Source organism: Clostridium sp. BSD9I1, assembly GCF_900185645.1.
Classification (GTDB): domain Bacteria; phylum Bacillota; class Clostridia; order Clostridiales; family Clostridiaceae; genus Clostridium_AK.
The window spans coordinates 173,015-230,685 of record NZ_FYAM01000024.1 but is presented as its reverse complement, the minus strand read 5'-3'; the positions used below and the strand labels follow the sequence as shown (position 1 = coordinate 230,685).

Below are 57,671 nucleotides of genomic sequence, written 5' to 3'. Positions count from 1 at the left end.
GTAAACATGTATATCATCAATATGTAATAAGATGTGAAAGAAGAGATGAACTTGCAAAATATTTAAATGAAAAGGGTATAGGAACAGCAATATATTATCCAATACCAGTCCATCTTTTAGAAGTTTATAAAAGCTTAGGATATAAGGAAGGAGATTTACCTATATCTGATAAAGCTTGTGAAAAAGCATTAGCATTACCTATGTTCCCCGAACTTACAACAGAGCAGCAAGAATATGTAGTTCAGTGTATAAAGGATTTTTATAATAACAATTAATGTGTAAGGATGAATTAATAATGAAGGTTTTAGTTATTTCTCATATGTATCCTTCAACTTTTAATCCCATGGCAGGGATCTTTGTTCATGAACAAGTCAAAGCTTTAATAAATAATGGCTGTGAAGTAAAAGTGGTAAGCCCAGTACCTTGGGCACCTTTTCCTTTACAACATTTAAATAAAAAGTGGAAACTATATTCCGAAATTCCTAATAAAACTGATTTAGAAGGGGTAGAGGTATATTATCCAAGATATATAGAGTTTCCTAGAGGATTTTTATTTCATAAGTCTGGTAAACTTATGTTTAATGGAATAAAAACTACTATAGCTGATATATATAAAGAGTTTAAATTTGATGTTATTCATAGCCATGTAGCCCTCCCAGATGGGTATTCAGGAATGCTTATAAATAAAGAATATAAAGTTTTGCATGTAGTAACTGTACATGGGCAGGACTTTCAACAAACTTTACATAAGAATGAACAAACTAAAAATGCGCTTTTTAAGGTTTTAAATTCAGTGGATAGTATTGTAGTTGTTAGTAATAAGTTGAAAAATATAGTTAAGGAATTTGAGTTTGCATCTAAACTAACTGTAGTTCATAACGGTATAAGCAAAGAGTACATTGATTATCGTAGCGAAGAAATCATTAATAAGGATTGCTTAGAAATTTTAAGCATTTCTAATCTTATACCTATTAAGGGATTAGAGTTTAATATTAAAGCAGTCAGTGAGCTAGTTAAAAAATATCCTAATTTGATTTATACAATAGTAGGAGACGGCGCGTTAAGAGATGAACTGGAAAATCTAGTTAAGGAATTAAATATAGAAAAACATGTTACATTTATAGGAAGAGTTAAGCATGAAGAAGTGTTTGATTACATAAAGAAATGTGACATATTTTCACTACCAAGTTATAATGAAGGTTTTGGAGTTGCATACATAGAGGCTATGTCTCAAGGTAAACCTATTATAGGAGTTAAAGGTCAGGGAATAGAAGATATTATAGTAAATGGTGAAAATGGATTCTTGGTTAGTCCTAAAAGTCATGAAGAAATTTATAATATACTTGAAACTCTTATAAAAGATAAGGATAAGAGAGAGCAAATTGGGAAAAATGCTAAAAAGTGTGTAGAAGAAAATTTAACTTGGGATATAAATGCAGATAAGATGATAAAAATATATAATAATCATTTAAAAATACCAAAAATATAACACATATGTTATTTAAAATATATATTATAAAAAAATTTGACCATATTAATCACAAAGTGTATAATTTTATGTGGTTATTTAAATTTACAAACCTAGGAGGTTCAAAACATGTCACAATTAAGAGATATGCTTATAGAAAAATTAGAAAATAAAACAGCAAAACTCGGAGTAGTGGGACTCGGATATGTAGGATTACCACTAGCAGTAGAAAAAGCTAAGGCAGGATACGAAGTAATAGGTTTTGATGTTCAAGATAAAAAAGTAGAAATGGTTAATGAAGGACACAACTATATCGGAGATGTTGTGGATGCTGATTTAAAGAAGATAATAGAAGAAGGAAAGCTAAAGGCAACAACTGATTTTAGTTTTGTTTCAGAAGTAGACGCAGTATCCATTGCAGTACCAACTCCACTTGATTTATATAAACAGCCAGATTTATCATATGTGGTAAGCTCTGCTAAAAGTATAGCTAAATACTTACATAAGGGCATGCTTGTAGTACTTGAAAGTACTACATACCCAGGAACAACTGAAGAAGTGCTAAGACCAATACTTGAAGAAACAGGATTAAAATGTGGGGAAGACTTTTTCTTAGCCTTTTCACCAGAAAGAGTAGATCCAGGTAATAAGCAGTTTAAAACTAAAAATACTCCAAAGGTTGTAGGCGGATGCACTCCAGATTGTACAGAAGTGGCTGCTGTATTATACAGAAATGTATTAGAAGGAGAAATACACACAGTATCCTCACCAGCAGTAGCAGAAATGGAAAAAATACTTGAAAATACATTTAGAAATATAAATATAGCGCTTGTAAATGAAATAGCTATGTTATGTAATAAAATGAAGATAGATGTATGGGAAGTAATAGATGCAGCAAAAACAAAGCCATATGGTTTTATGCCATTTTATCCAGGTCCAGGATTAGGCGGACACTGTATACCACTAGATCCATTCTACTTAGAATGGAAAGCTAAGGAATATGACTTCCATACAAGACTTATAGAAACTTCTGGAGATATAAATGACAGAATGCCAGAATTTGTAGTGGATAATGTTATGAAGTTATTAAATAAAGAAAAGAAGTCTATGAATGGAGCAAAGGTACTTTTAATGGGAGTGGCTTATAAAAATGATATAGATGATATGAGAGAATCTCCAGCATTAAAGGTAATAGAACACTTAGAAAAGCATGGAGCAGATGTAATAATTTGCGACCCATATGTTCCAGAATTTGAGCATAAGAACAACCAATACTATTCAGTGGATTGGAAAGAAGTTATAGATGAATCTGATATAGTAGTTATAACTACAAATCACAGCAATATAGATTATGAAACTTTAGTAGAGAAAGCTAAGATTGTATATGATACTAGAAATGCTACTAAAGAAGTTAAAAATAATAGAGAAAAAATTTATAAATTATAGGATAAAACTTAATTTAGATGGAGCAAAAACTCCATCTAAAATTTAGTGGAATAAATTCATAAGAGTAAAGTTAAAGGATAGGCTTAATATAGCTTATCCTAATTTATAATTAAGGTAAGAGGTGTTTTGGGTGAAAAAATTAAGGTTTGCAATCATTGGTTGCGGAAGAATTTCATATAAACATGTGGAAGCGTTGATAAACAATAAGGAAGAAGCAGTACTCGTAGCTACTTGTGACGTAGACAAGGAAAAGGCAGAATCTAAAGCTTCCGAATACATAAAGGGAATGAATACTCCAGTAAATGTAGGAATTTACGTTGATTATAAGGAAATGTTAGAAAAAGAAGATATAGATGTTGTAGCTATTGCTACAGAAAGTGGATATCATCCTGAAATAACTATACATTGCATGAATAAGGGTAAGCATGCAATTGTTGAAAAGCCAATGGCTCTTTCTATAGAAGATGCAGATGCTATGATAAAATGTGCTAGAGAAAATAATGTAAAGCTTTGTATAAGTCATCAAAATAGATTTAATGAACCTATACAAAAATTAAGAGAAGCTGTAGATTCAGGAAGATTCGGAAGACTTATTAATGGTACGGCAAGAATACTATGGAATAGAAATATGGGTTATTATACCCAAGCTCCTTGGAGAGGTACCTGGGAACTTGATGGTGGTACACTAATGAATCAGTGTATACATAATATAGATTTATTACAATGGATGATGGGCGGAGAGATAGATACTGTATATGCACAGTGCGATACTTTCCTAAGAGATATAGAAGCAGAGGATTTTGGAGCAATTATCATAAGATTTAAAAATGGTTCTATTGGAATAATAGAGGGAACTGCTTGTGTATATCCAAAAAATCTTGAAGAAACATTAAGCATATTTGGTGAAACAGGAACAGTAAGTATAGGTGGTCTTGCTGTAAATAAAATTGAAAACTGGAGATTTGCTGATGGAAAAGATAGCGAAGAGGAAATATTAAAAGAGCAGGGAGAAGATCCAGATTCAGTTTATGGTTTCGGACACACTGCACTTTATAAGGATGTTTTAGATGCTATTAATAATGATAGACAGCCGCTTATAAATGGAGAAGCAGGTAAAATAGGTATGTCTATAATACTTGCAGCTTATAAGTCAAGACTTACAGGAATGCCTGTAAAATTCCCATTAGAAAACTTTTCTACAATGGATATGGTAAATGTAGATAAACTTCATAAGTAATAGTTTAATAAGTAGGGGAGAAAGAGATATGAATTATATATCCGAAACTGCTAATTTAGGTGAAAATGTTACTGTGGGAAAATTTGTAGTAGTAGAAGATGAGGTTACTATAGGAGATAACTGTATTATTGCAAATAATGTAGTTATTCACAAAGGTACTAAAATAGGTAATAACGTAAGAATTGATGACAATACTGTAATAGGAAAAGAGCCTATGAGATCTGTAAATAGTATATTTAAAGATGAGAAGAAGCTGCCGCCAGCAAAAATATCAGATGAGTGTTTAATTGGAGCAGGCGTTATAATATACTGCGGATGTGAAATAGGTGAAAAAACACTTATTGCAGATACAGCTGTAGTAAGAGAAGATGTAACTATTGGATCAAAAACTATAATAGGTAGAGGAACTACAATAGAAAATTTCTGTACAGTTGGCTCTAATTGTAAAATACAAACCAACGTTTATTTAACAGCATATTCAACAGTTGAAGACTATGTATTTATAGCACCTTGTGTAACCACATCAAATGATAACTATGCAGCCCGCTCAAAAGAACGATTTGGAAAGTTTAAGGGCGTTACTGTTAAAAAGGGCGGCAGAATAGGAGCTGGTTCTATTATTTTACCAGGAAAAGTTATTCATGAAGATGGATTTGTAGCAGCAGGAAGTGTAGTAACTAAAGATGTGGATAAAGAAGCTATAGTGGCTGGGAATCCAGCTAAATATTTAAGACAAGTGCCAGAAGATCAACTTCTTAAAAATCAATAATACCTAATGAGGTGTAATTAATGAAAATATGTATGCTAACATCAGGACACGATGTTTTTGATAACAGGATATATTATAAGGAAATACTATCCTTAAAAAAGGTATATGATGAAATATATATCGTAGCTCCAGGAGAAAAGGACTTTGTTACGGAAGATGGAGTTATAGTTAAATGCTTTGCAAAGAGAAAAAACTGGCATGATAGATTTAGACCTATGAATGATATGTTTAAAATAGCAAAGGAAATAAAGGCTCATGTTTACCATGCTCATGAGCCTGATTCCTTTCAAGTAGCTATTAAGTTAAAAAAAGAATTAGGATCAAAGGCGATATATGATTCTCATGAATATCATCCAGAAGGTTTTGCGGAGCATTTTAAATTAGGAAAAGGAATTGTAGAAAAAGCTATATATACTTATGAAAAAATGTTAGGTAAAAATGCAGATTGTATTATATCTGTAAATGAAATTTTAATAAATAAGTTTAAAAGCTACAATAAAAATGTAGTTCTCTTGCCTAATTATCCTGTATTAAAGCAAGAAGTATTAAAGGACTACAATGAAAAGCCTACATTTATTTATGTAGGTGGTTTAAGGGAAGATAGAGGGATATTTAAAACTCTACAAGCTATAAAAAGCGTAAAGGAAGATTGTAAATACATATTTGTAGGCCCATTTGAAACAGAGGACTTTAAAAATAAATGTGAAAGTTATTTAAGACAAGAATTGCAGAATAAAGACGTAACCTTTGTTGGTAAAGTACCTCATGTGGAAGTATTTGATTATTTAAAACAAGCTCATGCAGGTTTTGTTTTACTTCAGCCAGATAATTGGAGATATGTTAACTCAGAGCCAATAAAATTATTTGAATACATGATAAGTAAAACTGCAGTAATAGGAAGTAACTTTGAAATGATAGAAAAAATAGTGAAGAATCCAGATAGCGGTGTTTTGGCAGATCCTTCATCAGAGGACGATATAGCAAGAGCTATTACAAAGATAGCTACGGATTTAGAAGCTGCAAGACGTATGGGGAATATAGGATACGATAAGGTATGTAAATCTTATAACTGGAACGTATGTGAACAAAGACTTCTAGAAGCTTATAAAAGGTTAGAGTAAATTTGGAGGTAGTATGTCTGAAGTAAAAAAGGATATAAAAACTGCAGCTAAGTACAGTATAATTATTACAATTATATTGGTAGTTAGTAAGATGACAGGTTTTTTAAGAGAGTTTATAGTTGCCATACAATTAGGAGCAACTAGAGAATCGGATATATTTAAGATTGCAAGTACTATGCCACAGGTATTTTTTAGTGCTGTGGCAGCGGCACTTGTAACTACGTTTATTCCTATATTTTCAAATGTTAAATCTAATAAGGATGAAGCAAATAAGCTTTTTAATAATGTATTAAATATAATAACCATTTTATGTGTGATTTTAACCGTTATAGGAATAATAGTTTCCCCTCAATTGGTAAAGCTATTTGCTGGGGGAATTAAGGGTCAGGATTTTTTGTTAACTGTTGATATGACAAGGATAATGATGCCATCTATAATATTTTTGGCAGTGAGTGGATTATATACAGGATATTTGCAATCCTATGGAAAGTTTATTCAGCCATCTTTAACTGGAATTGTAGCCAATGTAGTTATAATAATTGGACTCATAGTGTTTTATAAATATTATGGTATAACTGCTGCAATAATTTCAGTATTTGTAGGGGCAATAGCACAGGCTTTAACACAGAGACCTTTTATGGGAAATAATTATAAATATAAATTTTACATAGATATTAAAGACCCTAATGTAAGAAAGATGCTTGCATTAGCTATACCTATTTTAATAAGCAGTGCAGTATCTCAAATAAATATTATGGTATCTAAAAATTTTGCATCTAATTTAGTACCAGGAAGTATTTCGGTAATAGATTATGCAAGTAAATTTAGTACTATAATAAATCAGGTATTCATTGTATCTATAACTACAGTATTATATCCAAAACTTACAGAAAAATATGCTATAGAAGATCATAAAGGATTTAAAGAACTTTTTGTTAAGTCTGTAAATATGGTAGTGATTGTTACTATTCCACTGATCTTTGGACTAGTAGCTTTAAGTGAACCTGTAATTAAAGTGGTTTTAGAGCATGGGAAATTTGATAGTAATGCTACTAAAGTTACGTCTTTATGCCTTAAATATTTAGCGTTTTCTGCTTTTGGTTATTCATTAATGGACATTTTGGGTAAGGTGTTTTTTGCCATGAAAAATACTTTTGTACCTATGTTAAATGGATTTATATTAGTTGTAGTAAATATATTATTTGTAGTTATATTAGCACCTATTATGGGGGTAAATGGTATAGCTCTAGCTACCACTTTATCTGTAACCATTTTAGCTTTAATATTATTTATTGAACTTAAGGCAAGAATTAAAGAAGTAAGATATCTTAAAATTTTTATAAATTTTATAAAGATGGCTACGTCAGGGTTAGTCATGTATGAAGCAGTAGTTTTATCTTATAATATGTTTTATAAGCTAATGCCTCAAGGTAATTTGTTTATAGTGTCAAATATAATAATTTGCACTATAATAGGTGCATTCATATATGTAATTATGTTAATAATATTGAGGGTTGAAGAAATAAAAGGATTATTAAAGAATAAAAAATTAAAATAAGAATTAGGGGAGATAAATAATGATTAAAAAAAATATAAGGTATGCTATATATACCATAATCATTATAATATTGATTTCAATATCAGCATTTTATAGGATGAATTTTTATGAAAGTTATTATGGAGAAAGGCAATTGTCTCCTGAATTAAAAGATAAAACTATAATAAGATTATGGATGAAAAAAAGCATTATATCTCCTACAAGATCTTATCAAATAGAAAAGTTTAATAATACTAATAAGGACAATATACATATAGTATTCTCCGAATATAAGGAGGATTATTATAATGCTTTAAGAACTACTCTTGCATCAGGTTATGGACCAGATATATTTGAATATGGGTTTAATGCTCTGATGAAAAACGATCAAATTGCATATTTAGATGAAATAAATATGGATCTTAACAAAGTGAATAAGGATAACATCGTATATTATAAAGATAGTCCTTTAGGTATTAAACTTATGGAAAATAACGTGAAGTTTATCTGGAATAAAGAGATATTTAAAAAAGCTGGACTAGACCCTAATAAGCCTCCTAAAAGTTGGAGCGAATTAATAGAGTACTCTAATAAAATTAAAAGTAAGTTTCCAGATATAACGGCCTTTGCATTCCCATTTAAGGAATATGAAGATATGAATATTGCTATAGGCCAGCCTAGTGTAAATTCAGGTACTATCTATACAACCTTTTGGAATTATAAACAAGGAAAATACGACTTTAGTTATGCAAAAGATATACTAAATACATATAAGAATTTATATTCAAAAGATATATTAGAAAAAGATTTTGATAAAAAATCTAAGAATCAATTAAGATCTGAGTTTTATCAAGAAAACATAGCAATGATGGTAAGTACTTATGAAGATAAGGCATATTTTTCTAATATATTACCTTTAGGTTTTGAAGTAGGAGTTTCAAACTTAATGCAAGTTGATGAAAAAAGTAAAAGTAAATATTACTTTACAAATAACTCCAATTTTTTAGTATTAAGTAAGACTTCTATAGAAGAAACAAAAGACGATACTGAAGAAATTGTACAGGGAAAAACAAAGAAAAAAGAAGCTATAAAAAAGGTATACGAGTATTTAGTAAGTAATGAAATAAATAATGAAATTTTGCAAACAAAAAATGCATTGCCTATTAATGTTAATAATACTATGATAAGCAATGATGTTTACTCAGGATATAATGATATTAATGATTTTTCTAATCAAAGGTTAGATCCTACTATATTTTTAAGCAGAAATTCAAGATATGAATTGAATTTGGTTTTAGATGCTATAAAGTCTAAAAGTAGTGTAGAAAAGGTTATTGAAGACTTAAATAATCAATATAAAAAATATTATGATTTTGCCATAGATAAAGAAAAGTTTGATTTTGAATATTATAAAATGAAATAATAGGAAAACTGAGATTGGAGAAGTGAAGTAAATGGAAACATATATAAATTACTTCAAAAATGCAATTAAAGATTATTATAAAATATTAATAGGATGTTTTTTAGTTTCTCTCATAGTATCAATTATGCTAATGAAAAGTATAGGTATGGGTACTAGTACAATGCTGTTTGCAGCTTTATTTCTATTATTAGTAGATATGATATTAATAAAAAAGGATAAAAAACTGTCCATATTGATGTTTATATTATTTTTACCAATTTATACAACGGTAAGAAGAATAGTGTATTTTGATGTGCTTTTTTTAAGAGTTACTTTTGAAACAATTTATGTGTTAGTACTTTTCATATTTAGTTTTAAAGATATAAAAGTTAAGATTGCAAGTTATTATAAAAATGATAAAAGAAATTTTAATTTTATTGTCTTAATATTGACCTTTTTAATCTTTTGTATCAATAGCAGCTTTTTTTCTCCAGATTTAATGAAGGGGATAAGCGAGGTACATATAGGTATTGCGACACCTATAATGTTCTTATTAAGTTTTATGGCCTATTTTAATAAGGACGATAAAGAGAAAGTGTTTTATGCTTTAATATTAGCTTTAAGTTTTAGTTGTATATATGGTTACTTGCAATTGTTTAGCAGGGGAATTTCTTTATCAGCTATAAAGTCCAATAGAATTTACTTAACTTATGGTTTTCATAACGTTAATATTTTCGCAGGTATACTTATTACTGTATTTCCTCTTTTATTAGAGTTAGTGTTATATAAAAAAAATAGTTTAAGAAAACAAGTATTTTTAAGTCTTATGCTTTTAAACTATGTATTTGCAATATTATTAACATTTAGTAGAGGGGCATGGTTATGCCTATTAATTACTGTATTTATAGCTTTACTAAGTAAAAAGTATAGAAAGATATTATATATAGGATTAATACCATTAGTGATTGGATTTAAGCCGATATTTTCATACATAATTAATAGGGGAACAACTACATCATTTTTACAAAACGAATCCGCAGTGGCAAGACTACAATCGATATTTACTGATTTAGTTATGATTGTGAAATATCCGTTTGGTATAGGTGGAGGTAACTTTTCTATTGCATATAAAAAGTTTGCCTTTCAGGGATATTTAGCAATGCCTGAGGATATAAGATTTAACGCAACGGTTGCTCATTATCCTTTAGAACATGCACATAATATTTTATTGCAAATTGCAGTAGAGTTTGGAGTAGTTTCTTTGATAATATTTATAGCAATTATATTAAATAGATTAATAGTATGCTTTAAAAGTTATTCATACAATAGACCTTTGATTAATTCAGTATTTATATATGTTATATTTTCTACTTTAACAGGAAATGAATTTAATCATAAGGGAGTAATAACAGGAACTCTCGTGATATTTATAATTTTTGGCCTGATTTCTATACTTAATGAAGAAAGTAAAAGCTTAAAAAACTAATTTCAAATTATAGGAGAGATTTAGATGAATAATAGTAACCTTACAGTGTCTATAGTAATTCCTTGTAGAAACGAAGAAAATTATATAAAAAAGTGTTTAGAATCTTTTATAAATCAATCCTATTCTAAGGAATTATATGAAATACTTGTTTGTGATGGCATGTCAACAGATAAAACAAGAGAAATTATAAAAAGTTATATGAAGGAATATTCAAATATAAAGATTATAGATAATGAAGGCTTATCCGCACCTAAAGGAATGAATAAAGGAATAAACTACAGCAAAGCTGATGTAATAATAATATTTGGAGCTCATGCATATGCAGATAAGGACTTTATAAAGGAAAATGTAAATGCTCTTATTAAGAATAAAGAGGTAGGATGCGTTGGCGGACCTATAGAAACTATTAATGAAGACAATAAAGGCAGAGCTATTTCTGCTGCAATGAGTTCTCCGTTTGGTGTCGGAAATGCATTATTTAGATATGCTAAGGAAGAAATTTTTGTTGATACAGTTGCCTTTGGATGCTATTTTAAAAAAGTATTAAATAAAATAGGATATTTTGACGAAGAGCTTGTGAGAAATCAAGACGATGAATTGAATTTTAGGGTAATAAAAAATGGATATAAAATATTACTATCACCTAAAATAAAATCTTACTATTACAGCAGATCTGCTTTAAAAAAGCTCTGGAAGCAATATTATCAGTATGGATTTTGGAAAGTAAGAGTAATGCAAAAGCACGGAAGACCGGCATCTATAAGACACTTAATTCCAGCATTATTTGTTACTACAAATATACTAGGAGTAGGGTTAGGATTATTTTATAAATGGATACTTTATTTATGGTTTTTAGAAATATTTTTATATTTAATAGGAGATATTATATTTTCATCAAAGCTAATTAAAAATAATAAGGGTATATTTCCATATATATTTTCAATATTTCCTATTCTTCATCTAAGTTATGGGTTAGGATTTGTAAATGGAATATTCAGCTTTTACATATTTAAATCTAAGAAATCTATTGAAAAAAATACAAAAATGTCAAGATAAATATAATAAGCACACAGATATTGAAATTTTACAATACCTTGTGTGCTTAATTTGTGTATAATATATAGGGAGACATTTCAATAAATCGAGATGTGTTTGAAAGGAGAATAAAAATGGAAACAAGCACTAGATTCTTAAGCTTTTTATTATACATATATATGATTGTATTACCCATTGCTCCAAGCAAGTTCAAAGTAGGTAATATTCCTTTTAATGGTGATATATTATTAGCTTTGCTTATAGTTTGCTATTTAATTATGCTTGCAATATTTAAAAATGTTCGAAATAGATTTCTATATGGATTAAAAGACTTTTTTACAAATTATTTGACTATATTTATATCTTTACTGATATTCATAATGCTAATTTCTGTATCCTATTCTACCGATAAAAAATTAGCATTAAGTGAAAGTATAAGATTTGCTACATATGGAGCATTGTTTTTTATAATAAAATATGAATTAAATAACAAGTATATTTCAAATAATATACTAAAGCTATATATTTACGTAGTTAGTTTAATAAGTTCTATAGGTATACTTGAATATATACTAGGTATAGGATTTATACAAAAGAGTGAACATGGAATAAGAACTAGAATTTTTTCCACTTTAGAAAACTCTAACAATCTGGGTGCTTTTATGGTAATAGGATTTTTCCCAATAGTAATGTTAATGTTAAACGAAAAAGAAAAAAGAAGAAAACTATATTTGGGAATAGCAAGTTTATTAACGTTTACAAACATAATATTAAGCTTTTCAAGAAATGCTTGGTTAGCATTAGTAGTAGGAATTATAATATTATCTTTAACCTATAGTTGGAAGATAATATTAGGCATGGGAGGACTAGGCGTTATATCATTATTAATTCCACAAATAAATAATAGGTTATTAGAGTTTACTGATAAAAGTCAAAATTTATCTAGAATAAAATTATGGGATATTGCATTTATGATGATTAAAGACCATCCCTTTACCGGCGTTGGGAATGGGAATTATAGGGTTATGTACGATATATATAAGTTAAAGTACAAAAAGAAAATAGAGTACTATCCAACAGATAATTTTCATACACACAATGTTTTTTTAAAGATACAATCTGAATTAGGGTTATTTGGAACAGCAGCTTTCTTAGGTATAATTATAAGTATAGTTGTTAACGTAGTAAGATTTATAAAAAGAATTGATATTAAGTTTTATAAGATATTTTATACTGGATTTTTTGCTTCAGTGATATCGTTTGTTTTTATGAATATTATAGATAACTTTTTTTCTGCGCCTAAAGTAATAGCTTTTTTTTGGATTTTAGTAGCTAATTTTGAAGGAATATTATATAAGAATCAAGAGAGTTAGAGGAAGATAATTACTATGAAAATGTACTATAATTTTTTGAATATATTATTGTGTATATATATTTTTTTGTTCATAGCATTACCGATTACGTCAAAATATAAGGTTGTAGGATTAAATATACATGTTGTGCTAAGTATACTTATGGCCTATTATGTACTTGGAGTGGTTTTAAATAGAGAAGTTAGAAATAAATCCATAAGTTCAGTTAAAAGATTTTTTAAAAATAAATGTAATATTGTTCTTAGTTTATGCGCACTATGGATGATATTTAGTATAACCTATTCTGCAGATAAGGCTTCTGCTATATCAGAAGTTGAAATGTACATGAAGTATTTATTTATATACTTTTTAATTGAGGATCAAACCCATAATAAAAGATATGTAGATAATATACTTAATAGTTTTATATTCACCTTAATAATAGTATCTATAGTAACCTTTATTGATACTATAAAAGGAATTGGAATAGAACAAACATCAGAAGGAGTAAATAGAATAAGAGTAGAATCGCTGCTTGAAAATTCCAATAACCTTGGGGCGTTTTTTATATTATTTATATTTCCTTTTATAATGTTATCTATTTATGAAAAGGAAAAGAGAAGAAAGTACTTGTACATAATAATTTCATTTTTATGCTTATTTAATATAATCGTAAGTTATTCTAGAAATGCATGGATGGCCTTTGGAGTTGGATGTTTACTAGTAGTGATTATATATAATAAAAAATTTATAGTGCCATTTTTAGGCGTATTTTTAATAGGATTATTAATTCCTGAAATTTCAATGAGACTAACGGAATTTAATGATTTTAGTCAAAATATTACTAGAATTAAATTATGGGAAACTACATTGTTAATGATAAAGGAACATGCTTTATTGGGCGTAGGGGTAGGAAATTTTTCTTATCAATATGATAACTATATAAAAAGATTTGCAGAACTTAAGTACTCAGATTATCAAATATTTCATCCTCATAATGTATTTTTGCAGGTGCAAGCTGAATTGGGTATTATTGGAATTATATTAATTATAAGCTTAATAATATTTATAATTATGAAAATAAGAAAATACATACATGAAACTTCAAGTAGTTTACATAAAAATTTTTATAGAGGATTTTATATTTCTTTTATAGTTTTTGTTTTTATAATGAACATGGTAGATGATTTTTTCTCAGCTCCTAAAATTATCTTAATATTTATAGTTATTATATCCATACCAATTAATTCAAAGAAGCTTGAAGTTATGTAATATGGAGGTGATACCAATTAATATATTACAAGTTATAACAGGAAATGATAACGGCGGTGGGGGAAATCATGTTATAAATATATGTTTAAATAATATAAGTGAAATGAAGTGTTCTCTTTGCTTAATAGGAGATGGAATGTTATATGAAAGGGCTAAAGAGCTACATATACCAGCAACCTATTATAGTTTTAAAGAACTTTTAGGAGATAAGTTAGGAGAGTATATTAAAAAAAATAATATAGATATAGTTAATTTTCATGGAGCCAAGGCAAATTTTTTATATTTTATGATATCTCATAAAATAAAGGTACCATGTGTTGTTACAATTCATAGTGACTATAGGTACGATTTTATAAACAACAAGTTTAAAAGAATATTTTTTACTCCATTAAGCATTTTAGGGTTGAAAAAATATAAAAATTATATTTGTGTATCGCAATATCTAAAAAATCTAATAAGTAAAAAAGAATTTAAAGGAAATAAATATGTAATACCTAATGGGATTTCTTTAGAAGAAACTTATTTAAAGCAAAATAGAGAGTCAATAAGAAATATATATAATATATCTAAGAATGAGTTTTTATATTCAATGGTGGGAAGAATGCATCCAATAAAAAACCATGATGGCTTAATAGATGCTTTTTTTAAACTTCAAATTGAAATAAGAGATGTAAAATTAATGCTTTTAGGATTTGGAGATTTAGAGGAAACATTAAAAGAAAAGGTTGAAAAGTTAAATATACAGGATAAAGTAATATTTGCGGGATTTAAAGAAAATATATTAGATTACATAAATGCATCAGATGTAGGCGTGCTAACTTCGTTTAGCGAAGGGGGAGCACCACCACTCGCAGTACTTGAGACTGCTTTGATGAAAAAGACAATCATATGCTCTAAGGTTGGAGATATGGAAAGTATAATAAGTGAAAATGAGGGATTCTTAGTAAATCCTTATGATATAAATGACATACATGATAAAATGAGATGTGCTTACATGAATAAAGAGAAGATAGAATTAATGGGCGAAAATCTTTATAATAAAGTTATACATGAATTTTCATTGGATAACTTTTGGGAAAGATACTTTGATGCGTATAGTAAAATTTTAAGTGGAGTGAATTAGATGAAAGAATCTAAGTTTATAAAGAGTTCTTTAATAGTAATGATGTTTACCATAATAGGGAAGGTTTTGGCTGTAATTAGAGATTCTCTAGTAGCAGCAAAGTTTGGAGCATCAGATATTTCAGACATATATAATTTTTCTATAGGAATAGTATATTTACTTACCACAATAAGTTATGGACTTACAACTACATTTATACCAATGAATACAGAATATATTGAGAAAAAAGAAGAAACTTCTAGAATTAAATTTGTAAATAATACCGTAAATGTATATGGCATTTTTACAATATTATTAATATTAATATTAATAATATTCACAAAATATATTGTCTTAGTATTTGCTCCTGGATTCAAAGAAAATCAATACGTATTTAATACTACTGTAAATATTGTAAGAATTATGCTTTTATCATTGGTTTTCATAAGTATTCAAAGTGTTATTACTGGGGTACTTCAATCTCATAATGAATTTTATGAACCTGCTGCTATGTCACTTGTTTCAAATATTGTATTCATAATTTATTTGATTTTTTTAACAGCTAAGTATGGAATATATGGCTTTGCTTGGGCAACAGTGATAAGCTTCTTAGCGCAACTCATAATAAATCTTCCTAAATATAAAGCTTTAGGATATACATATAAATGGACTTTTAATATAAAAGATAAGAAATTAATAAGTATGTTTATGCTTATGACTCCTGTTATAATAAGTACTTCACTTATTCAGTTAAATAATTTTATAAATAGAGCTTTTGCAACCAAATTGTTTGTAGGAGCAGCTACGGTACTTGATTATTCAAATAAAATAAATACATTGGCCTATGAGGTTTTTGCAATAGGTATAGCTATGGTTATATATCCATTTCTATCTAGATACGCAGTAAATGGAGTGACAAAAGAATATAAAGAAACTTTATCTAAGGGAATAAATATGATATTACTTATAATGGTTCCTGCATCTATTGCTATAGCAATACTTAGAGTACCTCTTATAACTTTAATTTTCAAAAGAGGAGCCTTTGACCAAGAAGCTGTAAACTTAACAGCAAATGCATTACTATTTTACTCACCAGCTATGATAGCATATGGATTAAGAGATATATTAAACAAGGCTTTTTATGCGGTTAAGGATACTAAAACTCCCATGATAAATAGCTTTTTTGGAATAATAATAAATGTTGTTATAAACATATTCATAGTAAAATATATGAAGGTTTCGGGGCTAGCACTTGCCACAAGTATCTCTTCTATAATTATTACTTTGCTAATGCTTATAAATTTAAATAAAAAGATGAACGGAATTGAACTAAAAAACATTTATGTTACATTTATAAAAACTTTAATTTCAGCAGCTATTATGGGCATTATAATAAATATAATAAGCACTTATTGTATGAATACTTTTGGAAATAATGCATATGGAAGTTTGATTTCATTACTTTTAAATTTTGTAATAGGATTAACTACATATTTTGTATTTATATATTTTTTAAAAGTAGAAGAAATTTATTACTTTTTTAACCTGTTAAAAAATAAAAAAATAAATAAGGGGGAATTTGATATGCAAAATAATTTAATAGAAATAAATGAACAAAATCATATCAGAAATAAAAAAGTTCAGTTTGCAATAAAGAGATTTATGGACATAGTGCTATCCTTATGCGGCATAATAGTTTTGTCTCCTATATATTTAATTCTTATATTACTTATAAAGTTAGATTCTAAAGGACCGGCTGTATTTAAACAGGTAAGAGTAGGAAAAGATAATAAAGATTTTACTATATATAAGTTTAGAACAATGATTGTGGATGCGGAGAAGAAAAGAAGCTTAGAAATAAATCCGGAGGACATAGGTAATTTTGTTTTCCAAAGTAAGGAAGACAATAGAATTACAAAAATGGGTTCTTTTTTAAGAAAAACCAGCTTAGATGAGCTCCCTCAGCTTTTTAATGTTTTTAAAGGGGACATGAGTTTAGTTGGACCAAGACCTGAAATTCCTGATGTAGTAAAATATTATCCTCCTGAATATTCACAAAGGCTTTTAGTTTTACCTGGAATTACAGGACTTGCACAAGTAAGTGGAAGAGGAGAAATAGAACTTGCTAAAACTATATATTATGATTTAACATATATTAAGAATTTTTCAGTATGGTTAGATATAAAAATATTATTTAAGACAGTATTTTCCGTATTTAAAAAAGAAGGAGCATTTTAAGATATGTTTAGCAAGGTGTTAGGTTATAAGGTATTTAATAAAGATGAAGAAGAACTTTTTAAATATATAAGTGAATTTAATAAAGTGCATATAATATCTGGAAACCCAGAGGTATTGAATAATGGTCTTAAAAATGAGGAGTTATTTAACAATTTTACTTCTGAAAATTCTATAATTATTCCTGATGGAATAGGAACAGTTATTGCATCCAAGGCATTAAATCAAGGTGTACAAAAGAAGATAGCTGGAATTGAAGTTATGGAAAAGCTTTTGGAAAAGTGTGAAGCGGAGGGAAGAAGCATATATCTTTTAGGAACAAAGGAAGAAGTGCTTCAGAAGTGTATAAGAAACTTAAAAATAAAACACCCAAGGCTTATTATTTTAGGAAGCCATAATGGTTTTTTTGATTTGAATAATTGTAGTGAATTAATAACAGAAATAAATAAATTAAAGCCTTATGCTCTTTTTGTAGCTATGGGAGCCCCTAGACAGGAACTATTCATAACTAAATATATGGATGAATTAAATGCAAATATATTTATGGGCGTGGGAGGATGTTTTGATGTATTTGCAGGAGAAGTAAAGAGAGCACCTAAATGGATGATAAATTTAGGACTAGAATGGCTGTATAGAGTGAGTAAGGAACCTTATAGAATAAAGAGACTTGGATCGATTCCTGCATTCATTGCAAAGGCAATATTTAAAAGTTAGATAAAATCTAGTTATGATGTTCGGTTATATAAAATAATATTAAATTAAAAAAGCACAAGGCAATTTATTTATGACAACCTTGTGCTTTTTATTTTAAACTAAATTTTATTTAAGTTCTTCAAGTGAAGCAAATCTATATCCTTTAGCTTTTAATTCTTTTATAACATCATCTAATATTTCAGTATTGGTTTTAGAAACTGCATGTAAAAGCATTATCGCTCCGCTATGAGTTCTATCCATTATCATCTTTTTAGCATAGTCATGTGAAGGCTGGTTGTTAATATCCCAATCCTTATAAGCAAAGCTCCAGAAAATAGTTTTATAACCTAATTCTTTAGTATAAGAAAGGGAAAGCTCGCTGTATTTACCCATAGGTGGTCTAAAGAACTTAGGCATATCTTTACCCGTAAGGTCTTTAAATACTTTTGCTGTATTTTCAAGTTCATAATTAAACTTATCTTTGCCTTTTAAGGCAGTTGAAGCCATTGAAGGATGGTTAGTTGAGTGGTTACATACTAAGTGACCTTCATCCATCATTCTTTTAACCAAATCTGAACTGGTCTTTATATAAGGTGTTACTACAAAAAATGCTGCTGGTACATTATTGGCTTTTAGTATGTCCAATATTTTCCCAGTATATCCATTTTCATAACCCTCATCAAATGTAAGATATAAAACTTTTTCATTTGTATTTCCAAGGTAATATCCATCTTGTTTAGTTATTAAATTTAATATGCTAGGGTCAACAGTTGATGGAGTTCCATCTTTTTTAGGTATGAAAAACCAATCACGTTCCTTTGTCTCTAAAGTAGTTGTACTTAATTGAGGTTTAGATTCCTCAGTAGCATCTTTAGAAGGCTGATCAACCTTATTTTCTATTGGCTTTTCATCTTTTTCTACAGCTTCATCGGAAGGTTTTTTATCTAAATTATCCTTAGTTGAAGTATTTTCTTCAGTATTTATTTCTTCCTCTGAAATATTTTTTTCTTCATTTACTGTATTATTATTTTTATTATCTGGGGAATTACTAGCTTGTTCATTTACTGAGCCTGATCCAGGGTTTGTATATACTTTTTCATTACTACTTTTACAGCCTATTAAAGAAAAACAAAGCATGACGGATATTAAAATAGAAAGATGTTTCTTTTTCATATTTAATCACCTACCTAATATATGATATACTTTAGTTTGTGTGTATTACTACTTAATATACGATGGAGAGAGATAAAATGATTGATATATTTTTGGAAAAGATAGACGAGTTATATAATATTATTGTACTTCCAATGGATAAGAGTTACAAGACGGAAGCTCTAAAAAAGTACAAAAATTCATTTTTTTTAAAAAATGAAGAATATTTTGGAGAAATTTATTATAATAACTTTGGCAGAGATAAATATAAAGGTGCTATATATACTCCACAGGAAATATCAGAGTATATGATAAAAATGGTTATCTCAAAAGAGGATATAATAAATAACCCATATATTAAAATATTAGATCCTGCTTCGGGATGTGGAAATATACTTATACCTTGCTATAGTTATCTTTATAGCATTTATAAAGATAACCTAAGCGAAATTAATAAAAAAAACAACTTAGATCTAAATATAGATAATATTCCAAGTCATATAGTTAAAAATAACATTTTTGGTATGGATATAGATAATGCTGCATTAAAAATACTTGTAATAGACTTATTTCTAATAAGCGGGGAAGTAAAGCCTCAAAACTTTAAAAATGAAGATTTTTTGTTAAACGAGATTAAAAATAAATATGAAATTATAATTGGAAATCCACCATATATAGGTCATAAATCTATAGATAAGGATTATTCGCTGAAGTTGAAGAAAGCTTATAAAGAAGTTTATAGCGATAAGGGGGACATTTGTTATTGTTTCTTTAAAAAAACCAAGGAATTATTAAAGTCCGAAGGAAAGGTTGTATATATTTTAGCGAGATATTTTATAGAGGCCCAAAATGGAATAAGCTTAAGAAAATATATATCAAATAATTTCTCTGTAAGAGAAATAGTAGACTTTTATGGATTAAGGCCCTTTAAAAATACAGGAGTAGATCCAGTTATAATTTATGCTAATAACTCTAATGTGCAAAATGATATTAATGTTATAAAGCCATTAAAGATTAAGGGACAAAATAAAAAAGAGTTCTATGAATCGTTGTTTTTTAATAAAGGACGTAATTATAATAGCTTTACTATAGGGGAATATGCCATAAAGAATAGTACTTGGATACTTAGAAGTAACATGGAGAGAAATATACTAGATAAAATTAAAAGGAAGTCTAGTTTGAAGTTGAAAGACGTATGTAACAGCTATCAAGGAATTATAACAGGATGCGATAAGGCATTTATAGTTTCGGAAGAAACAATTAAAAATAAAAATCTAGAAATAGATATATTAAGGCCCTGGATAAAAAGCAGTTATATAGAAAAAAATCATATAAAGGATGCAAAAGAGTACATAATTTATGCTGATTTTATAAATGATGATGAAAGCAAATATATCAATGCATTAAATCACATAAAACCATATGAATACAAGCTTATGAATAGAAGAGAGTGTAGAAATGGTATAAGAAGGTGGTATCAGCTACAATGGGGGAGAAAACCTTCCATTTTTGAAGGTGAGAAGATAATTTTTCCTTATAAAAGTAATAGTAACAGATTTGCATTAGATAAAGGAAGTTTTTTTAGTGCAGATATATATAGCTTGATTTTAAAAGAAGGAAAAAGCTATGATTATAAAACACTATTATTTTTATTGAATAGTAGTATATATGAATTTTATTATCATTGTTTTGCAAAAAAGCTAGGAGAAGATTTATACGAATATTATCCTAATACATTAATGGAATTAATGATACCGTTAGAATGTGATATAACCTTTTTAGAAGAAAATAAGTTATATCAATACTTTGAAATTACAGATGAGGAAAAAAAGATCATTGAAGAAAGTCTATGAGAATCTAGCAATGGGTAGTTCACAACTATTATGTGAAATTGAATATAAATATTAAGTTTATATAAAAGAAAGCCCCTAAGGGACTTTCTTTTATAACTATTTAAGCAATTCTTCTACAAATTTAGGGAGTACAAAAGAAGCCTTATGTAATCTTGGAGTGTAGTATTTTGTTTCAAAAGAAAGATTCTCTGGAACAGTTGCATTTTCTGGATCATGTTTTTTAGAACCTACTGTAAAACTCCAGTATCCAGATGGATATGTAGGTATTGCTGCCATAAATAACTTAGTAACGGGGAAAGTTGATTTGGCATCATCATAAACTCTTTTCACTACATCTGGAAGATAGAAAGGTGTTTCAGTTTGTGCAATAAATATTCCATCTTCAGTTAAGCACTCGTATATTTCTTTATAAAAGCTTCCTCCAAATAGTCCTTCGGCTGCTCCAAATGGATCAGTAGAATCAACTATTATAACATCAAATTCATTTTTGTGCTCATGAACATATTTAATTCCATCCCCTATGAAAACTTCACATCTTGCATCATCTAGCGCACAGCTTATTTCTGGAAGATATTTTTTACATTCATTTACAACATCTTCATCTATTTCGCATAATACAGCTTTTTCTATGGAAGGATGCTTTAATATTTCACGTATTGCTCCTCCATCTCCACCACCTACAACTAATACCTTTTTAGGATTTGGATGAGTGAATAGTGGAATATGGGCAATCATTTCATGATAAACATACTCATCATTTATAGTAGTTTGAACTATGCCATCTAATACTAGCATTCTTCCCAAAGCATAAGTATCCACAATAGCAAGATCTTGATACTTTGTTTGCTTTGTAACTAACGTTTCCTTTATTTTATAAGTCATAACAGCATCTGATATTTGACCTTCTTTTAACCATAAATCCATATAAGTAGTACCTCCTGTAATATAAATATTAAACATCTCAAATATATTGAGATGTTATGATTTATAGACATATAAATCATGCAATACAACAAAAATATTATAACAATGATTTAAATATGTGGCAAGAAGATTAAATTTAAACAGTATATGAAAAAATATCTTAGTGGAAAAATAAAAAATCCCATAAAAAAGGAGGAAAATTATGTAATATGTAGAATAAGTTAATTATAAATGAGAATTGCACAAATTTACATAAGTGGGGGGAAATATATGTATTTAGAATTTGAAAATGTAGATGATAAATTATTAGTTTGTTTAGCAGGAGAATTAGACCATCATAGTGCAGAAGAAGTTAGGAATAAAATAGATAACCGTATTGATAAAGATGATGTGAGCAAGGTTATACTAGATTTTTCAGATGTTTCTTTCATGGATAGCTCAGGCATAGGTGTAGTAATTGGAAGATATAAAAAAATGAATTATAAAAGTGGGAAGATATGCATTACAAATGTAAATGACAATGTAAATAGAGTTTTTGAATTATCAGGTATGTTTAAAATAATAAAGTTATTTAAAACAAATGAAGAAGCATTAGAAAATATTTAATGGGGGGAAAGTATAATGTATGATAATGTTATGAAAATAGAATTTGCAAGTAAGTCACAAAATGAAAGCTTTGCTAGAGTTGCAGTGGCAGCTTTTGCATCTCAATTAGATCCCACTATTGATGAATTGACTGATGTAAAGACTGCAGTATCAGAAGCGGTAACTAACTCAATTATACATGGATATGAAAGTAAGGATGGGACTGTTAAAATAGAAGCTTATATTAAGAACAGAGAACTTACCATAATAATTCATGATGATGGCAGGGGAATAGATAATATAGAACTTGCCATGCAGCCATTATATACTTCAAGACCAGATTTAGAACGTTCAGGTATGGGATTTACTGTTATGGAGTCTTTTATGGATGGTTTAAAGGTAGAGTCTGAAAAGGGCAAGGGAACTAAAATAATAATGAAAAAAACTTTCAGAGCTATAAGTTAGGTGAATATTATGAGTGAAGAAGCAGTAAACAGGAGTACGTATGGTTATGAAGAAAACCTAGAGCTCGTTGAAAAAGCACGAAAAGGAGATAAAAATGCCTTAAATAAGCTAATAGAAATAAATCTACCTTTAGTATCAGCCATAACTAAGAAATTTTTAAATAGAGGATATGAGTATGAGGATATATATCAAATTGGATGTATGGGGCTAGTAAAGGCAGTAAATAATTTTGATGCTAGCTATGGAGTAAAATTTTCTACTTACGCTGTTCCTATGATAATGGGTGAAATAAAAAGATTTATAAGAGATGATGGAATGATTAAGGTAAGTAGAAGCGTAAAAACAACAGCTAGAAAATTACATTATGATAAGGAGGCACTTACTAAAGAATTAAATAGAGAACCTACTTTAGAGGAGTTATCCAATTATTCTGGTGTAGAAAAAGAAGAAATTATATTTGCTACAGAATCAGCAAATAGTATGCAGTATTTATATGACACCATACATCAGCAAGATGGTGCACCTATTATGCTTATAGATAAGATAAGTGATAATTATGAAGAAGACTCAGAACTGGTAAATAGGCTTGCTTTAAAAGAAGTTATAGGAACTTTAGATATAAAATCCAGGCAAATAATAATGCTTAGATACTTTAAAGATAAAACTCAAGTAGAGGTAGCGAAGATGCTTGGAATAAGCCAAGTTCAAGTTTCAAGAATAGAAAAAAAGGTACTTAAAGTAATGAAAGAAAAATTGAAGTAATAGGATAAGAGAATTATCCTATTACTTCTTTTTTGAATTAAAAATCTTTTTATGCACAAAATAAGTATCGGAGGGGATTTTATGAAAAAAACTGAGAAAGAAGTTAAACAGAAATTTGATGAGATTTCTGTTCAAGCTGAACCAAAGCATAATTTAGTTAAAAATTGTGTGTATGCTTTTATAATAGGTGGACTTATATGTGATGTGGGACAGTTTTTTAATAATTTCTTTATAAATATGGGAGTACCCAGCGAAGAAGTAGGTACTTATGTAGCAATAGTTATGGTGTTTATAGGAGCTTTTCTGACTGGACTCGGAATATACGATAAAATAGCAAGCTATGCAGGAGCAGGTACAGTAGTACCTATAACTGGTTTTGCCAATTCTATTGTTTCTCCTGCTATGGAATTTAAAAGAGAAGGTTATGTATTTGGAGTAGGAGCTAAGATGTTTACTATTGCTGGACCAGTGCTTGTATATGGAATAAGTAGTTCAGTAGTTATAGGAATTATATATTACTTTTTTAAAATGTTATAGATAAAAGAGGGTGGTGTTAGCCTTGGATAAATTAAAGTTGATAGGAAAGCAGACATTGAAAATAGAAAGCAAACCTAGAATAATTTCAACTTTTAGTGTAGTTGGACCTAAAGAAGGAGATGGACCACTTAAAGATTATTTTGATTTAATTTTAGATGATGATCTAAATGGTGAAGATAGTTATGAAAAGGCAGAAAGTACTTTATTATATACATCTATAACAGAAAGTATAAAGAAAGCCAAATTAAAACCTCAGGACATCAACTTTTTATTTGCAGGAGATTTATTAAATCAGATTATATCATCCACTTTTGCGGCTAGAGATTTAGAAATTCCCTTTATAGGATTATATGGTGCTTGTTCTACAATGACAGAATCATTATGTATGGCATCTATTACAATGGACGGAGGGTTTGCAAAGAATGTTATAGCAGCTACATCATCCCATTTCTCTGCAGCAGAAAGACAGTTTAGATATCCGTTAGAATTTGGAAATCAGAGGCCGCCTACAGCCCAATGGACAGTGACTGGATCTGGATCAATGGTGCTTGCTAGAGAAGGCAATTATCCATATATTACTTACGTAACTATTGGCAAAGTCAAGGATTATGGTATAAAGGATGCAAATAATATGGGAGCAGCTATGGCACCAGCAGCAGTTTCAACTATATATCGGCATTTTAAGGATACAGGGAGAACTCCACAAGACTATGATTTAATAGCTACAGGGGATTTAGGGAAAATTGGTAGAGAAATTACTCAAAAGCTTTTAAAAGAATATGGGTATGATATGTATTCTAATTATATAGATTGCGGAGAAGAGATATTTGATAATGAAAGGCAAAAGACTGATTCTGGTGGAAGTGGATGTGGATGCTCAGCGGTAGTAGCTAGTGGATATATATATAAAAACATGCGTAAAGGAAAATTTAAGAGGGTGCTATTGGTTTCAACAGGAGCTCTGTTAAGCACGACGTCTTCACTTCAAGGTGAGAGTATACCAGGTATTGCTCATGCCGTATCTATAGAATATGGTACTGGAGGAGATAAAGCGTGAATATGGATTATGTAAATGCATTTGTAGTTGGAGGAATAATATGTGTAATTGCACAAATACTTATGGATACTACAAAACTTACTCCAGCGAGAATACTTGTTAGCTTTGTAACTATAGGAGTAATACTTGGAGCTTTAAATGTTTATGATATTATAGTTAAATACGGCAAAGCAGGTGCAACAGTGCCTTTGCCTGGATTTGGGTATTCATTAGCTAAGGCTACAATAAAAGAAGTTAATGAAAAAGGATTAATAGGGGCATTCACGGGAGGAATAAAAGGAGCAGCAGGAGGGATAAGTGCAGCTATAATATTTGGATACATAATGGCATTATTATTTAATCCAAAAACAAAGAAATAAAAGATTAAGATGCTAAATAGCATCTTAATCTTTTATTTCTTGCCCTTAGGTTTAATGAAGTTATTAATAACCTTATTATTAGAATCAGTGTTATCTGATGGAGTACTATTATCATTGGTATTACCTTCATCTGTATTTGTATCAGTATTGGTATCATCACCAGAATCATTATTTGAATCTGAAGAATTTTCATCTTTATCTATGTTACCTTTATCTGTGTCATCTTTTGAATCCGTATCAGTTTCATCAGGTTTTTCCTCAGGAACTCTAATATGATAATCGCATATTTCAGTAGGTACAGTACCTTCTATAAATAGTTCATTACGAATAGTGGTAGAAGGACATGCATCTGTAGGAATTTTTCCTGTAACTGTACATATAGGAACTTGAACAATCCCAGAAGGCATAGGTATTTCTTTATATGCTAAGTTTTTATGTGCATCTTGCATAATAATTCCCCAAAGCTTTGCAGCATCATTACTGCCTATATATTTTCCAAAAGTATAATTTTCATTAAAACTTCCATGATCATCCTTACCAATCCATACAGCAGCAGAGTAGTAAGGGGTTAAGCCTGTGAACCATAAATCTATGGACATATTAGTTGTACCTGTTTTACCATGTGCCATAGGACTAAAGTTTGCAGCAGTACCTGTACCACCTACTCCAGAAACAGGGCCTCTTAAAAGATCATACATAATATAGGCTGCTTGTGGAGATAAAACTTTAGTAGAATTAAATTTGCTTTCTAATATAGATTTACCGGTTCTATCTAGCACTTTCGTATATATAATAGGATCTACTTTCATACCACCATTTCCAAACACTCCATAAGCTGCAGCCATAGCTAGGGTATTAGTACCACTAACTCCAGGATTACCCCCAAGCTGTCCAAGTGACATAGCTGCCATACTTGCTTCATCTGTATTTTTATCTATTTTAAGTCCAAATTTTCTAGCGTAATCAGCACCAGTACTAAGGCTTAATTCATGCTCAATTCGAACAGAAATAACATTCTTAGATTTAGTTAATGCTTCTCTTAATGTCATAGGTCCCTCATAAATAGCAGGGCTATTACTAGGATTATAAGGCTTACCATTATCAGGATAAAATCTTCCTATTTCTGCAGGAACTGGAGCATCATCATATATCTTAGCAGCGGTTGCAAGTTTTGAGTCTATAGCGGGGCCATATACACTTATTGGCTTTATACTTGATCCTGCAGCTCTATAAAATTGTGTAGCTCTATTAAAGGAAAGAGGAGGCTGATTGCCGCGACCGCCAATAATAGATTTAACTTCACCAGTACGATAATTCATAATAACTGCAGAAGCCTGAGGTTGAGCTATTTTATCTATATATTTAGACTTCATGCCAAGTATAGAATCCATATTATCTAGAGTGGTTTGGGTATGTTCTTGCATATCCTTATTCATGGTTGAATATATTTTAAGTCCACCATACATTATCATTCTATTTGCATCATCTTCATCTATATGATATTGAGCCATAAGATCTTGTTTTACTCTTCTTATTACTTCTCTAGAAAACCATTCATACTTAAGACTATTACTTTGTCTAGTAAAGTTAAAAGTTAGCTTTTTATTATTTAAATCTGATAATGCTGTACTATATTCAGTTTGAGATATATATCCATTTTCAAGAAGTTTACTTAAAACTGATTTAGTTCTATTTGTATATGAAGAAGTATTTTTTTGTGTTACAACTGCGTTATAAAATACAGATGGACTTTGAGTAAGACCTGCTACGAATGCACACTCTAATAAACTTAATTTGGAAACGCTTTTATTAAAATATTGGAGTGATGCAGCTTCTACACCATAAGCAGGGCCTCCTAGTGGGATAGTATTCATATAAGCTTCCAAAATTTGATCTTTACTTAATTGCTTTTCTAGCTGTAAAGATAAATAAGCTTCTTGTACTTTTCTCTTTATCTTAACTTCATTACTAAGCATAGTATTTCTTACAAGCTGTTGAGTGATAGTCGAAGCACCATGAAGGCCTCGTTTTCCTGTAAGTTTATTACTTATATTAGTAAGGGTGGAGCCAAATATTCTTCTAATATCTATTCCGCTATGCGTTTTAAATCTCTCATCTTCAATAGCAATAAAGGCATCTTTTAAATCTTGAGGCATATCTTTAAAAGATACTACTTTTCTATTTATATCAGAAATAACAGTATCCATAAATTGTCCACTATCATTATATATTACTGATGGTTCATTTAAACTTAATACTTTATTTACATCAAGTGGCGGGGCTGTCTTTACCATGGCAAGTACTACACCCATAGTTGCTACAGCGCCAAATACAAAAAGTAAAATGAGAGTAACAATGGTAATTTTAAAAACTTTAAAACGGGTGTTCTTTGTTTTCTTCCCCATTTTTGTGTTGCTCATAATTTTCCTCCTGAAATTTTATATTATTAATTCTAACCAACTTTAAAATATTATAACACATAAAAGGATTTTAATAAAATATATATGTTTAGCCATTGCGATATATATACTTAGCATAAAAAATATAATAATAAGGGTTATTTAGTAATAAAATTAAAAAACTCGTAATAAGTAAATATAAAGAATGTGTTAATAATACAAGGAAGTGAGAATTATTAAGAGAAGAAAAATTAGTTTTAAGATTAAAGTGTGGATAATTATAATGATTATAGGTGTTATAATAAATGTTTTTATATATGCTTTTGATAAAATAGTTGCTTCTAGGGTGTTAGATGTTGCAAATGTTGAAATGAAAAGAAAAGCAATAGAAACTTTAAACCAGTCCATCATGAATAAATATTTAGAAAGTTTTCAATATGATGACATAATTAAGATAGAAAAAGATAATTCAGGAAATATAACATTAGTTAAGTCTGATACTTTAAAGTTAAATAAATTAGCTTGCGATGTAGCATTAGAATCTCAGCAAAAGCTAAAGGATATGGGTGATGTTGGAATGAAAATTCCTATAGGATATATTACTCAAAATAATGTGATTGCTTATTTCGGGCCAAGTATCACAGTGAAAATGAATCCTATTGGATATATTGAAACTAAATATATATCTGACTTTGAATCTGTAGGATTTAATCAAACAAGGCATAAAATTTATATCCAAGTAAAGAGTAATATAAGGGTTATAATACCTACCAAAAGTGAGGATGTACAAATTTTAAGTGAAATACCGGTTTGTGAAACCATAATAGTAGGGAAGATACCAGAAAATTTCCTAGGAGGAAGTCTAGATAATTCAGGATTTAGAATCAGGGGGAATTAAAAGGATATTACGACATTTTTAATGTTAAATCTTCCGTATGGGTTCTGCATTTAAGAAAGCGTTCACTACACAAAGAAGCTCTAATATCTCTCAATTTGAATCTCCTAAACTTTCTAAACTCACTGACGCTCAGACAGTAGAAAGTTCTTTACGGTGATTTAAATTGAGAGGTAGAGAGCTTCTAATTGCTTGTTCAATGCTTTCTACAATGCAGAACCCATACTAAATTTAACATTAAAAATATCTCCATTCGCACTGCTGAAGGAAGGAATTTCGTTTTGACGAAATTCCTTTAAATTGGCGCTTGCCAAAGGGATGGTAAGCCGCAGACCGATAGGTCGTAAGGTATTAAGTATTCTATTTTTTATCAGAAATTTTTTATTTATTTAGTATAAGTTCCTGTAATGTTAAGGACTGCCGTCCTAAAAGATCTTTATGTACTGATTCCTAAGATATCTTAGAAATTCAGTTAGCTGAATTTCTTCCTTCAGCAGTTCACATGAAGAACTTTTTTAATGCTCTGGGAGTATAGAATTTTCATCGTAGAAGACATTGAATAAGCTTTAAAACGGCTTTGTTTATAAATTGAAAATTTCGTTAAGAATCTCCTACTGTGTGAGCGATAGCGAGTTTAGGAGGTTTAGGAATTTTTAATTTATAAATATTAGCTGTTTTTAGCGAAATGAATGTCTTCCTAGATAAAAATTCTATGCAACCCAGAGCATTAAAAACCGTCGCAATATTTCTATAATATGTATTATTTTTCTTCCCAATTAAATATGTATGGAACGTTTCTGTAGTAATCTCCATAATTAAGTCCATATCCTACAACAAATACGTCTGGGATTTGGAAACAACAATAATTAGGAGTAATATCTACTTTTCTTCTCTCTGGTTTATCTAAAAGTACGCAACAGTTAACAGAAGAGGCACCTAAGGATTTAACATGATTAACTACAAAATCCATAGTAATTCCTGTATCAACTATATCATCTACAATTAAAACATCAAAACCTTCGATATTGTCTGGAATATCGTTAACAATTTTTACACTTCCTGTAGAAGTTTCAGAATGACCATAGCTTGAAGTAGTCATAAATCCTATTTTTGTAGGAACAGTAATATGCCTTACTAAATCCGCAGCAAAGATAAAGCTTCCTCTTAATAGAGATAAGACATATAAATTTTTGCCTTCATATTCTTTAGAAATTCTAGAACCCAATTCTGCAACTTTTTTTTCAATTTCTTCTTTAGAGATTAATATATTTTCTTTTTTTCCTTCCATAAGTGCCCTCCAAATATACATAATTATATGTTATTTACAATATTGCTATTATAGTATAAAATAATATGAAAGTTGTCAAGGTATAGTAATTTTTATGGGAGTGATTTAAATGATAAATGGGAATATAGAAGGTATAAAAGACAGGACATTAAAAAAATTAGAAGCTATATATGATTTGAAAATTCCGAAAGATGAAGTGTTTACGGAAGAATTAATTAATATAATTGTAGGTGTCACATTAGATGTTAATAGAGAGGTAAGTGTGGCTATAAGCAGGAAAGGAATGATTGAGGGAGTTGCAATTGGTGACAGTACTTCTGTAGAAATGCCTATGATAGATATAAAGGAAAGAAAACTATCAGGAGTAAGAATTATTCATACTCATCCAAATGGTAATTCTCATTTATCTGCTTTAGATATATCAGCCTTAATAAAGTTGAAATTAGACTGTATTGCAGCAGTTGGAGTGGATGAAAATGATATTACAGATATAACACTTGGATTTTGCAATGTAAAGGATAACATGCTTGTAGCAGAAACTACGAAGAAACTTATCTTAGAAGAAGCTATAAATTATCCTATATTGGATAAAATTAGATATATTGAAGAGTTAATTAAAACCACTTCTGTAGAAGAAGAAACTGGTGAAAAGGCAATACTTGTAGGAGTAGAAAGTGAAGAAAGTTTAGATGAATTAGAGGAACTAGCAAGAGCTTGTGAGGTAGAAGTAGTAGATAAAATGCTTCAAAATAGATATAAAATAGATACGGCTTATTATGTCGGAAGTGGTAAGGTAGAAGAAATTGCTCTCTTAAGGCAAGCTAAAAGGGCGAATGTAGTTATATTTGATGATGAACTTACAGCATCTCAAGTAAGGAATTTAGAGGATATAATAGGAGTTAAAGTTATTGATAGAACTACATTAATACTTGAAATATTTGCGAAACGAGCTAAGAGTAGAGAAGGGAAAATACAAGTAGAGCTAGCTCAGCTTAAATACAGACTTCCAAGACTTTCAGGGCTTGGAACGGTGCTTTCAAGAACAGGTGGAGGAATAGGAACAAAAGGACCTGGAGAAAAGAAACTTGAAACAGATAAAAGGCATATAAAAGAAAGAATATATGACTTGAAAAGTGAATTAGAAAAGACAAAACAAACAAGAATGACTCAAAGAGAAAGTAGAAGTGAAATTCCTAAAGTATCCTTAGTTGGATATACAAATGCAGGAAAGTCAACTTTAAGGAATACTTTATGCACTATAGCTGCAAAGGAAACTATTAAAAAAGAAAGCGTTTTGGAAGCAGATATGCTTTTTGCTACATTGGATACTACAACTCGTGCAATAGTTCTCCCGGATAACAGAACTATCACACTAACAGATACAGTAGGCTTTATAAGAAAGCTGCCTCATGATTTGGTAGAGGCATTTAAGTCAACATTAGAAGAGGTTATATATTCAGATTTATTACTTCATGTAGTAGATGTATCTCAAGAAAATTATTTAGAGCAAATTGAAGCGGTAAATAAGGTTTTAGAAGAATTAGGAGCTATTGATAAGCCTTATGTTTATGTTTTAAATAAAATTGATAAACTTAGTGAAGAAAAGCTTGAGGAAATAAATGAATTATTTAAGGATAAAATGAATATTAAAGTTTCAGCAAGGCATAATATAAATCTAGAGGAACTTTTAAATCTTATAGGCTCAAAACTTCCAAATAAGCTTAGAAAAGCAGAATATTTAATTCCTTATGATAAACAATCTATGGTAGCTTATTTGCATAGAAATTCTAATGTTATATCTGAGGAGTATAGGGAAGATGGAACTTATATATGTGCAGAAGTAAGTGAAATGGTATATAACACTTGTGAAGAGTATATGACTAAATAACATATTATTTATTAAAAGTACGAAAATAAATAATTGGTGTTCGTAAAAAGAAAATAAGTTATTAACAAATAATAAATATTATATGATAAATATTGATAATTAAAGTTTTGTGTAGTAAAATAAAGGAAAGAAAATTTTACATGAAGCCTTAAGGAGGATTTAATTATGGATAAATACGTTTGTGTGGTATGTGGATATGTTTATGACCCAGCAGAAGGAGACCCAGATAATGGGGTAGCTCCAGGAACATCATTTGCTCAAATCCCAGATAGTTGGGTATGCCCACTTTGTGGAGTAGGTAAAGATCAATTTGAAAAAGAAGCTTAATAAATAAAAATTAAAAGGTCACATCAAAATGAATTGATGTGACCTTTTAATTTTAATCAGCAGTAACTAATCTTTAATATAGATAATAATTATAATTTCATAAACTAGAGAATGGAAATTAGAGATTATAAAAAAGTATGTTGTATCTTTTTTAGTATTGATTATTATGCAACTTTGAGATATTATATTTGCAAGAGGGTTTCATTATAAATTTCAATTTTGTAAAATAAAATAATGTAAATGTATTCATAAATCGGATTAAACATTAGCTTTTTTGATTTAAAGGTTAATTATAAGTGAAGTTTTTATATAATTATTAATTCATATACATAACAAAATGGGAAAAATATGAAGTTTATATTCACGAAAATTTATAATTATACATAAAGTATTAATGCAAAAGGAGTTGTTTAAGGGTGGTAAAAAAGTTTAAAAGAGTTTTAGTTGCTAACAGAGGAGAAATTGCCATAAGAATATTTAGAGCATGCCATGAATTAGGCATTAGAACAGTGGCTATATATTCAAATGAAGATAAATGTGCTTTGTTTAGAACAAAGGCAGATGAATCTTATTTAATAGGTAAAAATAAGGGACCAGTAGAAGCGTATTTGAATATAGATGAAATAGTTGAATTGGCACTTAAAAAAGGTGTAGATGCAATTCATCCTGGATATGGATTTTTATCTGAAAATCCTGAATTTGCACGTAAATGTATTGAAGCGGGAATAGAATTTATAGGACCTACTCCAGATATAATGGAGAGATTAGGAGATAAGATAAATTCTAAGATAGTTGCAAAAGAGGTAAAAGTTCCTACAATTCCAGGAGTAGAGAGAGCTATCGCATCAGAAGAAGAAGCTTTAAATATAGCAGAGGAATGTGGCTATCCTGTCATGATTAAAGCTGCGGCTGGCGGCGGCGGCAGAGGTATGAGAATAGCTAAAAGCAAAGAAGAGCTTGTAAAAACTTTTAAAAATGCTAAGGATGAAGCAAAAAAAGCATTTGGAATTGATGATTTATTTATAGAAAAATATATAGAAGGACCTAAGCATATTGAAGTTCAAATACTTGGAGATAAATATGGAAATATAGTTCACTTATATGAAAGGGACTGCTCTGTTCAAAGAAGGCATCAAAAGGTAGTAGAGTTTGCACCAGCTTTCTCATTAAGTAAAGAAAAAAGAGAAGAAATATGTAATGATGCACTTAAAATTGCTAAGCATGTGGGTTATAGAAATGCAGGAACAGTAGAATTTTTGGTGGACATTCATGGAAATCATTATTTTATTGAGGTGAATCCTAGAGTACAGGTTGAGCATACAGTTACTGAAATGATCACAGGGATAGATATTGTGCAAAGTCAAATACTTGTGGCCCAAGGATATAAATTGGATTCTAAAGAAATTAATATAAAATCTCAAAGTGACGTAGAAGCAAGAGGATATGCTATACAATGTAGAATTACCACAGAAGACCCTGCTAACAATTTTGCTCCAGACACAGGAAGAATAGACATATATAGAAGTGGTTCTGGTTTCGGCATTAGACTAGATGGAGGAAATGGATTTACAGGTTCCGTAATAAGCCCTTATTATGACAGTTTACTTGTAAAGACAACTGCTTGGTCAAGGGATTTTAAAGATGCAGCAAGAAAAGCCATAAGATCTATAAGAGAGCTTACAGTTTCAGGAGTAAAAACTAACGTAGGATTTTTAATAAATGTGCTTAATCATGATACATTTCTTGATGGAAAATGTACTACTAGTTTTATAGCTGATAATCAGGAACTTTTAGAAATAAAACCTAAAGCAGATAAAGAATTAAGAGTGCTAACATATATAGGTGAAAAAGTAGTAAATGAAACTCATGGAAATAAACCAAGCTTTGATGTACCTCATGTACCTAAGTATAATCATGAAGATAAATTAAGAGGAACAAAACAAATACTAGATGAAAAGGGTGCTAAAGGAGTAGTTGATTTTATTAAGTCCCAGAAGAAGCTTCTTATAACAGATTCTACAATGAGAGATGCGCATCAATCTTTAATGGCTACAAGGATGAGAAGTAAGGACATGATAAAAATTGCTAAGGCGGAAGCAAATTTAGCAAGTGACCTTTTCTCTATAGAAATGTGGGGAGGAGCAACCTTCGATGTAGCGTATAGATATTTAAAGGAAAATCCTTGGGAAAGACTTGAAGAACTAAGAAAAAGAATTCCCAATGTATTGCTTCAAATGCTTATAAGAGGATCAAATGCAGTAGGATATAAAAACTATCCTGATAATGTAATAAGAAAATTTATAAAGGAATCTGCTGATAGAGGAATAGATGTATTTAGAATATTTGATTCATTAAATTGGCTTAAAGGCATGGAAGTTGCAATAGATGAAGTACTTAAAACTGGTAAAATAGCAGAAGCTTGCATATGCTATACAGGAGATATATTAGATGAAAAAAGAGATAAATATTCACTAAAATATTATGTGGATATGGCGAAGGAAATAGAAAAATCAGGAGCGCATATCTTAGGAATTAAAGATATGTCAGCTTTATTAAAGCCTTATGCAGCATCAAAACTTATAAAAGCATTAAAAAATGAAATTTCGATTCCTATACATCTTCATACTCATGATACGACAGGGAACGGAGTAGCTACAATACTTATGGCTGCTGAAGCAGGAGTTGATATTGTAGATAGTGCTTTTAGCAGTATGTCAGGACTTACTAGTCAACCTTCTATGAACTCTATAGTAGCTGCACTTAAGAATACTGAAAGAGATACACTACTTAATATAGACAATCTACAAAAGGTATCTGATTACTGGAGTGCTGTAAGACCTGTATACGCAGGATTTGAGACAGGATTAAAGGTGGCTTCTGCGGAAATTTATAAATATGAAATTCCAGGAGGTCAATATTCAAATTTAAAGCCTCAAATTGAAAGTTTTGGATTAGGTCATAGATTTAATGAAGTAAAAGAGATGTATAAAAAGGTAAATGATATGGTAGGAGATATAGTTAAAGTAACTCCTTCATCTAAAATGGTAGGAGATTTAGCTATATTCATGGTTAAAAATGATTTAACTCCAGAAAATATATATGAAAAGGGTTATAACATGGCATTCCCTGATTCTACAGTTTCATATTTTAAGGGGATGATGGGGCAGCCTAGCGGAGGATTCCCTGAAAAATTACAAAAGCTTGTATTGAAGGGAGAAGAACCTATAACAGTTCGCCCTGGCGAATTACTTCCTCCAGAAGATTTTGATAGTATAAAAAATCACTTAGAAACTACGTACAATATAAAAGTTGATGATAAGGATGCTTTAAGTTATGCTCTTTATCCAGATGTATTTGATGAATATATTAAATATAAAAAGGAATATGGTGATTTAAGCCACATGGGAAGTGATGTGTTCTTCCATGGATTGTATGAAGGGGAAACTAGTGAAATAGAGATTGCAGAGGGTAAGACATTAATAGTAAAATTACTTCAAATCGGAAAACTTAACAAAGGAAAGAGAAGTTTAGTATTCGAAGTAAATGGAAATAGAAGAGAAATAGAAATAGTAGATAAAGCAAACCATATGAAAAATTTAACTGAAGATACAGAAATACTCATGGCAGACGCAGAGGATTTATATGAAATTGGAGCAAGTATACCTGGAAATATGTATAAGATATTAGTTAAAGAAGGAGATATAGTACAAGAAGGGGATAGTATAGCAATAATTGAAGCTATGAAGATGGAAACCAATGTAGTATCTTCTGTAGATGGAAAAGTAGAAAAGATATATGTAAAAGAAGGAGAGCAGGTCAAAACTGGCCAGCTGGTTGTTAAGTTAAGCAATCAATAAGAAAGTATTAGGTAAAATAAAGGGAAGTTTGAGAAAACAAACTTCCTTTTTAATATACTAAAGATAGCTTTGGGTGAATTTTTATTTAAAATATAGAAGCAATTAACTAAAGTATAAATTTTACGTATAAATATAAGCTAAAAAAGGTAAAGTAATATATGGTAAAAAGTCTCAAGGAGGAATTTTAAATGAGTAAGGTTTGTCCAGTGTGCAATGAAATAAGAGATATAAGGACTATATGTGGTAACTGTGGGGGAAGCTGCGTAGATAAGGGGAGAGTACAGGACTATTTTGATGATTATAGTGCAGATATGCCAATACAAGATACAGAAAATTATTGTTTTCATGTATTCCAGTGTGAAAGTTGTAATGAATTAATGCGTAAAAGTGTATTAAAAGTTGATATATAGTATTTTAATTTACTTAATAATATTATATAATTAAGAATAATTTAATTTTTAGTTGTGGATATACCAAAAAGGGGGAAGACGGGTGGAAAAGACAATTTCTCAATACCAAAAGGCGTTCAATTGTATGGTAGAAAGATTAAAAAGTAATGAACAAATTCTTGCAGCTATGGTTTTTGGGAGTATGGTTACAGGAGACTTATGGGATAAGTCTGACATAGACATGTTTGTTGTAACTAGCGAAAGAATTAGTGATATAAAAAATATATACATGGAAGAAATGGAAATACCAGTACATGTAAAATTCATGAGCAAAAGTAAATTCTTAAAGCTTCATACAATGGATCTAAAGGGAGGCTTTATGCATAGAATTTTTGCTTCGTCTAGATTAATATTTTCAAAAGATCAAGATATAACGGGCTATTATGACAAAGGTAGATTTTATCCGGATCTAGATAGAGAAAGATGGAATATGGTTTATTTTGGAAAGTTATTAAAATGCATTGATGTTTGTAGGAAGTATTTACATAATGATGGTGTATATACTGCGTATACATCAGCTATGAAATGCTCTGAAGAATTTGCAAAACTATATGTAAATTTATTAGGATATATGATAAGTAAAGATGCTACTATAATGGCTATGGATTTAAATGATGCTTTTAAAGAAAGAGTAGATGAGCTTTTCTTTAATAAGGGAGATACAATAAAAGCAATTGAAAATATGTTAGCTTTTATAGAAAAATATGTAGAGGCTAATCTAAAGGATATAAATTCAATATTATTAGAGTATATGCAAAGTAAGGATTCATTTTTAAGCGCAGAAGATATAAAAAAGGATGCCCTTTTTTCAGATTTTGATATAGCTATAGAGGCTGTTTTGGAGAAACTTTCAGAAAAGGAAGTTATAAAGAAAGAAACAAGACCATTTAAAACTAATAATGGCAAAGTGCTGTTTAATGAAATAGTATTCTTTGTATAACATTTAAATTAAAAGCGAACTTGATTTTAAAATTAAGTTCGCTTTTAAAATAAGTAATTGGGGTAAATCTATGAAAAAATATAAAATAAGTTTTAAAGATAATGATACTCCTAAGTATGTTCAAGTAGTTCAGCATATAAAAAAGTTAATGGAGGGAAATATTATAAGAGATGGTGAAAAACTTCCGCCTATTAGAGATATGGCAAGTATGCTTAATGTAAATAGAATTACTGTAGTAAATGCTTATAAGAAGCTAGAAGGTGAAGGATACGCCGTTCAAAAAATAGGTAGCGGAACCTATGCCAAAAGGAAAGAAATTGTTTTGAATTTTAGAAGAAAATATGGCGAGGTAATAAGAAAAAGCTTGGATGATAAGTCGCTTAATTATATAGATTTTACTGGAGAAAGCATATCAAGTGAATTATTTCATATAGATATTTTTAAAAATATAATAGATGAAGTTTTGGAAAGAGATGGAGTAAAAGCTTTAGTGAATCAAGAGGCGCTAGGATATGAAGGACTTAGAAAGATCATTGATGATTTTTTTTGGAATGGAAATGTGGGTAGTGATAATGTTTTAATAGTTTCAGGGGCCCAGCAAGGAATAGATATAGTTTCTAAAGCATTGATTAACGTAAATGATAATATAGTTGTTGAAAAGCCAACTTATGGAGGAGCACTTACGGTATTTAAGTGGCGCAGGGCAAATATATTTGAAGTGCCGATTGAAGAGGATGGAATGAACCTTGACCTATTAGAAAAACTAGTAAAGAAAAATAAGATAAAATGTGTATATATTATGAGTTATTTTCAAAATCCAACGGGTATAAGCTACAGTTTAGAAAAGAAAAAGAGACTTCTAAATATGGCAGAAATATATGACTTTTATATTATAGAAGATGATTATTTATCAGAACTTATATATAATGATATGGAGTATAAAAGCTTTAAAAGTATGGATATAAATGATAGAGTTATATATATAAAAAGTTTTTCTAAGGTGTTTTTACCAGGTATAAGACTTGGATATTTAATAAGCCCTAAAGTCTTTAGAGAGAATATACAAAATTCAAAGGTGAGCACAGACATAGCTACATCCAGTTTGATGCAGAGAGTATTGGAGTTATATGTGTGTAATGGCCTTTGGAAAGGATATATAAGTGATCTTAATAAATTTTATAAAGAAAAATATGAGATTATTGCTAATCAATTAAAAATAAAGCTTTGTAACAAAGCAGAAATTATATATCCAAATGGAGGACTTTATTTTTATATTAAAATCTTAAATGATGATATAGATTGTATAAAGTTATTTTATAAATGTAGAGAAAATGCACTACTTATAACTCCTGGGGTATTATTTTATTTAAATCCTGAAGAAGGAAAAAAATATTTTCGAATGGGATTTTCTCAAGTTAAAGATGAAGATATAGAAAAGGGAATTAATATATTAAATACACTATTATAAAAAGAATAGGGGAATTTTAATTGAGTTTAGGATTTGTAAAGGTAAATTGGGATGATATAGACTCATATTCTAATGAAGAAATAACTTATTTTTTATTTCTAGAAGGAAAGTCTATAAATGCTATATGTAAAATGAGAAACTTAGATAAAAGCATAGTTCAAAAACATATCGTAGAAGGTAAGATAAAATATAGGCTTCTTGCTAGAAGTAGTAACGAAAAAGAACTTATCCATAACATAAGCAAGGCAGGAAAGATGGATAAATTGGACATTATAAATTCATTAGATGAAGATACTAAGAATAGATTAATTCAATATATAAAAAATAATTATGTGGATATGTATTCAAGGGATAAAGAAACTGCTATATGGATTATAGGTGAGCTTAAAGAAACAGGATGCAATGAAATACTTACAAAAGCTTCTGTTCATAAATTTGTAAACGTAAGAAGAATGGCAATATCAGCCATGAGAAAAATAAATGATAAAAGCTTTGAAAGGGCTTTAATCAGGGCACTTGAAGATGAAAATCCCCAGGTACTATTATATGCTATAAAGGGACTTGCAGAAATTAAAAGTGATTTTGCAAAGGGAAAAATCTTAGATGTTTTACAAAAGACTGACAAGGAATATTTAAAAAAGGCTTGTGAAGTTTTCTTAAGTGAAAAAAATAATTCTGAGCAAGAATAAAGAGCATAAGAGGTGATTGTATGGGTTACTTTACCATAAAAAATGAAGTTAGTAGTGAATTTGAAGAAAAGAAATCTATATTTATAGGACATGCCAAAAGGGTGTATACTGATGAAGAAGCAAGAGCCTTTGTGGATAAAATAAAAGAAGAATATAAAGATGCAACTCACAATGTTTATGCCTATATTATAGGAGAAAATATGGGCATTCAAAGATACAGCGATGATGGGGAACCTCAAGGTACTGCAGGCGTGCCTGTACTTGATGTTATAAAAAAGAATAATGTTACAGATGTAGCGGTAGTTGTTACAAGATACTTTGGAGGAATATTACTTGGCAAGGGAGGCTTAGTAAGAGCCTACAGTAAAGGTGCTGCAGAGGCTTTAAAAGAAGGAGAAATAGTAGAAAAGGTTATAGGGTGCGCTCTACATATAACAATAGAATATGAGCTTTCGGGGAAAGTTCAATATACCTGTGCACAAAACATGTGGCACATAGAAGATACAGAGTATACAGATAAGGTAAAGATCATTATTTTATGTACCTTAGAAGATGCAGAAGTTATAAAAAAAGAAATAACACAAATTACATCTGGAAAATGCGAATTTAGTGAAGTAAATAAAAAGTATTATTTTAGATTAAACAATAGACTTATTGAAGAAGTTTAAGTAAGTTATTAATGTGAGCTTTGAATCATAAAATTCATCTAAATTTGAGTTTATATTATAAAATATGATATAATATTTGAGGTGTTTTTATAAAAATTAGTGATGGTTTAGCAGAATATTGATTTATTATTATGTTGTCCTAAACTATTACTTAGGAATTTCTAAATTTTTTAATTTTATGAGGAGGAAGGTACTATGTCAGGACATTCTAAGTGGCATAATATACAAGCTAAAAAAGGTAAGACAGATGCAAAAAGAGGTAAAATATTTACAAAGATAGGAAAGGAACTTGCGATAGCTTCTAAAAATGGCGGTTCTAATCCTGACACTAACTCTAAATTAAGAGATGTTATAGCAAAAGCTAAGTCAAATAACATGCCTCAAGATACTATTACAAGAGCAATTAAAAAAGGTGCAGGGGAAATGGAAGGGGTAAACTATGAAGAAATAGTTTATGAAGGATATGGCCCTTCAGGAGTTGCTGTAATAGTAAAGGCTTTAACTGATAATAAAAATAGAACTGCAGGGAATGTAAGACCAGCATTTTCAAAATATGGCGGAAACCTTGGAGCAACTGGCTGTGTAGGTTGGATGTTCCAAAGTAAGGGACAGATAGTTATAGAGAAGAAAGAAGATATGGATGAAGATGAAATGATGATGGTAGCCCTAGAAGCTGGAGCTCAAGACGTAGAAATTTCAGATGAAGTATTTGAAGTTATCACAACTCCAGAAGACTTCTCAGCTGTAAGGGAAGAACTTGAAAGAGCAGGATTTGAATTCTTATCAGCAGATATAACTATGATTCCTGATACAACAGTTAGTCTTTCAATGGAAGACTCAGAACTGTTCCAAAAGCTTGTAGATAAACTTGAAGATGATGACGATGTTCAAGACGTTTACCACAATGCTGAGTTCCCTGAAGAATTTGAGGGGTAATTAAGTATTTGAGATGATATACATAAAATCACTCCTTGAGTTGTGTGAAAACAACTAAAGGAGTGGTTTTTTATTTGCAAACTATTTTAATGACTTTAATAATTTATAAATATTATCTATATCTTCATTAGTAAGATTATCAAAATTGTCAAGGCTTTTCTTTATACCTTCTATCGTATTTTCTTTAAATGATCTATTGCTGGCTTTTTTATTGATGAAAAATGTTGAGATTGTACCAGTGAGCATACCAATAACCCCTATTCCAATTAACATAATTATTGAAGCAAGAACTTTTCCGCCACCTGTTTTAGGTGACATATCTCCATATCCTACAGTTGTTACAGTAACGAAACTCCACCAAAGTCCATCTAAAAATGACTTATTTTCTATTATTGAAAAACCTAAAGCTCCAATTATTACAGTGAAAATAGAAATCCAAAGTACATAATTAAAGTTATTAGTATGTAAGAACTTATCCGCATTCTTTTTAAACTTCCGTATTAAAATAAGTGCTCGAAACAAGTTTGTCCATTTTGCAAGTTTGATAAATTTTATTATTCTAAGGGTTCTTGCAGTTTGAAACAAGTAATTAAAAGGAATTATTGAAATAAGATCTATTATATTGTTTTTAAAAAAATGAAGTTTATTTTGAGATAAAATAAGTCTTGTAAAGTAATCTAATGCAAATACTACTAATATGACAGTATCAATTATATTAAAAATATAAATTTCATAAGATGTTTGTTGAGTAAAATAGTTTAATGCAACTATAACAATTGCAATTATAGTTAGAATTGTCATAATTACTTCGTAAAGCAAGATAATATTTTTATTTTTGAGTTTATTCATTATTTTCATAGAGGAATCCATATTTTCTCATCCTTTTTAGTATGAAATAAGCTAGAATTCTAAAATTGATTGTTTTTATAATCATATCATATAAAAACAGAGTTATTTTGTAAATTGATTTTGGTTTAATTTAGGTGATTTTTAATAGAAAAACTTGTTGAGCAATGAATAAAAAGTTAATGGTAGGTCCATAATAATCCCTAGGAGGGATAATATGGAAAGAAAATATTCGAAAAGTATGTATGTAATTTTGGTAATTATGCTGGGTATAGCAATTTTTAGTATAAGCTATTATATAACTTCAGAAAGATTTAAGAGCAATAAAGACAATTATGGTAATGGAACTGAGGTAAAAAATAATACCTATGAAGAAGATAAGATGGCTTTAAGTAGCGGAGAAAATTATGTTCTTGATTCTAAATGTCAAATTTTATTTTATACTAAGTATAAGAAAAGTGGAGATTTAATTCTTATAAAAAAAGAAGCTGCAAGTGCTTTAGGATTAAAGGATAAGAAGCAAGTTGAAGAAAAATATAAACCGGAAGGATACAAAATCCAAGATGGTTCTAAAACTGAAATTAAGCTTCAAAATGAAGTGGAGAAATATGTCCCTAATAAATATGTGTTAGGTATATATGGAGAATATCTTGCTATTTTTAAAACAGATAAAAATGGTGACATGCATATTGAAAATGAAAAGGAAGATATTACAGAAAAAAAAATAGAGAACTTGAAGGAACAGGATATATATTTACTTACTACAGGGAGTAAATATTTTCAATGTGACACTAGAGACGAAGTACTAGCACGCCTTGAGGATTATGAATAATCCTTAAGGTTTTTTTGTTGAATTAAACTTCTTTAAATGATAAAGTATTAAGAGGAAAACTTTGATAAATGAAAGGACGAATACTGTGTACGAGTATATAAAAGGTATTTATAAGGGATTTAATAAAGAATATATAGTAGTAGAAAATAACGGAATGGGATATAAAGTACATACATCTGGAAATACCCTAGCAGATATGCCTAAAGTAAATGAGGACGTAGAAGTTTATATTCAGCAAATTGTAAGAGAAGATTTTATAGGATTATATGGATTTTCAACTCAAGATGAAAGAGATATGTTTAATTTACTTTTAAGCATAAATGGAGTGGGTGCAAAGGCTTCATTATCTATATTATCTATAAGTAATATAAATAGTTTAAAGTATGCAATATTTACTGGAGACGAAAAGATTCTTATAAAGGCTCCAGGTGTTGGCAAAAAAACTGCTCAAAGAATTATATTAGAATTAAAGGATAAGATAAAGTTGGATGAGTTTATAGAAAATGAAGATGAAGAAAATATTCAAGGAATATCTAATAGCTTAGATGAAGCATTGGAAGCTTTAGTTTCATTAGGATATTCCGATAAGGAAGCAGCTAAGGCATTAAAAATGGTAAATGAGAAAGATTCCATAGAAAATATAATAAAGCAGTGTCTAAAGTTTTTAATGAATTAAAGGGGGTAATGGTTTATGGAAAACAGATTTGTTACCGCTGAAACTCTCAATGAAGATAATGATACAGAATATAGTTTAAGACCTCAAAGACTTAAAGAATATATAGGTCAACGTAAGGTAAAAGAGAAACTAGATATTTTTATAAAAGCTGCAAGGATGAGAGAAGAGGCATTGGACCATGTATTATTATATGGGCCTCCTGGACTTGGTAAGACAACACTTGCTAATATAATAGCTAAAGAAATGACTGGAAATCTGAAGGTGACTTCAGGTCCGGCAATTGAAAGAGCAGGAGATTTAGCAGCAATTCTTACAAGTCTTAATGATTATGATGTGCTTTTTATAGATGAAATTCATAGGCTAAATAGGTCTGTAGAGGAGATACTCTATCCTGCTATGGAAGACTATGCTTTAGATATAGTAATAGGAAAGGGAGCGGCAGCTAAATCAATAAGACTGGACCTTCCTAAGTTCACATTAATAGGTGCTACAACTAGAATAGGACTTTTAACAGCTCCTTTAAGAGATAGGTTTGGAGTGTTATGTCCTATGGAATTTTATGAAGAAGAAGAATTGAAAGAAATAATAGTAAGATCTTCTAGTATATTAAATGCTGAAATAGAAGAGGATGCTGCTTATGAATTAGCTCGCTCATCTAGGGGAACTCCGAGAATTGCAAATAGGATACTAAAAAGAGTAAGAGATTACTCAGAGGTAAAGGGAAATGGAATTATAAATACTCAAATAGCAAGAGATGCTCTTGATTTATTAGAAATAGATAGAGAAGGATTTGATAGTGTAGATAAAAGAATACTTTTGTCTATAATTGATAATTTTGGCGGAGGACCTGTAGGAATAGAAACACTAGCCTACTTTATAGGAGAGGAATTGGGTACTATAGAAGATGTATATGAGCCATATTTATTGCAAAAGGGATTCATATTAAGGACCCCAAGAGGAAGAGTTGCAACTGATAAGGCATATGCACATTTAAAGAGAAGAAGAGGAAAAAGTAAGAAGATAGAGCAGGTTGGCATTGATTTAAATGATTGATAATTTTACTAAAGGAGAGGTAACATGCAAGTAAAGGATTTTGATTATTATTTACCAGAGGAGCTTATTGCGCAGCATCCTACAGCAAAAAGAGATGAAGCAAGGCTTATGATTTTAGATAAAGCTACAGGAGAATTGGAACATAAAGTTTTTAAAGATATACTAGATTACTTGAAACCAGGAGATTGTTTGGTTTTAAATGATACAAGAGTTTTACCTGCAAGACTTATAGGAGAAAAGGAAGAGACTCATGGAAAGATTGAGTTTTTACTTTTAAAAAGGACTGATAAGGATACTTGGGAAACTTTGGTTAAACCAGGTAAAAGAGCAAAAATAGGAAGTAAATTTGTGTTTGGTAATGGAGAACTTAAAGCTGAAGTAATAGGGCTTGGAGAAGAGGGAAGCAGAATTGTAAGGTTTGAATATGAAGGTATTTTTGAAGAAGTTTTAGATAGACTAGGACAAATGCCACTTCCTCCATACATAACGGAAACATTAGAAGATAAGGAAATGTATCAAACAGTTTATTCAAAAGAGCAAGGCTCAGCGGCAGCGCCTACAGCAGGACTTCATTTTACAGAAGAGCTTTTAGAAGATATAAAAAATAAAGGGATAAAACTTGCTTTCTTAACTCTTCATGTAGGACTTGGAACTTTTAGACCTGTAAAGGTAGATGAGATCGAAAATCATACTATGCATTCAGAATACTATAGTATGAATAAAGAAACTGCAGAGATAATAAATTCTACAAAAGAAGCAGGTGGAAGAGTTATAGCAGTAGGTACAACATCTAATAGAACATTAGAAACCATAGCAGATGCATATGGCAGAGTTAAAGAACAATCAGGATGGACAGATATATTTATCTATCCAGGATATAAGTTTAAAGTGGTAGATGCATTAATAACTAATTTTCACTTACCGCAGTCGACTCTTTTAATGCTCATAAGTGCTTTAGCAGGAAGAGATAAGATTATGAATGCATATGAAACTGCAGTAAAGGAAAAATATAGATTTTTTAGCTTTGGAGATGCAATGTTTATCAAGTGATTCTTATAAAATAGTTAGTAGAAAGATTAGAAATTTTATATTTGTTGCTTTAAAATTAATAACTAAGAAGGAGTGTACATATGTATAAACTTTTAAAAAAAGACGGCAATGCAAGAAGAGGAGAGTTTACGACACCTCATGGAGTGGTTCGAACTCCAGTATTTATGAATGTTGGAACCTTAGGGGTTATAAAGGGAGCAGTTTCTTCTATGGACTTGAAGGAAATAGGATGTCAAGTAGAACTTTCAAATACTTATCATTTACATTTAAGACCAGGAGATAATGTTATAAAAAAATTAGGTGGTTTACATAAATTTATGAATTGGGATAGACCAATTCTTACAGATTCAGGTGGATTTCAAGTGTTTTCTCTTGCTGGTATAAGAAAAATACAAGAAGAAGGAGTTTACTTTAACTCTCATATAGATGGAAGAAGAATCTTTATGGGTCCTGAAGAGAGTATGCAAATACAGAGTAATATTGCATCAACTATTGCTATGGCTTTTGATGAGTGTATACCAAATCCTTCTACAAGGGAATATGTAGAGAACTCTGTAGCCAGAACAACAAGATGGTTAGAGAGATGTGTAAAGGAAATGGATAGATTAAATACACTTCCTGATACAATAAATAAAAAACAAATGCTCTTTGGTATAAATCAAGGAGGAACTTATGAGGATATTAGAATAGCACATGCTAAAGAAATTGTTAAGATGGATTTAGATGGGTATGCAATAGGAGGCCTTGCTGTAGGAGAAACACATGAGGAAATGTATAGAGTTATAGATGCTGTAGCGCCTCACCTTCCAGAGGATAAACCAATATATCTTATGGGAGTTGGGCTTCCAAGCAATATTTTAGAAGCTGTTGATAGAGGGGTAGATTTCTTTGACTGTGTACTTCCAGCTAGAAATGGAAGACACGGTCATGTATTTACTAAGGAAGGTAAAATAAATTTAATTAATGCTAAATTTGAATTAGATGATAGACCTATTGATGAGGGATGTCAGTGCCCAGCTTGCAGAGATTATTCAAGAGCTTATATAAGGCACTTATTTAAAGCTAAGGAAATGCTTGCTATGAGATTATGTGTACTCCATAATTTGCATTTTTATAATAATCTTATGCAAGAAATTAGAGATGCTATTGATGCAGGTAATTTTAAAGAGTATAAAGAAAGAAAATTAGCTGAGTGGGGCGGAAGAGCTTAAAATCAAAAGAAAACTACTTTACAAATTTTTCTAAAAATTATAAACTATAGTTAGGGGGAGGTGAGTATATGGCAGCGGTACAACAAGGGGGAAGCTTAGTAGGATTATTACTACCTTTTGTTTTAATGTTAGTATTCTTTTATATAATAGTATACATACCAGAAAATAAGAGGAAGAAAAAGTATAAGTCAATGCTTGATACTTTAAAAGTAAATGATGAAATCATTACTAAGGGCGGTATTTTAGGAAAAGTTATAAGCATACATGATACGTCAATAGTGTTAGAAACAGGACCTAGTAGAGCACGTATTAAGCTTGACAAAAATGGAATATTATCAGTTTTAAACAATTCAACTGTTTCTGAAAAAGAAGCTAAAAAGGAAGATAAGAAAATAGAAGCTAGCAAAGAAGAAATAGCCAATGATTCAATAAATGAAAATACAGTTGAGTTTAAAGAAAATTAAAAATTAATCATAAAACACCTCCATTTAACATAGATAGTATTAAGTGGGAGGTGTTTTTATATGGGGAAAAGTACTTTTTTACCAATAGGGGATGGACTTCTTAGAAGTACAATACTTACAGTGGCTTTGATGGTTGTGTATGCTGTAATTATGACATTTTCAGAATTAAGCCCTCAGGCCAATTCATTGTTTTTTTTAGCAACAACTATTCTTAGCATAATGTATGGCACAATTTATTCTGTAAGAAAAATAAATAAAAAGGGATGGCTAATTGGAATTATAGTAGCTGCACTATATATGCTTATAATTTATGTATTATCCATTGTAGCAGGTAATTCACCTATCATAGAAGTTACCAGATTAATTAGATTTTTACTTGCTTTGGGCGTTGGGGCTTTATCTGGTATGCTTGGAATAAATCTATCCTAGTTACTTTATTTTCTTATTATTATATGATATAATCAAACAGAAATATTTTTGGAAATGGAGGATTACGTAATGAAACACATAAAAACTATAAACAAGACAAATATAAAAAATAGCTTGGCAAAGCCAGGTTGCAAAGAATGTGCAAATTCATGCCAATCAGCATGTAAAACTTCTTGTACAGTTGCAAATTTAGCATGCGAAAATTAATATAAAAGCAGTAACGTAAGGTTACTGCTTTAAGTTTAGTTAGGAGGAAAATAAATTGGCTGATATTCATAAGTTTATCCAAGATGGTGAGTATTATATTGTAGACGTTAATTCAGGTGCAGTACACATTGTAGACGAGCTTGTATATGATTTACTAGATGAAAATGGAATAAAAGGAAAAGAAGAACTTTTAGCAAAGTATGCAGAAAAGCACAACAAAGAAGATATAGAGGAAGCTTATGAAGAGTTAAAGGAATTAGTAGAAGAAGGAGTTCTTTATTCAAAGGACTTGTATGAAGATATAGGACTAAAGGCTTATGAAGGAACTTCTTATATAAAAGCTTTATGTTTAAATATAGTACATGATTGCAATTTAAGATGCAAATATTGTTTTGCAGATGAAGGAGAATATAGAGGACATAAGGGTATAATGACCCCAGAAGTAGGTAAAAAAGCAATAGACTTTGTTATCAAAAATGCAGGACCTAGAAAGCATATAGAAGTTGATTTGTTTGGTGGAGAACCTTTAATGGCCTTTGATGCTATAAAAGAAATTGTTGAGTATGCAAAAGCACAGGAAAAAATACATAATAAAACTATAAGATTCACTATGACTACAAATGCTACTTTACTTAATGATGAAATAATGAATTACTTAGATGAAAACATGGGTAACATTGTTTTAAGTATTGACGGAAGAAAAGAAATAAATGATAAAGTAAGAATGAGAGCAGATAAAAGCGGAAGCTATGATGCAATACTGCCAAAAATAAAAGAAATGGTAAATAGAAGATCAAAGGACAAGCAGTACTATGTAAGAGGTACTTTTACTCATGAAAATCCAGACTTTTTTGAAGATGTTATGCATCTTGCAAAAGAAGGCTTTGATGAAATATCTATAGAACCTGTAGTACTTCCAGACGACCATGAACTTGCTCTAAAGGTCCAAGATTTACCTAAAATATTTGAGCAATACGATAAGCTTTATGATGAAATGTTAAAAAGACATAGACAAGGCAATGCTTTTAAGTTTTATCATTTTAACATAGATCTCCAAGGGGGACCCTGTGTATATAAGAGAATTTCAGGTTGTGGAGCAGGACATGAATATGTAGCTATTACTCCAACGGGAGATATATACCCTTGCCATCAATTTGTAGGAAATGAAGATTTTAAAATGGGAAATATTTTTGACAATACTTTAGACCCAAAAATATCAGATAACTTTAAAAAGGCAAACATTTACTACAAGCCAAAGTGTTTAGAGTGCTGGGCAAGATTTTATTGCAGTGGCGGATGTCAAGCTAATAACTACAACTTTAATAAAGATATGAATGTTCCTTATGAACTAGGCTGTGAAATGCAGAAGAAGAGAATAGAATGTGCAATTGCACTTAAAGCAAAAATTATGGAAGAATAATAGAAAAAATGCGACATTTTTAATGCTAAACCTCCTGCAGAAAATTTGCATTTAAGAAAGCGTTCGTTTCGCAAAAGAAAGGTCTAATATTTCTGAAAGTAAAATGTCTAAACCTTCTAAACTCCCTTTGGTCAGACAGTAGAAGGCTCTTAATGATATTTTGATTTCAGAAATAAAGACCTTTTAGTGCTTATTAAATGCTTTATACAATGGAAATTATATACTAGCCAAAGCATTGGAAATGTCGAAATATCCTTTTTGGTTGACTATTATTTACATTAGCTATATAATTTTTGTATGTGTCGAACGTAAAAAATTAGTATTTAATATAAAGTAAACTAAGGTTTAGATGAAATTTTAATAACAAAATTAGGCCATAGTACACTAACTAACAATTGATAAGGTAGTAAAGCAAAGGGGGAGAAAGATGAAAAAGAACAATACAGGAAAAAGTGCACTAATCTTTATTATTTTTGTTCTACTTGTAGGTTTTATAGCATATGCAGGATCTTATGGAGTAGAAAATATATTTGGTTCAGGATATAGAGTAAAACCTTTTTCAGAAGCTATTAAAAGAGGGTTGGATCTTCAAGGTGGTGTATCCCTAGTAGAAGAAATACAGGATGAAAATGTTGATAATGATACTATTGAAAGAACCATAGAACTTTTATCTATGAGAATAAATAAACTTGGAGTAAGCGAAACTGTAGTAGCACGTGAAGGACAAAAGAGAATAAGAATTGAAATTCCAGGGGTATATAATGCTAAAGAAGTTATAGATACCGTTGGAAAAACTGGTGAACTTAAATTTGTAGGACCAGATAAAAAGGTAATACTTACAGGAAAAGATGTAAAGAATGCAGTAGCACAACTTAATCCAGATACTAATCAGCCTATAATCAGTTTTGAGTTAAATGATGAAGGAACTAAGAAGTTTGCAGAGGCTACAAAAAAGTTCATAGGTCAGCCTATAGCAATTTATATGGATGAAGAGATGCTTACCAATCCTACAGTAAATAGTATAATTCCAAATGGAAAAGGTATGATTGAAGGAAGTAAGTCTTTAGAAGAAGCAAAAAGACAGGCTAGTATTATTAAGTCAGGTGCTCTTCCTGTTGTAGTAAAACCTGTGGAGGTTAAAACTGTAGGTGCAACACTTGGAACTAATGCATTACCATTAAGTATTAAGGCTGGTGCAATAGGAATAGGGTTAATATTACTATTTATGCTTTTATATTATAGAATACCTGGACTTATTGCAGATATAGCATTAGTGTTTTATATAGTATTACTTTTAGGTACTTTTGTATCTATAAATGCTACTTTGACTCTATCAGGTATAGCAGGCTTCTTATTAACTATAGGTATGGCAGTAGATGCAAATGTACTTATATTTGAGAGAATAAGAGAAGAATTAAGAAATGGTAAGTCAGTAAGATCTGCTGTGCAAGTGGGCTCACATAATGCTCTTTCTTCAATATTAGATTCAAATATAACAACTATTATATCAGGATTAGTTTTATATAATTTAGGTTCAGGTGCAGTAAAAGGCTTCGCTCTCACTTTAATGATAGGTGTAGTTCTTAGTATGTTTACAGCTATTATAGTAACTAACTATCTTTTAAAACTTGCTGTAGATATGGGCCTATTAAAGAATTTATCAGCTTTTGGTGTGAGAAGGAGGGTGGAATAGCATGAAATCTTTTAAAATTATGGAGAAAACTAAAATATGGTTTGCAATTTCGTTGGTGATAATTATAACAGGTTTAGTATTCTTTATAAAAGATGGGCTAAATTACGGTATTGATTTCCGAGGTGGAACATTAGTTCAAATAAATATGAAGCAAGATTTTAATAAACAAGATGTAGAGAAAATAATTGCTAAGTATGCAAATGATTATACAACCAATACTGCTGTAAATGAAAAGGATGAGGTCCAGTTAGAAATAAGAAGTAATTCTTTAGAAGAAGGCGAAATACAACCTCTATTTAAAGAAGTAAAGGATAAATATAAGTTAGAGGATAAAGACTTGATTTCACAGCAGACTATAGGGCCTGCTGTAGGACAGGAATTAAGACAAAAGGCAATACTTGCCTTTGTGCTAGCGAATGTAGCAATGCTTATTTATGTGGCAATAAGATTTGAATTCAAATTTGGAGCAGCTGCAATACTTGCTATAATACATGATATATTAATAACTGTATCTGTTTATTCAATATTTCAGATTCCGATAAATTCAAGTTTCATAGCTGCAATACTTACTATAGCAGGGTATTCAGTCAATGATACAATTGTTATTTTTGATAGAATAAGAGAAAATGTTAAGAAAATGAGAAGAATTGATAGTAAAGAAATTGCTAATATAAGCATAACTCAAACTATGTCAAGATCTATAAATACAACATTGACCACATTAATTACTATAGTGGCAGTATATATATTCGTTCCATCGATAAGAGAATTTACATTCCCGTTAACAATAGGAATTGCTTGTGGAGCATATTCTTCAGTATTTATTGCAAGTCCAATATGGGTTCTACTTAAGAATAGAAAGATAAAAGAAGCTTAAAATAGGTACTAAGGATTAGGTGCTAGGTAAGAGGCGCTAGGATAAAAGAAATTTTGCGATAGTAGAGTTTTCTTTTACTCTAGTTTCTTAATCCTAGCACCTTTTTTAATGGTTAATAAAAGTTATTTGTAAAAAATCCTCGAAAATGTTTGTAAAATCTCATATTTTAAATTATAATATATATTGCTTTTTACTTTTTTGGAGGATATTATTATGGAGAAAAAGATTTGCAATATTGGACTACAGAACCTTTCCTCCTTACATAACCCATTTTTATTAAAGGGCATGGGGGAGGCCTTAAGAAGAATAGTTAAAGCTGTTAACGAAAGAGAAAAAATAGTTATATATGGTTGTTATGATTTGGATGGTGTAACAGCTGTGTCTGTGCTTTTTTTGGTATTAAAATACCTAAATGCTGATGTAGAATATTTTATATCAGAGGGTAGTGATGGAAGTTTTGATATAGATACAAATACCATTGAAAATCATATAAAATTTTTAGGAGCAAATCTTCTTATAACTGCTGGATGTGGTATAAACTCTTATAATCAAGTAGAGTTATGTAAAAGCCTAGGTATAGATGTAATAATTACTGATAGTCACCATGTTAGCAATATTATTCCTAAAACCATAGTAATAAATCCAAATCAGATAGATTGTAATTATCCTTTTAAGGAACTTTCAAGCGCAGCAGTAGCATATAAATTGGTACAGGCAATTTCATCTTATTATCAAATGAAGAGTGTAAGTAAATATTTAGATTTAGTTATGCTTGGATCTATAGCTCGTAATGTTCCTTATGTAGGTGAAAATAAAATTATTATAGATGAGGGAATTTATCACATGAATTATACAAATAATTATGGATTAAAAGCTCTCATGAATTTGAATAAAATGAAATATGTAAATATAAATAATTCCTATAGTCTTGCAAATAGTCTTATGCCATTTTGGAATAGTTCAAGGGGACTTGACAATGCACGGATAGCAGTAGAATTATTTACTACAAGCAATAGTGATCGTGCTTTGCAAATTGCTAAGTACCTTAAGAATGAAACATCTCAGTGAATTGAGATGTACTGAGTTATAACGAAATCGTAGATTTCTATAACTCATGCATGAAACATCTCAGTAGTCTGAGATGTGCTAATTTATGACGAAATTATAAATTTCTATAAATTATGGAAGTCATGTGTAAAACGTTTTAGTAAAATATTTTTAAGATTATGTTATTATATTGAATATCTATCATAATTTAATATATAATAATAAATGCTAAGAAGAGATTATATATTTAAGTAGTAGGGGGAAGAAGTAATGGAATTAAAAGAAAAGATTCGTATTATAGAAGGATTTCCAAAGGAAGGTATTAGTTTTAAGGATGTAACAACAATACTTGATGATAAATACGCTTTTAAATATACTGTAGATACTATTGCTGAACATCTTAAAAATAAAAATGTAGATGTGGTAGTAGGGCCAGAAGCTAGAGGATTTTTATTTGGAGCACCCATAGCATATGCTTTAGGAGTTGGTTTTGTTCCTGTTAGAAAGAAAGGTAAGCTGCCTTGTGAAACTGTAAGTGTTAGTTATGATTTAGAATATGGAACAGATATATTAGAAGCTCATAAGGGTTCCATAAAGCCAGGTCAAAGAGTAGCTATTGTTGATGACTTGCTTGCAACAGGAGGAACTATACAGTCTGTAGCAAAGCTTGTAGAAGCATTAGGTGGAGAAGTAGTGGCTATGGATTTTGTTATTGAACTTACTGAATTACACGGAAGAGATAAACTTGAAAAATATGATGTAATGTCTCTTGTGGAGTATGATATATAAAGAGATATACATCAAATAAATTCCCATATGCTAATTTATAATGAGTGAGAAGTCTCTATAAATTATGCAAAAATAAAAGTTTGAAAGTCTATACTAAATAGTATATAATGGTAAGTAAAATATGATGGCTGGTTAGTTAAACCAGCCTTTGATTTTAGGGGAGTAAAATATGCTTGAAAAACTGTTAAATAAAGTAGAAAAAAATTGTATAAATTATGATATTGAACTTATAAAAAAGGCATATAATTTTGCTTTCAATGCACATCAGGATCAAAAGAGAGAATCTGGAGAGCCTTATATTATTCATCCTATAGAAGTGGCAGGAATACTTGCTGAAATGGGCTTAGATACCAGTACTATTGTTGCAGGTCTTCTTCATGATGTAATTGAAGATACTGAGTATGGATATGAGTATTTGGAGAGAGAATTTAGTAAAGAAGTAGCAGATTTGGTAGAAGGTGTAACAAAACTTGGAAAAATTCAATATAAAACAAAAGAAGAGCAACAGGCGGATAATGTAAGAAAGATGCTCTTAGCTATGGCTCGTGATGTAAGAGTTATACTTATAAAATTAGCAGATAGATTACATAACATGCGAACCCTAAGGTACATGACCATAGAAAAGCAAAAGGAAAAGGCTAAAGAAACCTTTGACATATACGCACCACTTGCACATCGACTAGGTATTTCCAAGATAAAATGGGAATTAGAAGACCTAGCTTTTAGATATATAAACCCTAATGAATATTATGACTTAGTGAAAAAAATTGCAGAAAAAAGAGCTGAAAGAGAAGCATACATAGAGATGATAACAAAATCGCTTAAGGAAAATCTCAAAAGAACAGGTATTGAATCTGATATAGAGGGACGCCCTAAGCATTTTTATAGTATTTATAGAAAAATGGTAAATAAAAATAAAACTTTGGAACAAATTTTTGATTTAACAGCAGTAAGAATATTAGTGGATAGTGTGAGGGATTGCTATGCAGCACTTGGAATCGTACATACTATGTATAAGCCAATTCCAGGTAGATTTAAAGATTATATTGCCATGCCAAAACCTAATCTTTATCAATCTTTACATTCCACAGTAATAGGTCCACAGGGAAAGCCATTTGAAATACAGATAAGAACTTTTGAAATGCATAAAACGGCTGAGTATGGTATTGCTGCTCACTGGAAGTATAAGGAGAATAAGAACCCTAGTACTAGCATGGATTTAAAGTTATCTTGGTTACGAGATATGTTAGAGTGGCAGAGGGAAACTTCTGATGCAGCAGAATTTATGGAAGGTTTTAAAATAGATTTGTTTTCCGATGAAGTGTTTGTATTTACTCCAAAGGGAGCAGTTATAGATTTGCCAAGTCATGCAACACCTATTGATTTTGCTTATAAGATACATACTGATATAGGAAACAAGTGCATAGGAGCTAAGGTTAATGGGAAGATGGTACCTTTGGATTATAAGCTTAAAACTGGTGAAATCATAGAAATCGTAACAGCGTCAAATTCAAAAGGACCTAATATAGCTTGGCTTAATATAGTAAAGAGCAACCAAGCAAAGAGTAAAATAAGGGCTTGGTTTAAGAAGGCAAAAAGAGAAGAAAATATTAGTAAGGGAAAAGAACTTCTAGAGAGAGAAGCTAAAAAACATGGATATAATTTTGGTGAAATAGCTAAAGGAGAAATATTATCTGCTATTCTAAAAAGATATAATTTTAATAGCATAGATGATATATATGCAGGAGTAGGAGTAGGAGATATTAGTTCATCTTCGTTGGTATCTAAGATAAAGGAACAATATGAAAAGGGTCATAAAGCATCTATTAGTAATGAAGAAGTGATAAATACTTCTTTAGGTAAAAACTTAAAGCAGTATGATGAAAGAATAATAAAGAAAAAGTCAGCAGATATGGGAATCATAGTAAAAGGAGTAAGCAATCTTTTAGTTAGGTTTTCTAAATGCTGCAACCCAGTACCTGGAGATGAAATAGTAGGTTATATTACCAAGGGAAGAGGAGTATCAATACATAGAAAAGATTGCAAAAATGTTGAAAATCTTATGAGTGATTTGGAAGGAAAGCTAGTAGATGTAAGTTGGGGGAATGCTAAGGCTTTATCATATATTGCAGAAATTCATGTAAAGGCTGAAGATAGAGATGGAGTTTTATCTGAGATAATGGATATAATTTCCCAATCAAAGGCACATTTATATGCTATAAATGCTAAAACGACTAAAGACAAATTAGCTTTTGTAAATATAAAACTTAAGATTTTTGATATAGAACAATTGAAAGAATTAATAAAAAAGGTTAAAAAATTAAGTGGTGTGATGGAAGTTTACAGAACAAAAAACTAGAGGGTGATGATTTGAGAGCAGTAGTTCAAAGAGTTAATTTTTCCAAGGTGGAAGTGGATGGGAAAGTAATAGGAAGTATTAATAAAGGACTTAATGTTTTATTAGGTGTGGCAAAAGAAGATTCTATAGATGACATAAAATACTTAAAAGATAAGATATTAAATTTAAGAATATTCGAAGACAAAGAAGGTAAAATGAATAAATCTCTTATAGATGTAGCAGGAGAACTTTTGGTTATTTCTCAGTTTACGTTATATGGCGACTGCAGAAAGGGAAAAAGACCAAGTTTTATAGAAGCCCTAGGTGGAGAGGAAGCCAAAAAGTTTTATGAGGAATTTGTAAAAGAATGTAAAGAAGTGCTAGGAAATGTGGAAACAGGAGAATTCGGAGCCGATATGAAGGTTACAATTGAAAATGATGGACCTGTAACTATAATTTTAGATAGTAAAAAAACATTTTAATATGGGAGTGTATGGATATGAAGATTTCAAGAATACCAGTAGGTGCATATGCAGCTAACTCATACATTGTAATGGATGAAAACACAAAAGATGCCTTAATAATAGATCCTGGTGATGATTATTTAAGTATAAAGCATGCTATAAGCAAGCTTGAAGTAAATCCAAAGTACATATTTATCACCCATGGACATATTGATCATACGGGAGCAGTGGCAGAACTTAGAAATCTATATGAAATACCTGTATGTATTAATGAAAAGGATGAGTATTTAATTATGAATGGAGGATACATGTTTGGAAATCCTCAAAATTGTGGAGCAGCAGACATTAAAATAAAAGAAAATGATACTTTTGATATAGGAAACATGAAGCTTAAATGTATTGAGACACCAGGCCACTCTGAAGGGGGAATGTGTTTTCTTATAGACAATGTAGTATTTACAGGAGATACTCTGTTCCAAAGCTCTATAGGAAGAACAGATTTTACAGGTGGAGATTTTGATACAATAATTGATAGCATAAAAACTAAGCTTTTAACCTTACCAGATGAAACAATAGTTTTACCAGGACATGGTCCTGAAACTACCGTAAAAAATGAAAAGGT

53 protein-coding genes and 1 pseudogene (2 of these 54 running past the window's edge) are annotated in these 57,671 nt (G+C 30.0%); 49 read left to right on the top strand and 5 right to left on the bottom strand.

Going from position 1 to position 57,671, the window contains the following annotated elements; genetic code table 11:
* From BSD9I1_RS14650 to BSD9I1_RS14575, 16 genes and pseudogenes are all read left to right on the top strand, one after another.
* Positions 1-275, top strand: the 3' end of a protein-coding gene (locus tag BSD9I1_RS14650) for a DegT/DnrJ/EryC1/StrS aminotransferase family protein (RefSeq protein WP_186430958.1). It extends 832 nt beyond the left edge of the window; only the last 275 of its 1,107 coding nucleotides appear in the window; its start codon lies off the left edge, out of view; it ends in the stop codon at positions 273-275.
* 20 nt (positions 276-295) lie between these two features.
* The gene (locus BSD9I1_RS14645) at positions 296-1,489 is read left to right on the top strand and encodes a glycosyltransferase (protein WP_186430957.1); all 1,194 of its coding nucleotides are present in this window, start codon (positions 296-298) and stop codon (positions 1,487-1,489) included.
* A 108-nt stretch (positions 1,490-1,597) separates the two neighbouring features.
* Positions 1,598-2,914, top strand: a complete 1,317-nt coding sequence (locus BSD9I1_RS14640; RefSeq protein WP_035308227.1) for a nucleotide sugar dehydrogenase — start codon at positions 1,598-1,600, stop codon at positions 2,912-2,914.
* Between the two features lie 130 nt (positions 2,915-3,044).
* A complete protein-coding gene (locus BSD9I1_RS14635; RefSeq protein ID WP_035308230.1) occupies positions 3,045-4,151 on the top strand; it encodes a Gfo/Idh/MocA family protein in 1,107 nt (368 codons plus the stop codon).
* Between the two features lie 28 nt (positions 4,152-4,179).
* Positions 4,180-4,920: an acyltransferase gene (locus BSD9I1_RS14630; RefSeq protein ID WP_186430956.1), complete on the top strand. Its 741-nt coding sequence runs from the start codon at positions 4,180-4,182 to the stop codon at positions 4,918-4,920.
* A gap of 20 nt (positions 4,921-4,940) precedes the next feature.
* Entirely contained in the window at positions 4,941-6,041 is a 1,101-nt protein-coding gene (locus BSD9I1_RS14625) for a glycosyltransferase family 4 protein (RefSeq protein WP_186430955.1), read from the top strand.
* A gap of 13 nt (positions 6,042-6,054) precedes the next feature.
* The gene (gene murJ / locus BSD9I1_RS14620) at positions 6,055-7,599 is read left to right on the top strand and encodes a murein biosynthesis integral membrane protein MurJ (protein WP_186430954.1); all 1,545 of its coding nucleotides are present in this window, start codon (positions 6,055-6,057) and stop codon (positions 7,597-7,599) included.
* Positions 7,600-7,618: 19 nt separating this feature from the next.
* Positions 7,619-9,001, top strand: coding sequence for an ABC transporter substrate-binding protein (locus BSD9I1_RS14615; protein WP_186430953.1), 1,383 nt, complete (start codon positions 7,619-7,621; stop codon positions 8,999-9,001).
* Positions 9,002-9,032: 31 nt separating this feature from the next.
* Positions 9,033-10,466 carry an O-antigen ligase gene (locus BSD9I1_RS14610; RefSeq protein WP_186430952.1) on the top strand — a complete coding sequence of 478 codons (1,434 nt, stop codon included), beginning with the start codon at positions 9,033-9,035 and terminating at the stop codon, positions 10,464-10,466.
* 24 nt (positions 10,467-10,490) lie between these two features.
* Positions 10,491-11,522, top strand: a complete 1,032-nt coding sequence (locus BSD9I1_RS14605) for a glycosyltransferase family 2 protein (RefSeq protein WP_186430951.1) — start codon at positions 10,491-10,493, stop codon at positions 11,520-11,522.
* 113 nt (positions 11,523-11,635) lie between these two features.
* On the top strand, positions 11,636-12,874 hold the full coding sequence (locus BSD9I1_RS14600; protein WP_186430950.1) for an O-antigen ligase: 1,239 nt from the start codon (positions 11,636-11,638) through the stop codon (positions 12,872-12,874).
* Between the two features lie 15 nt (positions 12,875-12,889).
* On the top strand, positions 12,890-14,125 hold the full coding sequence (locus BSD9I1_RS14595) for an O-antigen ligase (protein ID WP_186430949.1): 1,236 nt from the start codon (positions 12,890-12,892) through the stop codon (positions 14,123-14,125).
* Between the two features lies 1 nt (position 14,126).
* Entirely contained in the window at positions 14,127-15,248 is a 1,122-nt protein-coding gene (locus BSD9I1_RS14590) for a glycosyltransferase family 4 protein (protein ID WP_242966503.1), read from the top strand.
* Positions 15,249-16,799: pseudogene (gene murJ, locus BSD9I1_RS14585) on the top strand (murein biosynthesis integral membrane protein MurJ); the annotation flags it as partial.
* A gap of 12 nt (positions 16,800-16,811) precedes the next feature.
* Positions 16,812-17,465 (top strand): exopolysaccharide biosynthesis polyprenyl glycosylphosphotransferase, encoded by a 654-nt coding sequence (locus BSD9I1_RS14580; RefSeq protein WP_186431109.1) that lies wholly within the window; start codon positions 16,812-16,814, stop codon positions 17,463-17,465.
* Between the two features lie 3 nt (positions 17,466-17,468).
* Positions 17,469-18,176, top strand: a complete 708-nt coding sequence (locus BSD9I1_RS14575; RefSeq protein ID WP_186430948.1) for a WecB/TagA/CpsF family glycosyltransferase — start codon at positions 17,469-17,471, stop codon at positions 18,174-18,176.
* A gap of 105 nt (positions 18,177-18,281) precedes the next feature.
* Here BSD9I1_RS14575 and pdaA read toward each other — a convergent pair whose 3' ends face one another.
* Complete coding sequence (gene pdaA, locus BSD9I1_RS14570) at positions 18,282-19,328, bottom strand: delta-lactam-biosynthetic de-N-acetylase (protein ID WP_186430947.1); 1,047 nt, start codon at positions 19,326-19,328, stop codon at positions 18,282-18,284.
* A gap of 77 nt (positions 19,329-19,405) precedes the next feature.
* Here pdaA and BSD9I1_RS14565 point away from each other — a divergent pair, with 77 nt between their 5' ends.
* Positions 19,406-21,160, top strand: a complete 1,755-nt coding sequence (locus BSD9I1_RS14565) for an Eco57I restriction-modification methylase domain-containing protein (protein ID WP_242966501.1) — start codon at positions 19,406-19,408, stop codon at positions 21,158-21,160.
* A gap of 96 nt (positions 21,161-21,256) precedes the next feature.
* Here the strand turns inward: BSD9I1_RS14565 and speE are convergent, their stop codons facing one another.
* Positions 21,257-22,084, bottom strand: coding sequence for a polyamine aminopropyltransferase (gene speE, locus BSD9I1_RS14560; RefSeq protein ID WP_035308252.1), 828 nt, complete (start codon positions 22,082-22,084; stop codon positions 21,257-21,259).
* Between the two features lie 270 nt (positions 22,085-22,354).
* Between speE and spoIIAA the strand changes: the two genes are divergently transcribed.
* The 6 genes from spoIIAA to spoVAE all read left to right on the top strand — a co-directional run bounded on the left by spoIIAA (position 22,355) and on the right by spoVAE (position 25,849).
* Positions 22,355-22,690 (top strand): anti-sigma F factor antagonist, encoded by a 336-nt coding sequence (gene spoIIAA, locus BSD9I1_RS14555; protein ID WP_035308254.1) that lies wholly within the window; start codon positions 22,355-22,357, stop codon positions 22,688-22,690.
* Positions 22,691-22,705: 15 nt separating this feature from the next.
* A complete protein-coding gene (spoIIAB, locus tag BSD9I1_RS14550) occupies positions 22,706-23,134 on the top strand; it encodes an anti-sigma F factor (protein ID WP_035308255.1) in 429 nt (142 codons plus the stop codon).
* Positions 23,135-23,143: 9 nt separating this feature from the next.
* Positions 23,144-23,896, top strand: coding sequence for an RNA polymerase sporulation sigma factor SigF (sigF, locus tag BSD9I1_RS14545; protein WP_035308256.1), 753 nt, complete (start codon positions 23,144-23,146; stop codon positions 23,894-23,896).
* An 81-nt stretch (positions 23,897-23,977) separates the two neighbouring features.
* Positions 23,978-24,433, top strand: coding sequence for a stage V sporulation protein AC (gene spoVAC, locus BSD9I1_RS14540; RefSeq protein WP_035308257.1), 456 nt, complete (start codon positions 23,978-23,980; stop codon positions 24,431-24,433).
* A 22-nt stretch (positions 24,434-24,455) separates the two neighbouring features.
* Complete coding sequence (spoVAD, locus tag BSD9I1_RS14535; protein WP_035308259.1) at positions 24,456-25,490, top strand: stage V sporulation protein AD; 1,035 nt, start codon at positions 24,456-24,458, stop codon at positions 25,488-25,490.
* 2 nt (positions 25,491-25,492) lie between these two features.
* The gene (gene spoVAE / locus BSD9I1_RS14530; protein WP_035308633.1) at positions 25,493-25,849 is read left to right on the top strand and encodes a stage V sporulation protein AE; all 357 of its coding nucleotides are present in this window, start codon (positions 25,493-25,495) and stop codon (positions 25,847-25,849) included.
* Between the two features lie 32 nt (positions 25,850-25,881).
* Here the strand turns inward: spoVAE and BSD9I1_RS14525 are convergent, their stop codons facing one another.
* Positions 25,882-28,254: a transglycosylase domain-containing protein gene (locus BSD9I1_RS14525; protein WP_186431108.1), complete on the bottom strand. Its 2,373-nt coding sequence runs from the start codon at positions 28,252-28,254 to the stop codon at positions 25,882-25,884.
* A gap of 220 nt (positions 28,255-28,474) precedes the next feature.
* Between BSD9I1_RS14525 and yunB the strand changes: the two genes are divergently transcribed.
* Complete coding sequence (gene yunB / locus BSD9I1_RS14520) at positions 28,475-29,146, top strand: sporulation protein YunB (protein WP_186430945.1); 672 nt, start codon at positions 28,475-28,477, stop codon at positions 29,144-29,146.
* Between the two features lie 757 nt (positions 29,147-29,903).
* On the opposite strand, the gene hpt is transcribed toward yunB, so the two are convergent.
* Entirely contained in the window at positions 29,904-30,431 is a 528-nt protein-coding gene (gene hpt / locus BSD9I1_RS14515) for a hypoxanthine phosphoribosyltransferase (RefSeq protein WP_186430944.1), read from the bottom strand.
* 109 nt (positions 30,432-30,540) lie between these two features.
* Between hpt and hflX the strand changes: the two genes are divergently transcribed.
* The 9 genes from hflX to BSD9I1_RS14470 all read left to right on the top strand — a co-directional run bounded on the left by hflX (position 30,541) and on the right by BSD9I1_RS14470 (position 41,653).
* The gene (gene hflX, locus BSD9I1_RS14510; protein ID WP_186430943.1) at positions 30,541-32,319 is read left to right on the top strand and encodes a GTPase HflX; all 1,779 of its coding nucleotides are present in this window, start codon (positions 30,541-30,543) and stop codon (positions 32,317-32,319) included.
* A gap of 165 nt (positions 32,320-32,484) precedes the next feature.
* The gene (gene rd, locus BSD9I1_RS14505; RefSeq protein ID WP_081957132.1) at positions 32,485-32,646 is read left to right on the top strand and encodes a rubredoxin; all 162 of its coding nucleotides are present in this window, start codon (positions 32,485-32,487) and stop codon (positions 32,644-32,646) included.
* Between the two features lie 416 nt (positions 32,647-33,062).
* The gene (locus tag BSD9I1_RS14500; protein WP_186430942.1) at positions 33,063-36,503 is read left to right on the top strand and encodes a pyruvate carboxylase; all 3,441 of its coding nucleotides are present in this window, start codon (positions 33,063-33,065) and stop codon (positions 36,501-36,503) included.
* A gap of 188 nt (positions 36,504-36,691) precedes the next feature.
* The gene (locus BSD9I1_RS14495) at positions 36,692-36,913 is read left to right on the top strand and encodes a hypothetical protein (protein ID WP_035308267.1); all 222 of its coding nucleotides are present in this window, start codon (positions 36,692-36,694) and stop codon (positions 36,911-36,913) included.
* An 82-nt stretch (positions 36,914-36,995) separates the two neighbouring features.
* Entirely contained in the window at positions 36,996-37,892 is an 897-nt protein-coding gene (locus BSD9I1_RS14490; RefSeq protein WP_035308270.1) for a nucleotidyltransferase domain-containing protein, read from the top strand.
* 70 nt (positions 37,893-37,962) lie between these two features.
* Positions 37,963-39,360 (top strand): PLP-dependent aminotransferase family protein, encoded by a 1,398-nt coding sequence (locus tag BSD9I1_RS14485; protein WP_186430941.1) that lies wholly within the window; start codon positions 37,963-37,965, stop codon positions 39,358-39,360.
* A 20-nt stretch (positions 39,361-39,380) separates the two neighbouring features.
* Entirely contained in the window at positions 39,381-40,049 is a 669-nt protein-coding gene (locus BSD9I1_RS14480) for a HEAT repeat domain-containing protein (protein ID WP_186430940.1), read from the top strand.
* A gap of 20 nt (positions 40,050-40,069) precedes the next feature.
* Complete coding sequence (locus BSD9I1_RS14475; protein WP_035308276.1) at positions 40,070-40,717, top strand: YigZ family protein; 648 nt, start codon at positions 40,070-40,072, stop codon at positions 40,715-40,717.
* 195 nt (positions 40,718-40,912) lie between these two features.
* Positions 40,913-41,653: a YebC/PmpR family DNA-binding transcriptional regulator gene (locus BSD9I1_RS14470; RefSeq protein ID WP_035308277.1), complete on the top strand. Its 741-nt coding sequence runs from the start codon at positions 40,913-40,915 to the stop codon at positions 41,651-41,653.
* 81 nt (positions 41,654-41,734) lie between these two features.
* On the opposite strand, the gene BSD9I1_RS14465 is transcribed toward BSD9I1_RS14470, so the two are convergent.
* Positions 41,735-42,523 carry a potassium channel family protein gene (locus tag BSD9I1_RS14465; protein WP_242966496.1) on the bottom strand — a complete coding sequence of 263 codons (789 nt, stop codon included), beginning with the start codon at positions 42,521-42,523 and terminating at the stop codon, positions 41,735-41,737.
* A 193-nt stretch (positions 42,524-42,716) separates the two neighbouring features.
* On the opposite strand from BSD9I1_RS14465, the gene BSD9I1_RS14460 reads away from it, so the two are divergent.
* The 16 genes from BSD9I1_RS14460 to BSD9I1_RS14385 form a co-directional block, all read left to right on the top strand.
* Entirely contained in the window at positions 42,717-43,331 is a 615-nt protein-coding gene (locus tag BSD9I1_RS14460) for a hypothetical protein (RefSeq protein ID WP_186430939.1), read from the top strand.
* An 85-nt stretch (positions 43,332-43,416) separates the two neighbouring features.
* Positions 43,417-44,007 (top strand): Holliday junction branch migration protein RuvA, encoded by a 591-nt coding sequence (gene ruvA, locus BSD9I1_RS14455; protein WP_186431106.1) that lies wholly within the window; start codon positions 43,417-43,419, stop codon positions 44,005-44,007.
* 15 nt (positions 44,008-44,022) lie between these two features.
* Complete coding sequence (gene ruvB / locus BSD9I1_RS14450) at positions 44,023-45,060, top strand: Holliday junction branch migration DNA helicase RuvB (protein WP_186430938.1); 1,038 nt, start codon at positions 44,023-44,025, stop codon at positions 45,058-45,060.
* A gap of 24 nt (positions 45,061-45,084) precedes the next feature.
* Entirely contained in the window at positions 45,085-46,110 is a 1,026-nt protein-coding gene (gene queA, locus BSD9I1_RS14445; RefSeq protein ID WP_186430937.1) for a tRNA preQ1(34) S-adenosylmethionine ribosyltransferase-isomerase QueA, read from the top strand.
* Between the two features lie 80 nt (positions 46,111-46,190).
* Positions 46,191-47,321 carry a tRNA guanosine(34) transglycosylase Tgt gene (gene tgt / locus BSD9I1_RS14440; RefSeq protein ID WP_186430936.1) on the top strand — a complete coding sequence of 377 codons (1,131 nt, stop codon included), beginning with the start codon at positions 46,191-46,193 and terminating at the stop codon, positions 47,319-47,321.
* A gap of 68 nt (positions 47,322-47,389) precedes the next feature.
* A complete protein-coding gene (gene yajC / locus BSD9I1_RS14435) occupies positions 47,390-47,785 on the top strand; it encodes a preprotein translocase subunit YajC (RefSeq protein ID WP_186430935.1) in 396 nt (131 codons plus the stop codon).
* Between the two features lie 60 nt (positions 47,786-47,845).
* The gene (locus tag BSD9I1_RS14430; protein WP_035308287.1) at positions 47,846-48,214 is read left to right on the top strand and encodes a TIGR04086 family membrane protein; all 369 of its coding nucleotides are present in this window, start codon (positions 47,846-47,848) and stop codon (positions 48,212-48,214) included.
* A gap of 69 nt (positions 48,215-48,283) precedes the next feature.
* Positions 48,284-48,421 (top strand): six-cysteine ranthipeptide SCIFF, encoded by a 138-nt coding sequence (gene scfA / locus BSD9I1_RS14425; RefSeq protein WP_035308289.1) that lies wholly within the window; start codon positions 48,284-48,286, stop codon positions 48,419-48,421.
* Between the two features lie 55 nt (positions 48,422-48,476).
* The gene (gene scfB / locus BSD9I1_RS14420) at positions 48,477-49,841 is read left to right on the top strand and encodes a thioether cross-link-forming SCIFF peptide maturase (protein WP_186430934.1); all 1,365 of its coding nucleotides are present in this window, start codon (positions 48,477-48,479) and stop codon (positions 49,839-49,841) included.
* A gap of 427 nt (positions 49,842-50,268) precedes the next feature.
* The gene (gene secD / locus BSD9I1_RS14415; RefSeq protein WP_186430933.1) at positions 50,269-51,534 is read left to right on the top strand and encodes a protein translocase subunit SecD; all 1,266 of its coding nucleotides are present in this window, start codon (positions 50,269-50,271) and stop codon (positions 51,532-51,534) included.
* Between the two features lies 1 nt (position 51,535).
* A complete protein-coding gene (gene secF / locus BSD9I1_RS14410) occupies positions 51,536-52,411 on the top strand; it encodes a protein translocase subunit SecF (RefSeq protein WP_186430932.1) in 876 nt (291 codons plus the stop codon).
* A gap of 213 nt (positions 52,412-52,624) precedes the next feature.
* Positions 52,625-53,479 carry a DHH family phosphoesterase gene (locus BSD9I1_RS14405; protein ID WP_186430931.1) on the top strand — a complete coding sequence of 285 codons (855 nt, stop codon included), beginning with the start codon at positions 52,625-52,627 and terminating at the stop codon, positions 53,477-53,479.
* 249 nt (positions 53,480-53,728) lie between these two features.
* Positions 53,729-54,247 (top strand): adenine phosphoribosyltransferase, encoded by a 519-nt coding sequence (locus tag BSD9I1_RS14400; protein WP_186430930.1) that lies wholly within the window; start codon positions 53,729-53,731, stop codon positions 54,245-54,247.
* Between the two features lie 169 nt (positions 54,248-54,416).
* Positions 54,417-56,606 carry a bifunctional (p)ppGpp synthetase/guanosine-3',5'-bis(diphosphate) 3'-pyrophosphohydrolase gene (locus tag BSD9I1_RS14395; RefSeq protein ID WP_186430929.1) on the top strand — a complete coding sequence of 730 codons (2,190 nt, stop codon included), beginning with the start codon at positions 54,417-54,419 and terminating at the stop codon, positions 56,604-56,606.
* Positions 56,607-56,617: 11 nt separating this feature from the next.
* Entirely contained in the window at positions 56,618-57,067 is a 450-nt protein-coding gene (dtd, locus tag BSD9I1_RS14390) for a D-aminoacyl-tRNA deacylase (RefSeq protein ID WP_186430928.1), read from the top strand.
* Positions 57,068-57,084: 17 nt separating this feature from the next.
* Positions 57,085-57,671: the 5' portion of an MBL fold metallo-hydrolase gene (locus BSD9I1_RS14385; protein ID WP_186430927.1), read on the top strand. The gene runs 19 nt beyond the window's last position; only the first 587 of its 606 coding nucleotides appear in the window; it begins with the start codon at positions 57,085-57,087; its stop codon lies off the right edge, out of view.

Excerpts from the sequence above, each read along its gene's own strand:
- BSD9I1_RS14605 (WP_186430951.1), top strand. The coding sequence starts at position 10,491 with ATGAATAATAGTAACCTTACAGTGTCTATAGTAATTCCTTGTAGAAAC.
- BSD9I1_RS14400 (WP_186430930.1), top strand. The coding sequence starts at position 53,729 with ATGGAATTAAAAGAAAAGATTCGTATTATAGAAGGATTTCCAAAGGAA.
- BSD9I1_RS14475 (WP_035308276.1), top strand. The coding sequence starts at position 40,070 with ATGGGTTACTTTACCATAAAAAATGAAGTTAGTAGTGAATTTGAAGAA.
- BSD9I1_RS14645 (WP_186430957.1), top strand. The coding sequence starts at position 296 with ATGAAGGTTTTAGTTATTTCTCATATGTATCCTTCAACTTTTAATCCC.
- BSD9I1_RS14600 (WP_186430950.1), top strand. The coding sequence starts at position 11,636 with ATGGAAACAAGCACTAGATTCTTAAGCTTTTTATTATACATATATATG.
- secD (WP_186430933.1), top strand. The coding sequence starts at position 50,269 with ATGAAAAAGAACAATACAGGAAAAAGTGCACTAATCTTTATTATTTTT.
- yajC (WP_186430935.1), top strand. The coding sequence starts at position 47,390 with ATGGCAGCGGTACAACAAGGGGGAAGCTTAGTAGGATTATTACTACCT.
- BSD9I1_RS14460 (WP_186430939.1), top strand. The coding sequence starts at position 42,717 with ATGGAAAGAAAATATTCGAAAAGTATGTATGTAATTTTGGTAATTATG.
- spoIIAA (WP_035308254.1), top strand. The coding sequence starts at position 22,355 with ATGTATTTAGAATTTGAAAATGTAGATGATAAATTATTAGTTTGTTTA.
- scfA (WP_035308289.1), top strand. The coding sequence starts at position 48,284 with ATGAAACACATAAAAACTATAAACAAGACAAATATAAAAAATAGCTTG.
- BSD9I1_RS14615 (WP_186430953.1), top strand. The coding sequence starts at position 7,619 with ATGATTAAAAAAAATATAAGGTATGCTATATATACCATAATCATTATA.
- BSD9I1_RS14640 (WP_035308227.1), top strand. The coding sequence starts at position 1,598 with ATGTCACAATTAAGAGATATGCTTATAGAAAAATTAGAAAATAAAACA.
- BSD9I1_RS14405 (WP_186430931.1), top strand. The coding sequence starts at position 52,625 with ATGGAGAAAAAGATTTGCAATATTGGACTACAGAACCTTTCCTCCTTA.
- BSD9I1_RS14470 (WP_035308277.1), top strand. The coding sequence starts at position 40,913 with ATGTCAGGACATTCTAAGTGGCATAATATACAAGCTAAAAAAGGTAAG.
- sigF (WP_035308256.1), top strand. The coding sequence starts at position 23,144 with ATGAGTGAAGAAGCAGTAAACAGGAGTACGTATGGTTATGAAGAAAAC.
- secF (WP_186430932.1), top strand. The coding sequence starts at position 51,536 with ATGAAATCTTTTAAAATTATGGAGAAAACTAAAATATGGTTTGCAATT.
- ruvB (WP_186430938.1), top strand. The coding sequence starts at position 44,023 with ATGGAAAACAGATTTGTTACCGCTGAAACTCTCAATGAAGATAATGAT.
- hflX (WP_186430943.1), top strand. The coding sequence starts at position 30,541 with ATGATAAATGGGAATATAGAAGGTATAAAAGACAGGACATTAAAAAAA.
- BSD9I1_RS14430 (WP_035308287.1), top strand. The coding sequence starts at position 47,846 with ATGGGGAAAAGTACTTTTTTACCAATAGGGGATGGACTTCTTAGAAGT.
- BSD9I1_RS14565 (WP_242966501.1), top strand. The coding sequence starts at position 19,406 with ATGATTGATATATTTTTGGAAAAGATAGACGAGTTATATAATATTATT.
- murJ (WP_186430954.1), top strand. The coding sequence starts at position 6,055 with ATGTCTGAAGTAAAAAAGGATATAAAAACTGCAGCTAAGTACAGTATA.
- queA (WP_186430937.1), top strand. The coding sequence starts at position 45,085 with ATGCAAGTAAAGGATTTTGATTATTATTTACCAGAGGAGCTTATTGCG.
- BSD9I1_RS14575 (WP_186430948.1), top strand. The coding sequence starts at position 17,469 with ATGTTTAGCAAGGTGTTAGGTTATAAGGTATTTAATAAAGATGAAGAA.
- spoVAC (WP_035308257.1), top strand. The coding sequence starts at position 23,978 with ATGAAAAAAACTGAGAAAGAAGTTAAACAGAAATTTGATGAGATTTCT.
- BSD9I1_RS14485 (WP_186430941.1), top strand. The coding sequence starts at position 37,963 with ATGAAAAAATATAAAATAAGTTTTAAAGATAATGATACTCCTAAGTAT.
- hpt (WP_186430944.1), bottom strand. The coding sequence starts at position 30,431 with ATGGAAGGAAAAAAAGAAAATATATTAATCTCTAAAGAAGAAATTGAA.
- BSD9I1_RS14630 (WP_186430956.1), top strand. The coding sequence starts at position 4,180 with ATGAATTATATATCCGAAACTGCTAATTTAGGTGAAAATGTTACTGTG.
- tgt (WP_186430936.1), top strand. The coding sequence starts at position 46,191 with ATGTATAAACTTTTAAAAAAAGACGGCAATGCAAGAAGAGGAGAGTTT.
- speE (WP_035308252.1), bottom strand. The coding sequence starts at position 22,084 with ATGGATTTATGGTTAAAAGAAGGTCAAATATCAGATGCTGTTATGACT.
- BSD9I1_RS14465 (WP_242966496.1), bottom strand. The coding sequence starts at position 42,523 with ATGGATTCCTCTATGAAAATAATGAATAAACTCAAAAATAAAAATATT.
- BSD9I1_RS14625 (WP_186430955.1), top strand. The coding sequence starts at position 4,941 with ATGAAAATATGTATGCTAACATCAGGACACGATGTTTTTGATAACAGG.
- BSD9I1_RS14580 (WP_186431109.1), top strand. The coding sequence starts at position 16,812 with ATGCAAAATAATTTAATAGAAATAAATGAACAAAATCATATCAGAAAT.
- spoVAE (WP_035308633.1), top strand. The coding sequence starts at position 25,493 with ATGGATTATGTAAATGCATTTGTAGTTGGAGGAATAATATGTGTAATT.
- pdaA (WP_186430947.1), bottom strand. The coding sequence starts at position 19,328 with ATGAAAAAGAAACATCTTTCTATTTTAATATCCGTCATGCTTTGTTTT.
- rd (WP_081957132.1), top strand. The coding sequence starts at position 32,485 with ATGGATAAATACGTTTGTGTGGTATGTGGATATGTTTATGACCCAGCA.
- BSD9I1_RS14395 (WP_186430929.1), top strand. The coding sequence starts at position 54,417 with ATGCTTGAAAAACTGTTAAATAAAGTAGAAAAAAATTGTATAAATTAT.
- BSD9I1_RS14595 (WP_186430949.1), top strand. The coding sequence starts at position 12,890 with ATGAAAATGTACTATAATTTTTTGAATATATTATTGTGTATATATATT.
- BSD9I1_RS14590 (WP_242966503.1), top strand. The coding sequence starts at position 14,127 with ATGGAGGTGATACCAATTAATATATTACAAGTTATAACAGGAAATGAT.
- BSD9I1_RS14525 (WP_186431108.1), bottom strand. The coding sequence starts at position 28,254 with ATGGGGAAGAAAACAAAGAACACCCGTTTTAAAGTTTTTAAAATTACC.
- BSD9I1_RS14610 (WP_186430952.1), top strand. The coding sequence starts at position 9,033 with ATGGAAACATATATAAATTACTTCAAAAATGCAATTAAAGATTATTAT.
- BSD9I1_RS14495 (WP_035308267.1), top strand. The coding sequence starts at position 36,692 with ATGAGTAAGGTTTGTCCAGTGTGCAATGAAATAAGAGATATAAGGACT.
- spoIIAB (WP_035308255.1), top strand. The coding sequence starts at position 22,706 with ATGTATGATAATGTTATGAAAATAGAATTTGCAAGTAAGTCACAAAAT.